The sequence below is a fragment of the Burkholderia sp. LAS2 genome (assembly GCF_018417615.1).
GTDB lineage: Bacteria > Pseudomonadota > Gammaproteobacteria > Burkholderiales > Burkholderiaceae > Burkholderia > Burkholderia sola.
On record NZ_CP071052.1, the window covers coordinates 968,165 to 1,025,835 of the forward strand.

The window sequence follows — 57,671 nt, forward strand, 5'->3', positions numbered from 1 at the left end:
CCGGCCGCGTAAGGGTTTGGCCCCGCGGCTATAATGCCCGCCATGACTGCCCACCACTCCTTCGACGTCGCCGTGGTCGGCGGCGGGCTCGTCGGCAAGACGGCCGCGCTCGCGCTGACCCAGTCCGGCTACAAGACCGCCTTGCTCGCCCAGCCGGCCACGCCGCGCCCCGCCGATCTCGCGTTCGACACGCGCATCTACGCGCTTTCGTCCAGTTCGCAGGCGTTGCTCGAGCGGCTGCGGGTCTGGCAGGCGCTCGACCACGGCCGGCTCGCGCCGGTCTACGACATGCGCGTGTATGGCGATGCGCATGCCGAATTGCATTTCTCCGCCTACCAGGCGTCCGTGCCGCAGCTCGCGTGGATCGCCGAATCGTCGCGGGTCGAGGCGTCGCTCGACGCCGCGCTGCGGTTCCAGCCGAACCTCACGTGGTTCGACGCGCGTGCGCAGGGTTTCGACGTGCGCGACGACGCGGCCGTGCTCACGCTGTCGTCGGGGCAGGTGCTCGAAGCCGATCTCGTCGTCGGTGCCGACGGCGCGCATTCGTGGGTGCGCTCCCAAATGGGGGCCAGGGTAGAGCGACGCGACTACCGGCAAACGGGCGTCGTCGCGAACTTCAAGGCGTCGCTGCCGCACCGCGAGACGGCCTACCAGTGGTTCCACGAAGGCGAGATCGTCGCGCTGCTGCCGCTGCCGGACGGCCACGTGTCGCTGGTATGGTCCGCGCACACCGCGCATGCGGACGAACTGCTCGCACTCGATCCGGCGCAGCTCGCGGCCGAGGTCGAGCGCGTGTCGCACGGCCAGGTCGGCACGCTCGAATGCGTGACGCCGGCCGCCGGCTTTCCGCTGGCGCTGCAGACGGTCGACAAGCTGATCGCGCCGCGCGTCGCGCTGGTCGGCGATGCCGCGCACCTGATCCACCCGCTCGCCGGGCAGGGGATGAACCTCGGGCTGCGCGACGTCGCCGCGCTTGCCGACGCGATCGCGCGCAAGGAAAGCTTCCGCAACCTCGGCGATCCGGTGCTGCTGCGCCGCTACGAGCGTTCGCGCCGCGAGGACATCCGCGCGCTGATGGTCGCGACCGACGGCCTGCAGCGGCTGTTCGCGGTGCCGGGCTCGCTCGCGAAGGCGGTGCGCAACGCGGGCATGGCGTTCGTCGGCGCGCAGCCGCTCGTGAAGCGCTGGCTCGTGTCGGCCGCGCTTGGGTGATCGAACCTTCTGCAACAGCGCGGGTCGGAGACGGTTCCATAACGGCGTACACTGTGCCGTGCACTCCGATTGAGCTGAAGGAAGATTTCGATGAAAAAAACGATCCGCATCGCATCGCTGGCGCTGGCCGTCACGATGGCGACGCTGGGCTGCACCGCGCAGGCCGACCAGACCACCGACAAGCTGAAGGCCACGCTGCAAGCCCGTCTCGGCAGCGACGCGCCGATCAAGAGCGTGTCGAAATCGCCGGTTGCAGGCCTTTACGAAGTGAACCTCGGTTCGCAGATCATCTATAGCGACGCGGCAGGCGACTACGTGCTGCTCGGCGATCTCGTCGACACCAAGTCGCACAAGAACCTGACCGACGCCCGCCTGTCCGAAATCAACAAGATCGACTTCGCGAGCCTGCCGTTCGCGAATGCAATCAAGGTCGTCAAGGGCAACGGCGCCCGCAAGATCGCGGTGTTCTCCGATCCGAACTGCCCGTACTGCAAGAAGCTCGAGACGACGCTGCAGTCGGTCGACAACGTGACCGTCTACACGTTCCTGTACCCGGTGCTGTCGCCGGATTCGACCGCGAAGTCGAAGGCGATCTGGTGCGCGACCGACCGCGCGAAGACGTGGGAAAGCTGGATGCTCGACCACCGCGCGCCGTCCGGCGCCGGCACGTGCGACACCACCGCGCTCGACAAGAACCTCGCGCTCGGCCGCGGGATGAACGTCACGGGCACGCCGACGATCTTCCTGCCGGATGGCCGCCGCCTGCCGGGCGCGGTATCGGCCGACCAGCTCAACCAGGCGCTCGCCTCGAGCAAGTAACCGACTGCACGCCGGGCGCATGGCCCGGCCAGCGAGGGGCGCCCGCATGATCTGCCGGCGCCTCTCTTCGTTTTCGCCGCCGTATTCGACCGACCGATTGCCACGATGACCCAGCCGATCCGCTATTCGATTGTCCCGAAAGATCTTGCCGCGCACCTGTTCGAAGTGACGGTGACGGTTGCCGATCCCGATCCCGAAGGCCAGCGCTTCTCGCTGCCGGTATGGATTCCGGGCAGCTATCTCGTGCGCGAGTTCGCGCGCAACATCGTGACGCTGCATGCGTTCAGCGACGCGGGCCGCAAGGTGCGCATCGCGAAGACCGACAAGCACACGTGGCAGGCCGCGCCCGTCAGCGGCGCGCTGACGCTGCGCTACGACGTCTATGCGTGGGACCTGTCGGTGCGCTCCGCGTATCTCGACGATTCGGGCGGCTTCTTCAACGCGACGGCCGTATTCCTGAGCGTCGCCGGCCGCGAGGCGGCGCCGTGCGAAGTCGATATCGCGAAACCGGCCGGCCCGGCGTTCCGCACGTGGCGCGTCGGCACGTCGCTGCCCGAGGCGCGCGGCACCAGGCGCTACGGTTTCGGCGCGTATCGCGCGGCGAACTACGACGAGCTGTCCGACCATCCGGTGACGATCGGCGAATTCGCGCTCGCGACGTTCGACGCGCACGGCGTGCCGCACGATATCGTGATCGCCGGGCGCGTGACGCAGCTCGACCTGGAGCGGCTGCGTACCGATCTGAAGCGCGTATGCGAAGCGCAGATCGCGCTGTTCGAGCCGAAGTCGAAGAAGGCGCCGATGGATCGCTACGTGTTCATGACGCTCGCGGTCAGCGACGGCTACGGCGGCCTCGAGCATCGTGCGTCGACCGCGCTGATCTGCAACCGGACCGACCTGCCGGTGAAGGGGCGCCCGGAAACGACGGAAGGCTATCGCACGTATCTCGGCCTCTGCAGCCACGAGTACTTCCATACGTGGAACGTGAAGCGCATCAAGCCGGCGGCGTTCGTGCCATATGACCTCACGCGCGAGAACTACACGTCGCTGCTGTGGCTGTTCGAAGGCTTCACGTCGTATTACGACGACCTGATGCTGGTTCGCAGCGGGCTGATGTCGCAGGACGACTATTTCGCGGCGCTCGGCCGCACGATCGGCGGCGTGCTGCGCGGCACGGGCCGGCTCAAGCAGAGCGTCGCGGACAGCTCGTTCGACGCATGGATCAAGTACTACCGCCAGGACGAGAACGCGACCAACGCGATCGTCAGCTATTACACGAAGGGCTCGCTCGTCGCGCTCGCGTTCGATCTCGCGATCCGCGCACAGACGCGCAACCGGAAGTCGCTCGACGACGTGATGCGCGTGCTGTGGCAGCGATACGGCCGCGATTTCTATCGCGGCGGCAAGCAGGCGGGCGTGGAGGAAAACGAAGTCGAGACGCTGATCGAGGAAGCGACAGGCGTCGCGCTCGGCCGCCTGTTCGCCGACGCCGTGCACGGCACGCGCGACCTGCCGCTCGCCGAACTGCTCGCGCCGTTCGGCGTGACGCTGGCCCCCGACGTCGCGCTCGGCGCGGCCGCGAAGCCGACGATCGGCGCGCGCCTGCGCGGCGGCGCGGACTGCACGTTGGCGGCGGTCTACGAAGGCGGCGCCGCGCATCGCGCGGGATTGTCGGCCGGCGACACGCTGATCGCGGTCGACGGGCTGCGCGTGACGGGCACGAACCTCGATGCGCTGCTCGCCCGCTACCGGCCGGGCGACAAGGTCGAGGTTCACGCGTTCCGCCGCGACGAGCTGCGCACCGCGAAACTGAAGCTCGACGGGCCGGACATCACGCGCTACCGGCTGATGGCGGCCGCGAAGCCGGCCGCGGCCACGAAGGCCCGCGAAGCGTGGCTGAAGGGGTAAGCGTACGAAAGCGGGTAGCGGGGCGCGATCAAGGATTGTTCTGCTGTTGCAACAATCCGTCGCCCTGAACCCGCTTTTTCGCCGTCATATGGCCACGCACAATGGCGTCACTCGCGCTACCGAAGCGCAACCCCACCCGGAGCCTGACATGACGACCATTCTGCAAATCAATTCCGCTGCGCGTTCGCAAGGCGCGCAATCCACGCTGCTGGCCAACGAACTGACGGCAAAGCTGCAACAATCGAACCCCGGCGCGAACGTCGTGGTTCGCGACCTGCTCGCCGATGCGCTGCCGCACCTCGACGAATCGGTGCTGGGTGCGTTCTTCACGCCGGCCGACCAGCGCACCGCGGAACAGAATGCGATCGTCGCGAAGAGCGATGCACTGATCGCCGAGCTGCAAGCTGCCGACATCATCGTGATCGGCGCGCCGATGTACAACTTCGGCATCTCGTCGCAACTGAAGACGTATTTCGACTGGATCGCCCGCGCAGGCGTCACGTTCCGCTACACCGAGAACGGTCCGGAAGGCCTGATCAAGGGCAAGAAGGTTCACGTCGTGACGGCCCGTGGCGGCAAGTACCTGGGTACGCCGAACGACAGCCAGACCCCGTACCTGCGCACGTTCCTCGGCTTCATCGGCCTGACCGACGTGAGCTTCATCCACGCGGAAGGCCTGAACCTCGGCCCGGACGCGCAGAGCGCCGCGCTGGCCGGCGCACGCGAAGCGATCGCCGCCGCTTAACGCGCCAAGTTAACGCGCCAGGTCGACGCGGGTGCCACGCACCCGCTGCGTCACCCGATAAAAAACGCCGCGCCCTTCACGAAAGGGACGCGGCGTTTTTGCATTCGGCCGGCGAACTCGCCGCCGAGGCCGTTACGCGAGCGTTTCGGCCACGTCCGGCAGGCGCCAGTCGATCGGTTCGCGGCCGGCATCGACCAGGTAGTCGTTCGCGAGCGCGAAATGGCGGCAACCGAGGAAGCCGCGGTGCGCGGACAGCGGCGACGGATGCGGCGCCTCGAGCACGCAATGCGCGTTCGCGTCGAACAGCGCGCGCTTGGCCTGCGCATGCGCGCCCCACAGCATGAATACGAGCCCACGATGGCGGCCGGCGAGCTCGCGGATCAGCGTGTCCGTGCATTGTTCCCAGCCGCGCTTCGCATGGCTCGCGGCCGCGCCGCGCTCGACCGTCAACACGGTGTTGAGCAGCAGCACGCCCTGGCGCGCCCACGTGTCGAGGCAGCCGTGACGCGGCGTGTCGTGACCGAAGTTCGCGGCGATTTCCTTGAAGATGTTGCGCAGCGACGGCGGCGTGCGGACGGCCGGCGGTACCGAGAACGCGAGGCCGTGCGCCTGCGGCGTGCCGCGGTCGTCGCCGTGGTACGGATCCTGACCGAGGATCACGACCTTCACGTCGTCGGGATGCGTCAGGCGCAGCGCGCGGAACACGTCGGTCGGGTAGACCGTCTTGCCGGCGGCGCGCTCTTCGTCGACGAAGCGGCACAGCGGCGCGAACGCGTCGCTGTCGGTGAACGGTTTCAGCACGTCGCGCCAGACGGCCGGCAGCGCGTCGAATTGCGCGGCGAGATGCGGTACGTCGGTGGCAACGGGCCGCGGTGCCGAGGCGGCCGGGGCCGGTTCGGGCACGGCCGCCGGTGCGGCGGTTTTCTTTGCGGGTTTGCGCCGAGCGGCAGGCGGCTCGGAAGCCGCGGACGGAATATCGGCCGGTGCCGTTTCCGGCACGGGATCGTCGAACAGCGACGCCTGTTGCGGCGCGCGGGAAGTCTTGCGGGTTGCCATGCGTGATGCGTGTTTATTGCGCGCGCAGCCGGTAGCCGCGCTGCGCCTTGCTGATGTTTTCGGGAACGAGGCCCGGCAGCGCCTGCTGCAGTTCGGCGGCGAGCGTCGCGAGCGCCGTTTCCGGGCCGTCGATCAGTTCGAGTTCGATTTCGCTGATCGGTTCGCGGCGCGTTTCGTGTTCCGCCTGGACGACGATCTCGCCGAGGTCCACCGCGGCCTCGACGGTTGCGCCGCCGATGGCGATGCGCCACAGCGTACGCGAAAAATCCGTGCGGAACAGCGCATGCAGCGCGCCGGCTGCGTCATTCAGCGCGGCGGCGGCTTCCGGCACGTCGCAGGCCGCGACGAGCGCGTCGATTTCGAGCGCGTCGCCCGCGACCGGCAGTTCCCACTCGTGGCGGCTATGCAGGCCGCCTTCCGCGCTGCCGACCGTCTTGAACGTCTGCAGCCAGCCGTCCGGCGTGCGGCGCACGCGCACCGCGCTCTTCGAGCGCGCGAGCGCGAGATCGGGCGTGTCGTAATAGACGTTCGCTAGCGTGATCGCGCGACCGGGTTCACCGGTCAGCGTCTCGAAGAAGCGGCGCGCGGCATCGGCTTGGCCGGCCGGCAGCGCGAGCTTGATTTCCTGTTCGATCGCCATCAGAAGAACATCCGTGCGAGTTCCTCGCCCGGCTGCTCGGCGCGCATGAACGCCTCGCCGACGAGGAACGTGTTCACGTTCGCCGCGCGCATCGTGTCGACGTCGGTGCGCGACAGGATGCCCGATTCGGTCACGACGATGCGATCCGCCGGAATCATGTCGAGCATGTCGAGCGTGGTCTGGATCGACGTCTCGAACGTGCGCAGGTTGCGGTTGTTGATACCGAGCAGCGGCGTCTTCAGCGTCAGCGCCTGTTCCATCTCGTGGCGGTCGTGCACTTCGACCAGCACCGCGAGGCCGAGCGAGTGCGCATAGGCTTCCAGATCCTGCATCAGCGGCGTGTCGAGCGCGGCGGCGATCAGCAGGATCGCGTCGGCGCCCATCGCGCGGGCTTCGACGATCTGGTACGCGTCGACGATGAAGTCCTTGCGCAGCACCGGCAGCGTGCAGGCCGCGCGCGCTTCCTCGAGGTAGCGGACGCCGCCCTGGAAGAACTGCTCGTCGGTCAGCACCGACAGGCACGCGGCGCCGTGCGCCGCATACGAGCGTGCGATGTCGGCCGGCACGAAATGCTCGCGCAGCACGCCTTTCGACGGGCTGGCCTTCTTGATTTCGGCGATCACGGCGGCGTTGCCGGCCGTGTGCTTCGCGCGCAGCGCACCGACGAAGTCGCGCAGGTCGCGCGCGGACGCTTCGAGTTTCAGTGCCTCGAGCGGCGTGCTGCGCAGCGCCGCCGCGATTTCTTCGCGCTTGACGGCGATGATTCGGTCGAGAATGTCGCTCATAGGGGTTCCTGCTGGATTCGTAAGAGGGTCAGCGCTTGAACTGCTGCGTGAAGCGCACGAGTTCGTCGACCTTCGCGCGGGCTTTGCCGCTCGCGATCACTTCGCGGGCGAGCTGGATACCGTCCGCGATCGACTCGGCGATATTGGCCGCGTAGAGCGCGGTGCCCGCGTTCAGCGTGACGATCTCGCGTGCGACGCCCGGCTGGTTGTCCAGCGCGCCGAGCAGCATCGTGCGCGATTCGTCCGCATTTTCCACCTTCAGCGTGCGATTCGACACCATCTGCAGGCCGAAGTCCTCCGGATGGATCTCGTATTCGTGCACCTTGCCGTCGCGCAATTCGCCGACGAGCGTCGCGGCGCCGAGCGATACCTCATCCATGCCGTCCTTGCCGTACACGACGAGCACGTGCTGCGCGCCGAGACGCTGCATCACGCGCACCTGGATGCCGACGAGGTCGGCGTGGAACACGCCCATCAGCTGGTTCGGCGCGCCGGCCGGATTGGTCAGCGGGCCGAGGATGTTGAAGATCGTGCGCACGCCGAGCTCGCGGCGCACGGCCGCGATGTTCTTCATCGCCGGGTGATGGTTCGGCGCGAACATGAAGCCCATGCCGGTTTCGGCGATCGATGCGGCGACCTGGTCCGACTGCAGGTCGATGTTCACGCCGAGCGCCTCGAGCACGTCGGCGCTGCCGGACTTGCTCGATACGCCGCGGTTGCCGTGCTTCGCGACCTTCGCGCCCGCGGCCGCCGTGACGAACATCGACGCGGTCGAGATGTTGAACGTGTGCGAGCCGTCGCCGCCGGTGCCGACGATGTCGACGAAATTCGAGTTGTCCTGCACTTCGACGTGGTTCGCGAATTCGCGCATCACGGTCGCGGCGGCGGCGATCTCGCCGATCGTCTCCTTCTTCACGCGCAGCCCGGTGATGATCGCGGCCGCCATCACCGGCGACAGGTCGCCGCGCATGATCAGCCGCATCAGATGCAGCATTTCGTCGTGGAAGATCTCGCGGTGCTCGATCGTGCGTTGCAGCGCTTCCTGCGGGGTAATCGTCATCGTGCGTCTCCCGTCAGGCAGCCGGTGCGGCGGCATGGGCCGCTGCGCGGTTTTGCTTCAGGAAATTCTCGAGCAGCGCATGGCCATGCTCGGACAGGATCGATTCCGGGTGGAACTGCACGCCTTCGACCGGCAGCGTCTTGTGGCGCACGCCCATGATCTCGCCGTCGTCGGTCCACGCGGACACCTCGAGGCAGTCCGGCAGCGATTCGCGCTCGATCGCGAGCGAGTGATAGCGCGTCACGTCGAAATGCTTCGGCAGATCGGCGAACACGCCGCGGCAGTCGGTTTCGATCCGGCTCACCTTGCCGTGCATGATGGTCTTCGCGCGCACGACGCGGCCGCCGAACGCTTCGCCGATCGCCTGGTGGCCGAGGCAGACGCCGAGGATCGGCTTCCGGCCCGCGAATTCGCGCAGCACGTCGAGCGTGATGCCCGCGTGCTGCGGATTGCTCGGGCCGGGCGACAGGCAGATCGTGTCGGGGTTCAGGCGCGCGATGTCGTCGAGCGTGATTTCGTCGTTGCGGTAGGTGCGCACGTCCTCGCCGAGTTCGCCGAAGTACTGAACCAGGTTGTAGGTAAACGAGTCGTAGTTGTCGATCATGAGCAGCATGGTCAGTCTCCGGTCAGAAGTCGCTATCGAGGCCGTCCTGGACCTGTTCGGCCGCACGCAGCACCGCGCGCGCCTTGTTCTCGGTCTCTTGCCATTCGGATTCGGGCACCGAGTCCGCGACGACGCCGGCCGCCGCTTGCACGTACAGGTTGCCGTTGTGGATCAGGCCCGTGCGGATCGCGATCGCGAGATCCATCTCGCCGGAGAACGACAGGTAGCCGACCGCACCGCCGTACAGCCCGCGCTTGACCGGCTCGAGCTCGTCGATCAGTTCCATCGCGCGCACCTTCGGCGCGCCGGACAGCGTGCCGGCCGGGAACGTCGCGCGCAGCACGTCGTAGTTCGTCATGCCGGGCTTCAGCTTGCCTTCGACCGAGCTGACGATGTGCTGCACGTGCGAGTACTTCTCGATCACCATCTTGTCGGTCACCTGCACCGAACCGATCTCCGCGATGCGGCCGACGTCGTTGCGCGCGAGATCGATCAGCATCACGTGCTCGGCGATTTCCTTCGGATCGTTCAGCAGCTCGGTCGCGAGTTCCGCGTCGCGCTCGGGCGTGTTGCCGCGCGGGCGCGTGCCGGCGAGCGGCCGGATCGTGACGATCTGGTCGTCGCCGCGCTTTTCCTGGCGCACCAGGATTTCCGGCGATGCGCCGACCACGTGGAAATCGCCGAAGTTGTAGTAATACATGTACGGCGACGGATTCAGCGAACGCAGCGCGCGGTACAGCGACAGCGGATTGTCGCGGTACGGCTTCGTGAGTCGCTGGCCGACCTGGATCTGCATCAGCTCGCCGGCCGCGATGTATTCCTTCGCCTGGCGCACGGCGGCCAGATAGTCGTCCTTCTTGAATTCGCGGAACGTCTCGGTGCGCACGCTCGCCGACGTGACGGGCGGCTGCACGGTCGTGCGCAGGCGCTGCTTCAGTTCGCGCAGGCGGTGTTTCGCCTTCGCATACGCTTCGGGTTGGCCCGGGTCCGCGTAGATGATCAGGTAGAGCTTGCCGGCGAGGTTGTCGATCACCGCGACTTCCTCGGTCAGCAGCAACTGGATGTCGGGCAGGCCGAGATCGTCGCGCGGCGCGGTGTTCGCGAGCTTCTTCTCGATGTAGCGCACCGCGTCGTAGCCGAAGTAGCCGGCGAGGCCGCCGCAGAACCGCGGCAGGCCCGGCCGCTGCGCGACCTTGAAGCGCGCCTGGAACGATTCGATGAACTGGAATGGGTCGCCGTCGTGCGTCTCGACAACCTGGCCGTCGCGCACCACTTCCGACACGCCGTTGCGGGTGCGCACGAGCGTGCGGGCGGGCAGGCCGATGAACGAATAGCGGCCGAAACGTTCGCCGCCGACCACCGATTCGAGCAGGAACGAGTTGGCGCCCGCGCGTTCGGGCTGGGCCAGCTTCAGGTAGAGGGACAGCGGCGTTTCGAGATCGGCGAGGGCTTCCGCGATCAGCGGGATGCGGTTGTAGCCTTCGTTCGCGAGCGATTGGAATTCGAGTTCGGTCATGTTCCGGTCCTGTTCGGGACGAGCGGCGCGTGCGCCAGGGATCATTTGACGCTGCGCGGGTGGCCGTCGGCGAAAGGGCGGTCGATCGAGAAGTGCCTGTTGCCGGCCGGCACTCCGGGCGTGAACGTCGCGAGCCTGCGGCCGATCCTGAACGCAAGCGTTCGGACACGGTGGAACTCGAGGTGGTGCGACGATCGGCGCGCGGATGCGCAGCGAGATAAAAAACGGCGCTGAAGACGTGCTTCAGCGTACCTCATCGAAGAGGTCAGCGCGACCAGCGACGCCAGGGCCAGGCTCCCCGGTCGATGCTGCTCAGACTCCGTTTTTTATTCAGAAACATGCGGATGGAAGAAATAATCAGACGGTTGGCCGGCCGGCGTTGTGCGCGGAAATTGCGCGAGCCGCGACCAGCAACGAATCGACTATACCATCCGAATTTATCGTTTGTATAGCTTTGCCGTGGTTGTAGCCGTACGGCACCGTCAGTGTTGCCATCCCGGCCGCGCGGCCCGCCAGCGCGTCGTTTTCCGAGTCGCCGATCGCGACCGCGGCGTCCGGCGCGACGCCGAGCGCGTCGCAGGCCGTCAGCATCGGCAGCGGATCGGGCTTCTTGCGTGCGACGCTGTCGCCGCCCAGCACGATGCCGAAGCAGCCGGCCAGCCCGTATTGCTCGAGCAGCTCGACTGCGAAGCGGTGCGGCTTATTGGTCACGCACGCGAGCCGGATGCCGGCCGCGCGCAATGCGTCGAGGCCGGCCGCCACGTCCGGATAGAGACGCGTGTGGCGACCGTTGATCTTCGCGTATTCGGTCTGGTAGATCGCCAGTGCGTCGTCGAAGCGCGCGTGCGCTTCGTCGGCCGGGAAGCGCGGCTTCAGCACGCTGTGAATCAGGTGTTCGGAGCCTTTGCCGACATAGCCGATCACTTCGTCGCGCGACGTGGCCGGCGCGCCGAGCTGCGCGAGCATCCCGTTCAGGCCGGCCGTGAAATCGTCGGCCGTGTCGACCATCGTGCCGTCGAGGTCGATCAGCGCCGCATCGATGCGCGGCGCGGCGAAGCGGATCGGCGCAGCGTCCGCGGCGGCTCCGGCCGGCGCGTGGCCGGCGAACGACGAGTCGGCCACGGCGTCAGCTCCGCTCGACGGTCGCGAGCGCCGCGCGCATCTCGTCGATCACCTTGCGATAGTCGGGCTTGCCGAAGATCGCGGAACCTGCGACGAACGTGTCCGCGCCGGCCGCCGCGATTTCCGCGATGTTGTCGGCCTTCACGCCGCCGTCGACTTCGAGCAGGATCTCGCGGCCCGTGCGTTCGGTGTACGCGTCGATGCGGGCGCGCGCCTCGCGCAGCTTGTTCAGCGTTTCCGGGATGAACGACTGGCCGCCGAAGCCGGGGTTGACCGACATCAGCAGCACGAAGTCGAGGCGATCCATCACGTGGTCGAGGTAGTTCAGCGGCGTGGCCGGATTGAACACGAGGCCGGCCTTGCAGCCATGGTCGCGGATCAGCGACAGCGTGCGGTCGATGTGGTCGGAGCCTTCCGGGTGGAAGCTGATCAGGTTCGCGCCGGCCTTCGCGAAATCGGGCACGATCCGGTCGACCGGGCGCACCATCAGGTGCACGTCGATCGGCACCTGCACGTGCGGGCGGATCGCCTCGCAGACGAGCGGGCCGATCGTCAGGTTCGGCACATAATGATTGTCCATCACGTCGAAGTGAATCCAGTCGGCGCCGGCGGCGACCACGTTGCGGACTTCTTCGCCGAGCCGTGCAAAGTCGGCCGACAGGATGCTGGGAGCGATGCGGAATTGAGTCATGACAGGGGAGCGGGGACGTTGCGGCGCAAAACCGTCATTCTACCGTCCGGCGACCCGCTGCGCGGCGGCAGGCCGTGCGGTGGCGGCCCGAATGCGCATAGAATGCCGAACCAATGCGGCGCGCCCGCGGCCCGGCCGCTCGAGTCGGCGCGCGCGGTTACCTACAGCGGACACACCATGAGTCAGTATCAGTTCACCGTTTCGGTGAAAACCAGCTACTTGCCGGAACAATCCGACCCCGATCACCGTCAATACGCATTCGCGTACACGCTGACGATCCGCAATACCGGGCAGGTCGCGGCGCAGCTGATCGCGCGTCACTGGATCATCACGGACAGCGAGAGCCACGTGCAGGAAGTGAAGGGGCTCGGCGTCGTCGGGCACCAGCCGCTGCTGCAGCCGGGCGAGCATTTCGAATACACGAGCTGGGCCGTGATCGCGACGCCGGTCGGCACGATGCGCGGCGCGTACTTCTGCGTGGCGGAGGACGGCGAGCGTTTCGAGGCGCCGGTCGACGAGTTCGCGCTGCACATGCCGCGCACGCTGCATTGAGCGTGCGGTGTGCAGTGTGCGTCAGCGCGGCTGGCGGTCGTCGCGGCGGGCCTGCTTCTTTCTGCCCGACGACGTCCACACGACGATGAAGATCAGCAGGGCAAGCGCGACGAAGGCTTCGAGCGCGAAGATGAGCATCGGATATTGGTCGAGAAAATCTGACATGGCGGTTTCCATCAAGAACGGACATTGTATGTGGTTTGGGCCCCGGCTGGCCGGGTGGATGGCTGCGGCTGCTGCGGCGGCGCTGCTCGCCGCGTGCGGCGGCGCGCCGACGCGGACCTCCGCGCTGAAGCCGCCGACCGGTGCGGCGGTCGTGCCGGGGCAGGTCGCCGCGAAGCGGCTCACGCCGGTCGCGTGGCAGCAGGTGCCGGGCTGGCAGGACGATTCGCTGATCGGCGCGACGGCCGCGCTGCGGCAGAACTGCGCGCGGCTCGCGCGCCAGCCGGCCTGGGCGCGCGCTTGCGCGGCCGCCGACCGGCTCGACGAGCTCGACGTCAGCAGCGCCCGCAGTTTCTTCGAAACGTATTTCACGCCGTTCCAGTTCGCGAACACCGACGGTACGCTCGACGGGCTCGTGACCGGCTATTACGAGCCGCTGCTGCACGGTTCGCGCGTACGCCGCGGTCCGTATCAGTACGCGCTCTATCGCTGGCCGGCCGGCTATCGCGCGGGCGCCGCGCTGCCGGCACGCGCGCAGCTCGAGCGCGCTGGCATCCTGAACGGCAACGAGCTCGTGTGGGTCGACGATCCGATCGAGGCATTCTTCCTGCAGGTGCAGGGCTCGGGGCGCGTGCTGCTCGACGACGGTTCGGTGATGCGGGTCGGCTTCGGCGGCACCAACAACCAGCCGTACCGTTCGATCGGCAAGTGGCTGCTCGATCGCGGCGAGCTGACGCCCGCGCAGGCGACGATGCAGGGCATCAAGGCCTGGGCGAAGGCGAACCCGACGCGCGTCGACGCGCTGCTCGACACGAATCCGCGCTTCGTGTTCTTCCGCGACATGCCGACCAAGGAGGATGCGCCGCACGGCGGCGCCGACGGTCCGATCGGCGCGCTCGGCGTGCCGCTGACGCCGGAGCGCTCGATCGCGGTCGATCCGTCGTCGATCCCGCTCGGCACCCCGGTGTTCCTGCAGACCACGCGTCCGCTGACGAATACGCCGATGAACCGGCTCGTGTTCGCGCAGGATACGGGCTCGGCGATCAAGGGCGGCGTGCGGGCGGACTATTTCTGGGGGCTCGGCGACGACGCGGGCGACCAGGCTGGCCGGATGAAGCAGGTCGGCCGGATGTGGCTGTTGTTCCCGAATTCGTGATTGGGCGCGGCGCGGGTTGCCCGGAGGGTGGCCCGTGCACAAGATTCGGCATTCGTGGCGCGTCTCATGCGTGACGCGCATGCCGGTTTGATCGCCGGTGTGCCCATGTGATTTCGGTTCGCGTGATGCCGTGCGTGTCACGTCGAACGACGCTTTGGCGTAAAACAGCCCGATCGGCATTGGCCGACCGGGCTGTTTCGTTTGCAGGCACGGCTTCGCCGTTGCGCGGCGTGCGTGCGGCGAGTACGCGACGTTCGCGCCCGTCGCCTGCGCGGCGGGGTGACTCAGCCCTTGCGTTTGTCGATGACGCGGCGCGCCTTGCCGACCGAGCGCTCGATGCCGTTCACGGGCAGCACGTTGATCATGGCCGTCACGCCGATCAGCGACTTGATGTCGTACGCGAGCGCCTGTTTTGCCGCCTGGATCGCCGCGGTATCGGGCGAGGTCTCCGGACAGGGCTCGACGTTGAGCGTCAACACGTCGAGCGGGCCTTCCTTCGTCAGCACGATCTGATAGTGCGGCGCGAGCGCGCGCTGCTTGAGCAACTGCTCCTCGATTTGCGTCGGGAACACGTTGACGCCGCGCACGATCATCATGTCGTCCGACCGGCCGGTGATCTTCTCCATCCGGCGCATCGTCCGGGCGGTGCCTGGCAACAGGCGCGTGAGGTCACGGGTGCGGTAGCGGACGATCGGCAGCGCTTCCTTCGTCAGCGACGTGAACACGAGCTCGCCGAGTTCGCCGTCCGGCAGCACTTCGCCGGTTTCGGGGTCGATGATTTCCGGATAGAAATGGTCTTCCCAGATGGTCGGGCCGTCCTTGGTCTCCACGCATTCGGACGCGACGCCTGGGCCCATCACTTCGGACAGCCCATAGATGTCGACCGCGTCGATCCCCATCCGCTGTTCGATGGCGACGCGCATGTCGTTGGTCCACGGCTCCGCGCCGAAGATGCCGATGCGCAGCGAACTCTGCACGGGATCGAGGCCCTGGCGCTCGATCTCGTCGGCGATCGACAGCATGTAGCTTGGCGTGACCATGATGATGTCGGGCCGGAAGTCCTGGATCAGCTGCACCTGCTTTTCGGTCTGCCCGCCGCCGAACGGGATCACGGTGAGGCCCGCGCGTTCGGCACCGTAATGTGCGCCAAGCCCGCCCGTGAAGAGGCCATAGCCGTAGCTGACGTGCACCTTGTCGCCGCGGCGCGCACCGGCCGCGCGGATCGAGCGCGCGACGAGATTCGCCCACGTGTCGATGTCGGCGGCCGTATAGCCGACGACCGTCGGCTTGCCGGTCGTACCCGACGACGCATGGATGCGCGAGATCTGGTCCTGCGGCACCGCGAACATCCCGAACGGATAGCTGTCGCGCAGGTCGCCCTTGGTCGTGAACGGGAAGCGCGACAGGTCGGCGAGCGTCTTCAGGTCGTCCGGATGCACGCCCGCTTCGTCGAACTTGCGGCGATAGACGGGCGAGTGGTCATACGCATGCCGGAGCGACCATTTGAGGCGTTCGAGCTGCAGCGCGGTCAGCTCGTCGCGTGAGGCGGTCTCGATCGGCTCGAGCGGTAGCGGGGTAGTCATGCATGTCTCCAGTGTTTGTTATGGGCGCGCCGTCGACGTCAGCGGTCTTCCGGGATGACCGTGCCCTTGATCTGGGCGGATTTGCCGCGAAACATCGCGACGGTGTCGCCTGTCTGGTTCGTGACGCGGATGTCGTAGATGCCGTGGCGGCCGGCACGCGCCTGTTCGATCGCCTCGGCCGTCAGCATGTCGTCGCCGTGCACGGGGCGCAGGAATTCGATCGAGCAGCCGGCCGCGACCGCATTCACGTTGTACGAGTTGCACGCGAACGCGAACGTCGAATCGGCGAGCGTGAAGATGATCCCGCCGTGACAGGTCTGGTGCCCGTTCAGGAATTCGGGTCGCACGCGCATCTGCAGGCGGGCGTAGCCGGCGCGGACTTCGGCGATCTCCATGCCGAACGCGCGGCTGCAGGCATCGGCGTCGTACATGGCCTGAGCGGTGGCGCGGGCGAGCGAATCGGGATCGAGCGTGGCGGTGGCGTTCGTCATGTCAATGCCCTTCGAAGCGCGGTGCGCGCTTCTCGATGAAGGCCTGCACACCTTCCGCATAGTCGTGCGACTGACCGAGCTTGCGCTGCAGGTCACGTTCCACGTCGAGTTGCTGATCGAGCGTGTTCGTGACGCTGTCCCGCATCGACTGCTTGATCGATGCGATCGCGAGCGTCGGCTGCTGCGCGAGCTGGGCGGCGAGTTGGCGGGCCGTCGCGACGAGCGCGTCGTCGTCGACCGCGCGCCAGATCAGGCCCCACTGTTCGGCCTGTTCGGCGCCGAGCTTGTCGCCGGTCAGCGCGAGCCCCAGCGCGCGCGCCATACCGATGCGTTGCGGCAGGAACCACGTGCCGCCCGAATCGGGTACGAGCCCGATCTTTACGAAGGCCTGGATGAAACTGCTCGAGCGGGCGGCGAACACGAGATCGCACGCGAGTGCGAGATTCGCGCCGGCGCCGGCCGCCGTGCCGTTGACGGCGGCGATTACCGGAATCGGCAGACGCTGCAGGCGGCGGATCAGCGGATTGAAATGCTCGTCGATCAGCGTGCCGAGGTCGGTGGACGCGCCCGGTGTGAAGTCGAGGTCGGCCAGATCCTGGCCCGCGCAAAAGCCGCGCCCCGCACCCGTCAGAATCAGCGCGCGTGCACCGGCCGCCTCGACTTCATCGAGCGCCGACTGCAGTTCGCGATGCATCGCCCGCGTGAAGCTGTTCAGCTTGTCGGGGCGGTTGAGCGTGATCGTGGCCACGCGCGCGGCCTGATCGATATCCAGCTGGATCGCCTGATAGGACATGCAGTATCTCCGTCATGACTTCGTTATAGGCGCGCGGCGCGGCGGTTACACGCGTTCGATCGCGAGCGCGATGCCCTGACCGACGCCGATACACATCGTACAGAGCGCGAAGCGGCCGCCGGTACGCTCGAGTTGATGGAGCGCCGTGGTGACGAGCCGCGCGCCCGATGCGCCGAGCGGGTGGCCAAGCGCGATCGCACCGCCGTTCGGGTTCACGCGCGGATCGTCGTCGGCGACGCCGAGCATGCGCAGCACCGCGAGACCTTGCGACGCGAACGCCTCGTTCAGTTCGATCACGTCGAACTGGTCGATCGTCATGCCGAGCTGGCGCAACAGTTTCTGCGTGGCCGGCGCGGGGCCGATGCCCATCACGCGTGGCTCGACGCCGGCGGTCGCCATGCCGATGACGCACGCGCGGCGGCGCAGGCCATGCTGGTCGGCCGCCTGCGCATTGGCGAGCAGCAGCGCGCAGGCGCCGTCGTTGACGCCCGACGCGTTGCCGGCCGTCACGGAGCCGTCCGGGCGCACGACACCCTTCAGCTTCGCGAGCGCCTCGAGCGACGTCTCGCGCGGATGCTCGTCGCGCGACACGACGATGGCGTCGCCTTTCTTCTGCGCAATCGTGACCGCGACGATTTCTTCAGCGAGCGTGCCGTCTTGCTGCGCCCGCGCGGCCTTTTGCTGGCTGCGCAGCGCGAACAGGTCCTGATCCGCGCGACTGATGTGGTAGTCGACCGCGACGTTCTCGGCGGTTTCCGGCATCGAATCGACGCCGTGCAGTTGTTTCATCAACGGATTGACGAAGCGCCAGCCGATCGTCGTATCGAAGATGTCGGCCTGGCGCGCGAACGCGCTCGCCGCCTTGCCCATCACGAACGGCGCGCGCGTCATGCTCTCGACGCCGCCTGCGATCATCAGGCGCGCTTCACCTGCCTTGATCGCGCGCGCGGCCGTGCCGACCGCGTCCATCCCGGAGCCGCACAGCCGGTTCAGCGTCGTGCCCGGCACGGCGGTGGGCAGGCCCGCCAGCAGCGCCGACATGCGCGCGACGTTGCGGTTGTCCTCGCCGGCCTGGTTCGCGCAGCCGTAGATCACGTCGTCGATCGCCGCCCAGTCGACGTCGCGATTGCGCTCGATCAGCGCCTTGAGCGGCACCGCGCCGAGGTCGTCGGCGCGGACATCTTTCAAGGCGCCGCCGTAGCGGCCGATGGGAGTGCGAATCGCGTCGCAGATGTAGGCGTCTGTCATGAGCGTATCGGTGAGTGACGAACCCGCCGGGTGGCGGATTCGTTCATGGTAGAGAACATGGCGGCGTTTGCACGTCGGCCAATCGGGTTATGCCGTCTGGCCAGCTTCCGCAGGTGCCGCCTTCGGGGCAACATGGACGCGACTTTGGACCACGCGGAAGCGGTTGGCGACGAATGCCGGATCGGCCAGCGCGGCGTTGGCCGCCGGGTTCGCGCCTGTGCCGTGGAAGTCGGAGAACGCGGCCGACTGATTGACGAATACGCCGCTCGTCAGGTTGATCGACAGCGCGACCCCGCCACGCACCGCCGCGTCATGCGCGGTGTCGATGATTGCGTCGTCGGTGCTGTAGACGGAGAGGGTGAGCGCGCCATGCTCGGCGGCGATTTCACCGGCCAGATCGAGCGACTGCGCGGTCGAGTCGGTTGCGATCACGAACGAAATCGGGCCGAACCACTCCTGCGTGAATTTCTCGCGATCGGCCACGTCGAGTTGCAGTACGAGCGGCGTGCGCACGCGCGCGTCGGGGAAGGTGGGATGCTGGAGCGTCATGCTGTCCGCGAGCACGCGGCCGAGCTTGCGCGCGTCGTCGATGCGCGCGGTCACGCCGTCGTTCTGGATCGCGCCGATCAATTCGACCGAGCGTGCCGGGTCGCCGGTGAGCTTTTGCACGGCAACCGCGATCGCTTGCGCGACTTCGTCGAAGCTCGCATGGCCGTCGGCCGTCCGGATACCGTCGCGCGGCACGTAGATGTTCTGCGGCGCCGTGCACATCTGGCCCGAGTACAGCGCCAGCGAGAACGCGATGTTCTTGGCGGCGGCCTTCAGGTCGTCGGTCGAGTCGATCACGATCTGGTTGACGCCGGCTTTCTCGGTGTACACCTGCGCCTGGTGGGCATGGTGTTCGAGCCACGTGCCGTTTTGCGTGCTGCCGGTGAAGTCGATCAGCTTGATCTCGGGGCGCAGCGCGAGATCCTGGACGAGGGCGCCGTCGTTGGGTTCGGTCGCGAGGAGGGTGACCACGTTCGGATCGAACCCGGCTTCGCGCAGCACGTCGCGGGCGATCCGCACCGTGATCGCGAGCGGCAGGATCGCGCCCGGGTGCGGCTTGACGATCACGGTATTCCCGGTTGCCAGATCGGCGAACAGGCCCGGGTAGCCGTTCCAGGTGGGGAACGTGCAGCAGCCGAGCACGACGCCCGTGCCGCGCGGCACGATCGTATAGCGCTTGTGCATCGCGAGCGGCGGATTCTTGCCTTGCGGTTTTTCCCAGTGCGCATCGGCCGGGATGCGGCGCAGTTCGTCCCACGCATAGGCGACCGCCTCGAGGGCGCGGTCCTGTGCGTGCGGGCCGCCGGCCTGGAACGCCATCATGAACGCTTGCCCGGTGGTGTGCATCACGCTGTAGGCGATTTCGAAGCTTGCACGGTTCAGGCGGGCAAGGATTTCGAGGCTGACGCCGATCCACGCGCTCGGGCCGGCTTCGCGCCACGTACGTTGCGCGGCGCCAGCGGCAGCGATCAGAGCGTCCGGCGTAGATTTCGGATACCGGATGCCCAGCGCGATGCCGTACGGTGAGCGCTCGGCGCCGACCGTGTCATCGGACGCCGGCTGGTCGAGCACGAAGGTCTTGTCGAGGTGCGACTTGAACGCGGCCTCGCCGTCCGCGCTTGCGCTTTCCCCGTACACTTTGGGGCTCGGCATTTCGGCGAACGGGCTCCAGTACCCGCGGCTCTCGATGGCGGCGAGTGCGTGTTTCAGCGTGTCTTCGTGCTTCGTGAACAGGGCATGGGTCATGGCGACAGCCTGATGAACGTTGAGAGGGATCGGATCGATTAATTAACCGACCGGTTGGTCGGAGAATGGTAGCATCAAACTATTCGCATGTGCGAGGCGTTTCTCATTTCATTGATCGAGGAGAAATAGATGGCTTACGAGAACATCCTGGTGGAGACCCGGGGGCGTGTCGGTCTGGTGACGCTGAACCGTCCGAAGGCGCTGAATGCGCTGAACGATGCGTTGATGGATGAACTGGGCGCTGCGCTGAAGGCGTTCGACGCGGACGACGATATCGGCGCCATCGTCGTGACTGGCAGCGAGAAGGCGTTCGCGGCCGGCGCGGACATCGGCATGATGGCGGCCTATTCCTATATGGATGCTTATCGGGGCGACTACATCACGCGCAACTGGGAGACGGTCCGCGAGATCCGCAAACCGATCATTGCTGCGGTGTCGGGCTTTGCGCTGGGCGGTGGTTGCGAACTCGCGATGATGTGCGACATCATCTTCGCGGCGGATACGGCCAAGTTCGGCCAGCCGGAAATCAAGCTGGGCGTCATGCCGGGTGCGGGCGGCACGCAGCGTCTGCCGCGCGCGGTATCGAAGGCGAAGGCCATGGACATGTGCCTGACCGCGCGCTTCATGGACGCCGCCGAGGCCGAGCGTGCCGGACTCGTATCGCGCGTGCTGCCAGCCGACAAGCTGCTCGACGAGGCGATTGCCGCGGCGACGACGATCGCCGAGTTTTCGCTGCCGGCGGTCATGATGGTCAAGGAGTCGGTGAACCGCGCGTACGAGACGACGCTGGCTGAAGGCGTCCACTTCGAGCGACGGTTGTTCCATTCGTTGTTCGCAACCGAAGACCAGAAGGAAGGGATGGCGGCGTTCGTCGAGAAGCGGAAGCCTGTGTTCAAACACCGCTGATCGGCCGGCGCCACGATAGGTATCCGGTGGCTGACCTATATCCGTCGTCGGCGCGATTGCCTCGCCCGGGTGCTTCAAAGCCTCCGTGCGCGCCAGCGCCCGGAGGCTTTTTCAAACTTTCTTCATAAAGGGCTTGCGCGGATGGGGGCGGATGCATAGAATCACGCCTCTTTCGCGCTAACGGAAACGCGGCGCGGAAGGAAGGGAAGCGGTGCTGTTGGGGTTCGGTCGTAGCGAGCCTTGGCGGTACAGGAAGTTGAGCCCCGCAGTCGCAACGATGTAGTGTAAAAAGTTGTTGACGAGCTGCGAAACACGGTTCATAATCTCGCTTCTCTGCTGCTGAAAACGCGGCGCTGCCGGGAAATACGAAGTTCCTCGCAGAATGCTCTTTAAAAATTAACAGCCGATAAGTGTGGGCGCTTGATGGAAGCGAGCTGATCCTCGGATCAGATAGCGAAAGTATCAAGAGTCTCACACTAAAGTAAGTCAGGTTTATGAAGTGATTCATATTCCTGTCAGCTTTGAGTGAGCGACCGGTTCTTAACCGAACCGAAAACAGTAACAGGTTTGAACTGAAGAGTTTGATCCTGGCTCAGATTGAACGCTGGCGGCATGCCTTACACATGCAAGTCGAACGGCAGCACGGGTGCTTGCACCTGGTGGCGAGTGGCGAACGGGTGAGTAATACATCGGAACATGTCCTGTAGTGGGGGATAGCCCGGCGAAAGCCGGATTAATACCGCATACGATCTACGGATGAAAGCGGGGGACCTTCGGGCCTCGCGCTATAGGGTTGGCCGATGGCTGATTAGCTAGTTGGTGGGGTAAAGGCCTACCAAGGCGACGATCAGTAGCTGGTCTGAGAGGACGACCAGCCACACTGGGACTGAGACACGGCCCAGACTCCTACGGGAGGCAGCAGTGGGGAATTTTGGACAATGGGCGAAAGCCTGATCCAGCAATGCCGCGTGTGTGAAGAAGGCCTTCGGGTTGTAAAGCACTTTTGTCCGGAAAGAAATCCTTGGCTCTAATACAGTCGGGGGATGACGGTACCGGAAGAATAAGCACCGGCTAACTACGTGCCAGCAGCCGCGGTAATACGTAGGGTGCGAGCGTTAATCGGAATTACTGGGCGTAAAGCGTGCGCAGGCGGTTTGCTAAGACCGATGTGAAATCCCCGGGCTCAACCTGGGAACTGCATTGGTGACTGGCAGGCTAGAGTATGGCAGAGGGGGGTAGAATTCCACGTGTAGCAGTGAAATGCGTAGAGATGTGGAGGAATACCGATGGCGAAGGCAGCCCCCTGGGCCAATACTGACGCTCATGCACGAAAGCGTGGGGAGCAAACAGGATTAGATACCCTGGTAGTCCACGCCCTAAACGATGTCAACTAGTTGTTGGGGATTCATTTCCTTAGTAACGTAGCTAACGCGTGAAGTTGACCGCCTGGGGAGTACGGTCGCAAGATTAAAACTCAAAGGAATTGACGGGGACCCGCACAAGCGGTGGATGATGTGGATTAATTCGATGCAACGCGAAAAACCTTACCTACCCTTGACATGGTCGGAATCCTGCTGAGAGGCGGGAGTGCTCGAAAGAGAACCGGCGCACAGGTGCTGCATGGCTGTCGTCAGCTCGTGTCGTGAGATGTTGGGTTAAGTCCCGCAACGAGCGCAACCCTTGTCCTTAGTTGCTACGCAAGAGCACTCTAAGGAGACTGCCGGTGACAAACCGGAGGAAGGTGGGGATGACGTCAAGTCCTCATGGCCCTTATGGGTAGGGCTTCACACGTCATACAATGGTCGGAACAGAGGGTTGCCAACCCGCGAGGGGGAGCTAATCCCAGAAAACCGATCGTAGTCCGGATTGCACTCTGCAACTCGAGTGCATGAAGCTGGAATCGCTAGTAATCGCGGATCAGCATGCCGCGGTGAATACGTTCCCGGGTCTTGTACACACCGCCCGTCACACCATGGGAGTGGGTTTTACCAGAAGTGGCTAGTCTAACCGCAAGGAGGACGGTCACCACGGTAGGATTCATGACTGGGGTGAAGTCGTAACAAGGTAGCCGTATCGGAAGGTGCGGCTGGATCACCTCCTTTCCAGAGCTATCTCGCGAAGTTGAGCGCTCACGCTTATCGGCTGTAAATCAAAGACAGACTCAGGGGTCTGTAGCTCAGTCGGTTAGAGCACCGTCTTGATAAGGCGGGGGTCGTTGGTTCGAATCCAACCAGACCCACCATTGTCTGGCGGTAACACACCTGAGGCATCTGTACTCATGGGGGCATAGCTCAGCTGGGAGAGCACCTGCTTTGCAAGCAGGGGGTCGTCGGTTCGATCCCGTCTGCCTCCACCAATCTTCAATGACAAGCGTTCGAACGAAGCGTTGTTCGAGTCTTTGTCATTGGCGATTGAGCCAGTCAGAGTGATACGTAGTATGTATCGGCTGTCGTTCTTTAACAATCTGGAAGAAGTAAGTAATTTGGATAGCGGAAGCGTCTCGAGATGGACGTGGAAGTTATCCGGGTTGTGATTGTATCGATGTATCTCAAGATGATTCGAACTCTATGTTCGACTCAATTGGAATACGGCACAACGCGAGAACTCAACCTGTAGCGGCTGTCGAGAGACAGACTCGTTATAGGGTCAAGCGAACAAGTGCATGTGGTGGATGCCTTGGCGATCACAGGCGATGAAGGACGCGGTAGCCTGCGAAAAGCTACGGGGAGCTGGCAAACGAGCTTTGATCCGTAGATGTCCGAATGGGGAAACCCGGCCCTTTTGGGTCATCCTGGACTGAATACATAGGTCCAGTGAAGCGAACGCGGTGAACTGAAACATCTAAGTAACCGCAGGAAAAGAAATCAACCGAGATTCCCAAAGTAGTGGCGAGCGAAATGGGATGAGCCTTGCACTCTTTATTTGTATTGTTAGCCGAACGCTCTGGAAAGTGCGGCCATAGCAGGTGATAGCCCTGTAGGCGAAAACAGTATGAAAGAACTAGGTGTGCGACAAGTAGGGCGGGACACGTGAAATCCTGTCTGAAGATGGGGGGACCATCCTCCAAGGCTAAATACTCGTGATCGACCGATAGTGAACCAGTACCGTGAGGGAAAGGCGAAAAGAACCCCGGGAGGGGAGTGAAATAGATCCTGAAACCGCATGCATACAAACAGTCGGAGCCTCGCAAGGGGTGACGGCGTACCTTTTGTATAATGGGTCAGCGACTTACGTTCAGTAGCAAGCTTAACCGTATAGGGCAGGCGTAGCGAAAGCGAGTCCGAATAGGGCGTTCAGTTGCTGGGCGTAGACCCGAAACCAGGTGATCTATCCATGGCCAGGATGAAGGTGCGGTAACACGTACTGGAGGTCCGAACCCACTAACGTTGAAAAGTTAGGGGATGAGCTGTGGATAGGGGTGAAAGGCTAAACAAACCTGGAAATAGCTGGTTCTCTCCGAAAACTATTTAGGTAGTGCCTCGTGTCTCACCTTCGGGGGTAGAGCACTGTCATGGTTGGGGGGTCTATTGCAGATTACCCCGCCATAGCAAACTCCGAATACCGAAGAGTGCAATCACGGGAGACAGACATCGGGTGCTAACGTCCGGTGTCAAGAGGGAAACAACCCAGACCGCCAGCTAAGGTCCCCAAATATAGCTAAGTGGGAAACGAAGTGGGAAGGCTAAAACAGTCAGGAGGTTGGCTTAGAAGCAGCCACCCTTTAAAGAAAGCGTAATAGCTCACTGATCGAGTCGTCCTGCGCGGAAGATGTAACGGGGCTAAGCTATATACCGAAGCTGCGGATGCGAGCTTGCTCGCATGGTAGGAGAGCGTTCCGTAAGCCTGCGAAGGTGCCTTGTAAAGGGTGCTGGAGGTATCGGAAGTGCGAATGCTGACATGAGTAGCGATAAAGGGGGTGAAAGGCCCCCTCGCCGTAAGCCCAAGGTTTCCTACGCAACGTTCATCGGCGTAGGGTGAGTCGGCCCCTAAGGCGAGGCAGAAATGCGTAGCTGATGGGAAGCAGGTCAATATTCCTGCACCATTGTTAGATGCGATGGGGGGACGGATCGCGGAAGGTTGTCCGGGTGTTGGAAGTCCCGGTCGCTGCATTGGAGAAGGCGCTTAGGCAAATCCGGGCGCGCAATTCAAGGGTGTGGCGCGAGCTCCTTAGGGAGCGAAGCAATTGGAAGTGGTTCCAAGAAAAGCCTCTAAGCTTCAGTCTAACGATGACCGTACCGCAAACCGACACAGGTGGGCGAGATGAGTATTCTAAGGCGCTTGAGAGAACTCGGGAGAAGGAACTCGGCAAATTGGTACCGTAACTTCGGGATAAGGTACGCCCTTGTAGCTTGACTGGCCTGCGCCAGGAGGGTGAAGGGGTTGCAATAAACTGGTGGCTGCGACTGTTTAATAAAAACACAGCACTCTGCAAACACGAAAGTGGACGTATAGGGTGTGACGCCTGCCCGGTGCCGGAAGATTAAATGATGGGGTGCAAGCTCTTGATTGAAGTCCCGGTAAACGGCGGCCGTAACTATAACGGTCCTAAGGTAGCGAAATTCCTTGTCGGGTAAGTTCCGACCTGCACGAATGGCGTAACGATGGCCACACTGTCTCCTCCCGAGACTCAGCGAAGTTGAAGTGTTTGTGATGATGCAATCTACCCGCGGCTAGACGGAAAGACCCCATGAACCTTTACTGTAGCTTTGCATTGGACTTTGAACCGATCTGTGTAGGATAGGTGGGAGGCTATGAAACCGGAACGCTAGTTTCGGTGGAGCCGTCCTTGAAATACCACCCTGGTTTGTTTGAGGTTCTAACCTTGGCCCGTGATCCGGGTCGGGGACAGTGCATGGTAGGCAGTTTGACTGGGGCGGTCTCCTCCCAAAGCGTAACGGAGGAGTACGAAGGTACGCTAGGTACGGTCGGAAATCGTGCTGATAGTGCAATGGCATAAGCGTGCTTAACTGCGAGACCGACAAGTCGAGCAGGTGCGAAAGCAGGTCATAGTGATCCGGTGGTTCTGTATGGAAGGGCCATCGCTCAACGGATAAAAGGTACTCTGGGGATAACAGGCTGATACCGCCCAAGAGTTCATATCGACGGCGGTGTTTGGCACCTCGATGTCGGCTCATCTCATCCTGGGGCTGTAGCCGGTCCCAAGGGTATGGCTGTTCGCCATTTAAAGAGGTACGTGAGCTGGGTTTAAAACGTCGTGAGACAGTTTGGTCCCTATCTGCCGTGGGCGTTGGATATTTGAAGGGGGCTGCTCCTAGTACGAGAGGACCGGAGTGGACGAACCTCTGGTGTACCGGTTGTCACGCCAGTGGCATCGCCGGGTAGCTATGTTCGGAAGAGATAACCGCTGAAAGCATCTAAGCGGGAAACTCGCCTTAAGATGAGATATCCCTGGGGACTAGATCCCCTTGAAGGGTCGTTCGAGACCAGGACGTTGATAGGTCAGGTGTGTAAGCGCAGTAATGCGTTCAGCTAACTGATACTAATTGCCCGTAAGGCTTGATCCTATAACAAGTCTGTCTCGATGCCCGTTAGCGCTTTAGCGCTTACGGACATCGAGCGTCGAGTGCGAGGCACTCGACGTACGACGGTTGAACTACCGCGTATGTGTGAGATACAGCTCACAACCCAACGAAATTACTGCTTCTTCCCAGATTGGTTGCGCTGCGAAGCAACGCAACAACCCCCTTTGCCTGATGACCATAGCGAGTCGGTCCCACCCCTTCCCATCCCGAACAGGACCGTGAAACGACTCTACGCCGATGATAGTGCGGATTCCCGTGTGAAAGTAGGTAATCGTCAGGCTCCCTTAGCCAGAAACCCCCGCCCGACAAGGCGGGGGTTTTTGCATTTCGGCGTCCCCAAAAGCATGTGGCGAGGCGTGACCGAGGCTACGTAGTCGGCCCTGAACAATCCTGAACGGCTTATTCAGAAAGGCTGTGAGGCCGAAACGGTGTTGTTGTATCTGCAGGATGCAGGCATATTGACGCGTGAATCCTGCAAATCCTGACGAGGTGTGGATGGGTCCAAAGACGCCGGTGCCAGAGGGAGATTTCTTCCGCCAACCGCTGCGCGAGCAGATCAACTTGAAGCATCCGTTGATTCGCCTGACCGATCTGATCGACTGGGATCGGTTGAGCACGGCGATGAGCGTGAGTTTCGTGTCGCAGCGGGGCCGACCGGCAACTTCGCCGCGTTTGAGCGCAGGACTGCTGTACTTGCAGCATGCGTTCGACCTGTCGGACGAGGACGTCGTCTGGCAGTGGCTCGAGAACCCGTACTGGCAGGTGTTCACGGGCGAGACGTACTTGCAGACGAAGCCGCCGATCGATCCGTCGAGCCTGGCGCGCTGGCGCAAGCGGCTGGGCGAAGCCGGGGTTGAGGAACTGCTGGCCGAGACGATCGAAGCGGCCAAACGTGCCAACGTCATCAAGACTTCGAGCTTAAAGCGGGTGATTGTCGACACGACGGTGATGGAGAAGGCAGTCGCCCATCCCACCGATTCGCGCCTGCTTGAGCGCTGCCGCGAACATCTGGTGAAGGCGGCCGCCCGGCACGGCCTGAAACTGCGGCAGAACTACAACCGCGAGGCGCCCCGTCTGGCGAGCCAGATTGGCCGCTACGCGCACGCGAAGCAGTACAAGCGGATGAAGAAAGCGCTGCGGGCCTTGCGCTCGCGCGTGGGCCGTGTGATGCGCGACGTCGAACGGCAGCTCGATGGCGTGGCGCAGCAAAGCCGCGCGGCGCTGGAAGAGCTGATCGGCCGCACGAAGCGGATTCTGTCGCAGAAGCAAAAGAACAAGAACAAGCTGTACGCGCTGCACGCGCCGGAAGTTGAGTGCCTGGCGAAGGGCAAAGCGCGAAGGCCTTACGAATTCGGCGTGAAGGTGTCGATCACGACGACGCACCGGGAGGGCCTGGTGGTGGGAGCGCGCTCGATGCCGGGCAATCCGTACGACGGGCACACGCTGGCCGAAGCGTTGGAACAAGCGGCGATCCTCAGCGACGTTCAGCCGGAGATTGCTGTCGTCGACCGCGGCTACAAGGGAGTCGCCGTCGATGGTGTGAAGGTCTATCACCCAGGCTTGCGACGCGGCATTACGCGCGGGCTGCGAGCAATGATTCGGCGTCGCAGCGCGATCGAGCCGGCCATCGGCCACATGAAGGCCGACGGCAAGCTGGATCGCAATTGGCTCAAGGGTTCGTTGGGCGATGCGATCCACGCAGTGCTGTGCGGTGCCGGCCACAACCTGCGGATGATCCTGCGCAAGCTGCGGGTTTTTTACGCCCTGATTCTCGCCGCTTTGCTCAACTTCCAAACCGCTACGGCGTCGGCGGCATAGCTTCAACTGCGCGACAAAACGAATTGTTCAGGGCCGACTACGTACGCCGGGCTCCTCTGCCGCAAATTGACCCTAGCCCACAAAACTGTCCCATTTGAAAGTGGAAAATTCCGGCGTGACGTTGTCATCGAGACCAGGAGGTCATGCCGTGAAGAAGAGCAAGTTCACCGAGGAACAGATCGCTTACGCGTTGAAACAGGCCGAGCTGGGCACGCCGGTCGCGGAGGTGTGCCGCAAGATGGGCATCAGCGACGCGACGTTTTACAACTGGCGGACGAAGTACGGCGGGCTGTCGCCTTCGGAGCTGCGCCGGCTGAAGCAGCTTGAGGAAGAGAACGCGAAGCTTAAGCGGCTTGTGGCCGATCTGTCGCTGGACAAGGCCATGCTGCAGGATGTGCTGTCAAAAAAGCTCTGAAGCCTTCTTGGCGCCGTGAGCTTGTCACGGACTTGATGCAACGTTTCGGCGCAAGCCAGCGGCAGACCTGCGCGTTGTTGCAGCTGTCCCGCACGGTCTACCGCTACGAGTCGGTCGCGCGGGATCAAAGCGCCCTGGAAATGCGCATCAAGGAGATCACGGAAGTGCGAGTGCATTACGGTGCGCCTCGCGTGTACGTGATGCTTCGCCGGGAAGGCTGGAGGGACAACCATAAGCGAGTAGAACGCGTGTATCGCGAACTGGGCCTTTCGTTGCGCCACAAGCGCCCCCGTCGAAACAAGGCTGCCCGGCGCCGACAGCCAAAGCAGTCAGTGAGCGCAATCAATGAAATCTGGAGTATGGACTTCGTTGCTGATGCGTTGTTTGATGGTCGACGCTTGCGCACGCTCACGATCGTGGACAACTACACGCGAGAATGCCTGGCGATTGAAGTCGACGGCTCGTTGCGTGGCGAGCACGTTGTCGCCGCACTGACCCGGCTTGCGCAGCATCGTCCGCTTCCCCGCTATATCAAGGCAGACAATGGCAGCGAATTTATTTCGAAGGCGCTGGACAAATGGGCGTACGAGAATGGCGTGGAGATTGACTTCTCGCGTCCTGGCAAGCCGACCGACAATGCGAAGAATGAATCCTTCAACGGACGCTTCCGGGAGGAATGCCTCAACGCACATTGGTTCTTGTCGCTCGAGGACGCCAGACGCAAAATCGAGGTCTGGCGCGAGTACTATAACGAGGCGCGTCCTCATTCTGCGCTGCAGTGGATGACACCGGCGGAATTTGCCCGCCAGTGCACCGATCGGGCCGATTCGGGCCGCCCCGAAGAGCCGGAATTTTCCAACTAAGACTGGGACGGAAATTGGGCCAGCCTCAAACTGCCTCAATCGCTTCCATCTCCTACAATTCCGCCGATTATTGATCGTATCTTCGATCAAAACCGCGATTTGCTCCCCACAACCCAACGGCAAGCGCGATCGTGCGACCCGCTTCCTGCAGCCAGCTACCCGTCCCGTCTTCGGTCAAATAATCCGAAATCCGTGCGAAATGAACGCTTTATTCAACGTCCCCACGTAAAATTTGCGAATCCCCATCTCTGCATTCAAAAACGATGAACGCCGCCACCCAGATAGCCCGGGCCGTTTGCCCGCATGATTGTCCGGACACGTGCGCAATGCGAGTGACCGTAGAGAACGGCAAGGCAATCAAGGTCACCGGCGATCCCGATCATCCGCCGACGCAGGGTGTGTTGTGTACGAAAGTCAGCCGATACGCGGATCGCGTTCATCATCCCGATCGCCTCACCGTCCCGCTCAAGCGCGTCGGCGCGAAGGGGGAAGGGCGCTTCGTGCCGATTAGCTGGAGCGAGGCATTCGACGAGATCGGGCGTCGCCTCGGTGAAATCGCCGAGCGCGCGCCGGAAGCAATCATGCCGTACAGCTATGCGGGGACGATGGGGTTCGTGCAAGGCGAGGGCATTGCCCAGCGCTTCTTCCACAAGCTCGGCGCGTCGCGGCTGGAGCGCACGATCTGCTCGGCGGCCGGCGCGGCGGGGCTGCGATACACATACGGCGGTAGTGTCGGCATGCACGTCGAGCACTTCGAGGAAAGCGAGCTGATCCTGATATGGGGCGCGAATCCGATTGCATCGAGCCTGCACTTCTGGACCCGCGCGCAGGAAGCGAAGCGTCGTGGCGCGCATCTTGTCGCGATCGACCCGTACCGTTCGCTCACCGCGGAGAAATGTCATCAGCACATTGCACTGAAGCCCGGTACCGATGGCGCGTTTGCGCTCGGCATGATGTACGTGCTGATTACCGAAAACCTGCTCGATCACGATTACATCGCCGACCACACACTCGGCTTTGACGCACTCAAGGCGCGCGCCTTGTCCTACCCGCCGGAACGCGTTGCGCAGATCTGCGGCATCGACGCATCGGAGCTGGTCGACCTTGCGCGTCGCTACGGCGCCACCCGCAAGGCATCGATTCGCCTCAACTACGGCATGCAGCGCGTTCGCGGCGGCGGCAATGCCGTGCGCGCAATCGCAAGCCTGCCGGCATTGACGGGGGCGTGGCGCGATCGGGCGGGTGGCCTGCTGCTCTCGTCGTCGGAATCGGCGCCCGTCAATCAGGCGACGCTGGTGCGTCCGGACCTGATGCCGGGTTGGCCGCACAAGCTGCCGCGCATCATCAACATGAACGCGCTCGGCGATGCGCTGCTACACCCGGGCGACGCGACGTTCGGGCCGAAAGTCGAAGCGGTGATCGTGTACAACTCGAATCCGGTGGCGGTCGCGCCGGACTCGTCGAAGGTTGCCGCGGGCTTCGCACGTGACGATTTGTTCACGGTCGTTCTCGAACACTTCAAGACGGATACGGTCGATTTCGCCGACATTGTCTTGCCGGCGACGACGCAGCTCGAACATCTGGATGTCCATAAGTCGTACGGCCATACCTACGTGATGGCCAACCTGCCGGCGATTCCGCCGGTGGGAGACGCGCGGCCGAACACGGAGATCTTTCGCGGAATCGCGCGCAGCATGGGACTCGACGAGCCCGCGCTCTATCACAGCGACGAAGAGGTCGCGCGTGCGGCGCTTCGCTGGGACGATCCGGCGCTCGACAGCGACTGGGACACGTTGAAGCGCGCAGGCTGGCTGAAGCTCAAGCTGCCGGAAGCGCCATTCGCGAACGGCGGTTTCCGCACACCCTCCGGCAAGTGCGAGTTCTACAGCCCGCGGCTCGAGCAGATGGGCTTGGACCCCGTCCCTGACTATCTGCCGCCGTTCGAATCGGCCGAAGCCGCGCCCGAGCTTGCCGCACGCTATCCACTGGCGATGATTTCGCCGCCGGCCCGCCACTTCCTGAACAGCACGTTCGTGAACGTCGACAGCCTGCGTTCGACGGAAGGCGAGCCGCACCTCGACATGCATCCGTCCGACGCCCGCGCGCGCGGCATCGCAGAGGGAGACGTCGTCCGTATCTTCAACGATCGCGGATCGATGCAGGCGCTCGCGCGAGTAACCGATCGCGCGCGTGCCGGGCTCGTCGTCGGTCTGTCGATCTGGTGGAAGAAGCTGTCGCCGGACGGCAGGAACGCGAACGAGGTGACGAGCCAGGCGCTGACAGACCTGGGCAATTCGGCGACGTTTTACGATTGTCTTGTGGAAGTTGAGCGGATTTGATCGAATATCGCCGTATGATCAGACGAAATTGATATGCAAGTTCGAGTTGGACATCTAACCCTGTTGTCTCGGGGCGGGGGAGCCGTTACGATGCGTTTTAGCACGACCATTCGAAAATCTGTGAGGAGACGCGCGGTATGGATCAAATTTGGCTGAAATCGTACCCACCCGGCGTTCCAGCCGAAATTGACGCCTCTCCTTATCCGTCCGTTCCAGACCTGCTCGACGAGAGCTTCCGGCAGTACCGAGACCGTACCGCGTTCGTCTGCATGGGCAAGGGCATCACGTACGGCGAGCTCGACAAGCTGTCGCGCGAGTTCGGCGCGTGGCTGCAATCCCGCGGCCTGGCTCGCGGGGCGCGCGTTGCGATCATGATGCCGAACGTGCTGCAATACCCGGTCACGATTGCCGCGGTCCTGCGTGCCGGCTACACGGTCGTCAACGTCAACCCGCTGTATACGCCGCGTGAGCTCGAGCATCAGCTGAAGGACAGCGGTGCGGAGGCGATCGTCATCCTGGAGAATTTCGCGTCGACGCTGCAGGCCGTCATCGCCAATACGGCCGTCAAGCACGTGGTCGTCGCGTCGATGGGCGACCTGCTGGGCATCAAGGGCTGGCTCGTCAATTACGTCGTGCGCAACGTGAAGAAGATGGTGCCTGCGTGGCAACTGCCGTCGTTCACGCGCTTCAAGGCCGCGCTGTCGGAGGGCGGGCGACAGGGCTTCAAATCGCAGAAAATCGGCCCCGACGACGTCGCGTTCCTGCAGTACACGGGCGGGACGACCGGCGTGGCGAAGGGCGCGACGCTGCTGCACCGGAACATCGTGTCGAACGTGCTGCAGGCCGGCGCGTGGCATCAGCCGGCTCACGACAAGTACCCGGACGTGAAACAGTTCGTGACGGTTGTCGCGCTGCCGCTGTATCACGTGTTCGCGCTGACCGTGTGCGGTTTCCTGACGATGCGCACGGGCGGGATGGGTATCCTGATCCCGAACCCGCGCGATATCGGCGGCATGATCAAGGAGTTGAAGGGCTACCAGATCTCGACGATTCCGGCCGTCAACACGCTGTACAACGCGCTGCTGAACCATCCGGAATTCGGTCAGCTCGACCTGTCGAAGCTCGTGATCGCCAACGGCGGCGGCATGGCGATCCAGGAAGGCGTCGCGAAGCGCTGGTATGAAAAGACCGGTACGGCGATCATCGAAGGATACGGGCTGTCCGAAACGTCGCCGGTGGCGACCTGCAACCCTGTGACGGCGACCGAATACAGCGGCACGATCGGCTTGCCGCTGCCGTCGACCGAAGTCGCGATCCGAGACGATGCCGGCAACGACGTCGCGCTCGGCGAGCCGGGCGAGATCTGCATCCGTGGCCCGCAGGTGATGGCCGGCTACTGGAACCGGCCCGACGAGACCGCGAAGGTCATGTTCGCGGACGGCTTCTTCAAGACGGGCGACGTCGGCGTGATGGATGCGCGCGGCTACGTGAAGATCGTCGATCGCAAGAAGGACATGATTCTCGTGTCCGGCTTCAACGTCTATCCGAACGAAGTCGAGGACGTGGTGGCGTCGCATCCGGGCGTGTTCGAGGTGGCGGCAGTTGGCGTGCCGGACGAGCATTCCGGCGAAGCCGTGAAGCTGTTCGTCGTCAAAAAGGATCCGGCGCTGACCGACAAGGACATCCTTGCCTACTGCAAGGAGCGGCTCACCGGGTACAAGCGGCCGAAGCTGGTCGAGTTCCGCACGGAGCTGCCGAAGACGAACGTCGGCAAGATCCTGCGGCGCGAACTGCGCGACGGACGTGCGTAACGCACGCAACGATGCGGTTGAACGAAACGCCCGGCCTGTGCCGGGCTTTTTGTTTGCGGCTGCGGGTGATTGACCAGGAGGCGCCTGTTTCGTGCGAGCGGCGGCGCAAGCCTCGCGTTTCGACCTGACGGCCGGGACGGCGTACCGCGACGCGCGTCTACCGCCACCCGCGGACCGATCGATTCACCGCCCGGCCACCAATCGGCATCCCCGCCGCGCCAGCAAAGAAAAAGGCGCCCGAAGGCGCCTTCAATATGCTGCGGCTTGTCAGACAAGCTGATTAGAACTTGTGACGGATACCGACGCGTGCTGCGACCTGGTTGCTGGTGCTCGAACCTGCGAGACCGTTGATCGCCGCCGTTGCCTTCAGGACGTTGCCGTTCGAATCGAGCACGTTGCCCGATGCGTGCTGGTACACGCCGATCGCGTACACGTCCGTGCGCTTCGACAGGAAATAGTCGACGCCCAGCGAGCCCTGGTGGTACTTGGCTGCCGAGTTGCCGTCGATCTTGCTGCCTTGCGTGTAGTCGTACGCGGCGCCGAGAATCAACGCCGGGGTCAACTGGTACTTGAAGTTGATTTCGCCGTTGTTGAACGTCGCGGTCTGGTTCACGAACGGGCCTGCCGAGAAGCCCTTGAACTTCGTGTTCGAGTACGTCGCGCCGATCGTCGCTGCGCCGAACGTGTACGCGCCGCCTGCACCGATGACCTGGTACGTGTTCGCGTTGTTCGCGTACGCGCCGTAGACCGGCGACGAGATCGACGACGATGCCGAGCCGTTGTTGAACATGCCGCCGAACTGGTTCGGCGTACGTGCGTTCAAGTAACCGACGCCGAGGACCAGCGGGCCGTTGTTGTAGCCTGCGCCGAGCGACCAGACCTGGTTCTTCGAGAACTGGCCTGCCTGACCGCCGAAGCTGTACAAGCCGCCGAACGTGAGGCCGCCGTAGTTCTGGCTCGTGAACTTGACCGCGTTGTTCACGCGATATGCGTTGTTGAAGTTGTCGAGGTCGCCCGGGTGAGCGGCGATGTAGCCGCCCCACTGGTCGCCTGCCTCGAGCGGGCCGACGAAGTCGACGACGGAGTCGTACTGACGACCCAGCGTGACCGTACCGTACGGGCTCGACAGGCCGACGTAAGCCTGACGACCGAACATCAGGCCGCCCTGACCGAGCCGGCCGCTGTTCACGTCGAAACCGTTTTCGAGGGTGAAGATCGCCTTCAGGCCGCCACCGAGGTCCTCGGTGCCGCGCAGGCCGAAGCGGCTGCCTTGCATCACGCCGCTCGCCAGGCCGTACAGGTGCTTGCCGCCTGCGTTGTTGTTGAAGAGGAAGCCTTCATCGATGATGCCGTAAAGCGTCACGCTGCTTTGCGCATGAGCAGCGCCAGCGAACGCGCCCAGCGCGACGAGCGCGAGAAGCGACTTTTTCATTAGCGGATCTCCAAGAATCACTGAATTTTTTTGGCGGGGCGGATAGTTATGTTCTGTCGACGGGCCCCATCAACTTCGCAAGAAGTCGCACGTAATGTAGCAAAGCCGGTTTTTGCCACAAAGCGAAATGCTGCAGCTCAACGCCGCCATGTTTCCTTTATGCAACAATGGTTAAAATCACGGGTTAACCGCAATTTCCGCTGAATAATCAAGTCGGTTACGCAGCGGACTCGTGCCCTTGCCGCGCGCAGCGGCATCTGCAGCCAGGAGAACAGGATGGTGTTGGATGAACTGATCAGCGAATTCGATCGCGGCCTGCGATCGCTGACCGGCATTAGCCGGATGAGCCGGCCGGTGCCCGTGCCGGTCGATACGACGGACGTCGAACTGACGCCCGCCGAGCGCACGCACGCGGCCGGCCTGATGCGCGTGAATCACGTCGGCGAGGTCTGCGCGCAGGCGCTCTACCAGGCGCAGAAGCTCACCGCGCGCACCGCGTCGGCGAAGGCGATGTTCGAGGAGGCCGCGCGCGAGGAGGAGGATCACCTCGCGTGGACCGCGCACCGCCTGAAGGAACTCGATTCGCGCCCGAGCGTGCTGAACCCGCTGTGGTATGCCGGCGCGCTCGCGATCGGTGTGGCGGCCGGCACGCTCGGCGACAAGGTCAGCCTCGGCTTCATGGCGGAGACGGAGCGGCAGGTCGAGAGCCATCTCGAAGGTCACATGTCCGAGCTGCCGGCGACCGACACCGCATCGCGCGCGATCGTCGACCAGATGCGGATCGACGAGGTGAAGCACGGCAAGGCCGCGACCGACGCCGGCGGGATCGAGCTGCCGCTACCCGCGCGGATGCTGATGCGCGCCGCGTCGAAAGTCATGACGCGCACTGCTTACTATCTCTGAGATTTGGCCGGGGTGGCGCAGGACGCCGCCCCGGTTCACCGCCCCCGATACCGTCCGCTCACTCCTCGTTTTCCCGCCCCCGAAAGCCCCGTCCGCACGCCAGTCTGGCCCGTCTTTCTCACGTATCACCTTCACAAGTTGCACTAGCTCATTCATTTATAACGGTTTTTGGAATGAGGGGTCGCATGAGCATGTGCGCGTAAGTCCTTGTTCTAACTAACAAAATTCGTCAAAAAAGCGGGCCGCTCCCTTGACCGTGCCACACCCTTCCTCTAAAGTGGGAGACAGTGTGAGAAAGTGTATTTTTGTGTGATTTAGCCGGCTGTTCCGGCTAAATTCTCAGCATTGAGCGGGTGCTTCGGTGCCCTGAACGGGAGAGCGGAAAGTGTTCCAAGGGGCGTCGGCGCTGACGCTCGATGCGAAAGGGCGGATGTCGGTGCCGGCTCGCTATCGCGAAGCGCTGCAAGGACAGGCAGAAGGACGGGTGACTGTGACCAAGCACCCGGACGGCTGCCTGTTGCTGTTTCCGCGCCCCGAATGGGAAGTGTTCCGCGCCAAGATCGCCGCGCTGCCGATGGACGCGCACTGGTGGCGGCGAATTTTTCTCGGCAATGCGATGGATGTCGATCTCGACAGCGCGGGCCGGATTCTCGTATCGCCCGAGCTGCGCATGGCAGCCGGACTGGAAAAGGAAGTCATGTTGTTGGGAATGGGTAGTCACTTCGAGCTGTGGGATTCGCAGACCTACAACGCGAAGGAGCAGGCGGCGATGGCGCAGGGCATGCCCGACGCGCTGAAGAATTTCACGTTCTGATTGCGGTGACGGAGACGCCCGCGATGGGAAATGAATTGCGGCATCGGACGGTGCTGTTGGATGAGGCGGTCGAGTCGCTCGTGACGCGGCCGGACGGCGTGTATGTCGACGGCACGTTCGGGCGCGGCGGCCATAGCCGCGCGGTGCTCGCGCGGCTGGCGTCGGGCGGGCGGCTGATCGCGTTCGACAAGGATCCGAGGGCGATCGAGACGGCACAGGGCATCGAGGATGCGCGCTTCTCGATCGTGCATGACAGCTTTGCATCGATGCGCGACGCGCTTGCGGCGCGCGGCGTCGAGAAGGTGTCGGGGGTGTTGCTGGACCTGGGCGTGTCCTCGCCGCAGGTGGACGATCCGGCGCGCGGCTTCAGTTTCCGCGCGGATGGTCCGCTGGACATGCGAATGGATCCGACGCGCGGCGAGTCGGCGGCCGAATGGCTCGCGCGGGCATCGGTGCAGGAATTGACGGAGGTGATACGGGATTATGGGGAAGAACGGTTTGCTTTTCAGATTGCAAAGGCGCTTGTTGCTCGCCGGGCAGAGTCCGACCGTCTTGGGCCTCTCGACACCACGGGCGAGCTTGCCCAAATCGTGGGTCACGTCGTCAAAACCCGTGAGAAGGGCAAGGATCCGGCAACCCGCACCTTTCAGGCTATACGGATTCACGTCAATCAAGAGCTTGCGGACCTGCAAGTCGTACTAGACGCGGCACTGTCGTTGCTGGAGCAAGGGGGGCGGCTGGTGGTCATCAGCTTTCATTCACTCGAGGACCGGATCGTCAAGCGATTCATGCAGGCGCACGCGAGTGCGCCTGCGGTCGATCGTCGCCTGCCGATCCGCGCCGTCGACCTGCCGAGCCCGCCGCTCAAGATCATCAGCCGCCAGTTCCCGAGCGAAGCGGAAGTCGCCGCGAATCCGCGCGCCCGCTCGGCCGTGATGCGCATTGCGGAGCGCGTCACGCCATGAGCCGTCTCAATATCTTCCTGCTGATCATCGTGATGGGTTGCGCGCTGTCGGTCGTCAACTCGACGAACCAGCAACGCCAGATCTTCATCCAGCTGCAGCGCGCGCAGTCGCAGGAGCGTCAGCTCCAGCAGGACTACGCGCAGCTTCAATATCAGCAGAGCGCGCTGTCGAAGACGTCGCGCATCGAGCAGCTCGCGAACGATTCGCTGAAAATGCAGCCGATTTCGACCGGTCGCACGCAATACCTGACGCTGCCGGCTGGTGCGGCGAAGGCGATCGACGCGCCGATGGCGGCATCGGCCGACACGACCGGCAAGGGCAACGGGGGCGCGCGATGAAGCCATCCCCGAAGCGCCAGAACGTGAAGTTCTCGTCGAGCCCCGTGCTGGGCGTGCATTTGCCGATGTGGCGCTCGAAGCTCGTCGTGTTCCTGCTGTTCATGGCGTTCGTCGCGCTGACCGCCCGGGCGTTCTGGATCCAGGGGCCCGGCAACGCGTTCTATCAGAAGCAGGGCGAAAGCCGCTACCAGCGCACGCTCGAGCTGCCGGCCACGCGCGGCAAGATTCTCGACCGTAACGGGCTCGTGCTCGCGACGAGCTTGCCGGTGCGCGCGATCTGGGCGATTCCGGACGCGGTGCCAGACGATCTCGATACCGACAAGGTCAACCAGCTCGGCAAGCTCCTCGGCATGACGCCGAAGGAACTGCGCGTGAAGCTGTCGCAAGACAAGGGTTTCGTCTACGTGAAGCGCCAGGTGCCGATCGACGTCGCGGACAAGGTCGCCGCGCTCGACATTCCCGGCATCTATCAGCGCAACGAATACAAGCGCTTCTATCCGGAAGGCGAGATCACCGCTCACCTGATCGGTTTCACGAACGTCGAGGACGAAGGGCAGGAAGGCGTCGAACTGGGCGACCAGAAGATGTTGTCCGGCACGTCCGGCATGCGTCGCGTGATCAAGGACCGGATGGGGCACATCATCGAGGATGTCGCCGAGCAGATCCCGCCGCACAACGGCACCGACGTTGACCTGTCGATCGACAGCAAGATCCAGTACATCGCGTACGCGAACCTGAAGGCCGCCGTCGAGAAGTTCAAGGCGAAGGCCGGCGCGGCGATGGTCGTCGACGTGCGGACCGGCGAAGTGCTCGCGCTCGTCAACTACCCGACGTACAACCCGAACGACCGTTCGCGCATGACGGGCGAGCAGTTGCGCAACCGGATCATGACCGACGTGTTCGAGCCGGGCTCGATCATGAAGCCGTTCACCGTGTCGCTCGCGCTCGATCTGCATCGCGTGACGCCGAACACGCTCGTCGAGACGGGCAACGGGCACTTCGTGCTCGACGGCGCGCCGATCACCGACGACGCGGGTTTCGGCACGCTGACGGTCGGCGGCGTGATCCAGAAGTCGAGCAACATCGGCGCGACGAAGATCGCGATGACGATGCGGCCCGAGGAAATGTGGAATATGTATACGAGCATCGGCCTCGGCCAGGCGCCGAAGGTCGGGTTCCCGGGCGCGGTGGCCGGCCGACTGCGTCCGTGGAAGAGCTGGCGCCGCATCGAGCAGGCGACGATGTCGTACGGCTATGGCCTGTCGGTGTCGCTGTTCCAGCTCGCCCGCGCGTACACGGCGATCGCGCACGACGGCGAGCTGATGCCCGTGACCATTTTCAAGACCGACCCCAATCAGCCGATCGCGGGCACGCAGGTGTTCAATCCGACCACCGCGCGCGAAGTGCGCGCGATGCTCGAGACGGTGGTCGCGCCGGGCGGCACGTCGCCGGATGCGGCCGTGCCGGGCTACCGCGTCGGCGGCAAGAGCGGTACCGCATACAAACATGAAGGTCACGGCTACACGCGCAAATACCGCGCGTCGTTCGTCGGGATGGCGCCGATGCCGAATCCGCGCGTCGTGATCGCGGTGTCGGTCGACGAGCCGACTGCCGGCAGCCACTTCGGCGGCCAGGTGTCGGGCCCCGTATTCTCGGCGATCGCCGGCGACACGATGCGTGCGCTGAACGTCCCGCCGAACATGCCGATCAAGCAGCTCGTCGTGTCCGACGATTCGCCGGAATCTGCTACCGCAAAGGGCCCGCAAAAGCTGGCCGCGGGCAGCGGTGCGAAGCATATGATCGTATCCAGCACGACACGTAATTCACCAGGAGTGGTTCGATGAGCGCCGCCCGCAGTTCCCATCCGGCGCATCAGCAGATCGCAGCCGCGCTCGCGTGGTTGCGTCAGCATGTGACCCCCGCGGCGCAACTGCATGCGGACACGCGCAGCCTGAAGGCTGGCGACGTGTTCGTCGCGTATGCGGTCGACGGGGCAGATAACCGCGCGTTCATGGCCGACGCCGTCGCACGCGGTGCGGCCGCCGTGCTGTATCAGCCGGAAGGGCTGAGCGCGGCACCGGCCGCGCCGGCCGTACCCGTCGCGCTCGCGGTGCCGGCGCTCGACCAGCTCGCCGGCGAGATCGCCAGCGGCTGGTACGGCGATCCGAGCGACAGCCTGCTCGCGATCGGCGTCACCGGCACGAACGGCAAGACGTCGTGCACGCAATGGATCGCCACCGCGCTGACGGCGTTGCACCAGCCGTGCGCGGTGATCGGCACGCTCGGCAGCGGGATGCCCGGCCAGCTCGTGCCGACCGGCTTCACGACGCCCGACGCGCCGCAACTTCAGCGCAGCCTCGCGCAGTTGCGCGGCGCGGGCGCGCAGGCCGTCGCGATGGAGGTGTCGTCGCACGCGCTGCACCAGGGGCGCGTGAACGGGACGGCGTTCGACATCGCGGTGTTGACGAACCTCACGCAGGATCACCTCGACTATCACGGCACGTTGGATGCGTACGAGGCGGCGAAGGCGAAGCTGTTCGCGTGGCGCGGTTTGCGCGCGGCGGTGATCAACCGCGACGACGCAGCGGGCCGTCGCCTGCTCGAGAAGCTGGCCGGCCGTGTGCGCACGATCGCGTATGGGATCGGCGACGTGCCGGCGCCCGACGCCGATCGCGAGCTGATCGCGCTCGACGTGCGCGCGACGGCGACCGGCACCGCTTTCCGCTTGCGTTCGTCGTGGGGCGACGCGGACGTCGAGGTCGGCACGCTCGGCACGTTCAACGTCAGCAACCTGCTCGCGGTACTCGGCTCGCTGCTCGCGGCCGACGTGCCGTTCGACGCGGCCCTTGGCGAAATCGAGCGGCTCGAGTCGGTCAACGGCCGGATGCAGCGGCTCGGCGGCCGGCTGCAGAACGACGAGCCGCTCGTCGTGATCGACTACGCGCATACGCCGGACGCGCTCGAAAAGACGCTCGACGCGCTGCGCCCGATCGCCGCGGCGCGCGGCGGCCGGCTCGTCTGCATGTTCGGCTGCGGCGGCGATCGCGATGCGACGAAGCGTCCGCTGATGGGCGCGATCGCGGAGCGGCTCGCCGATGAAACCGTCGTCACGAGCGACAACCCGCGCAGCGAGGATCCGCAGCGCATCATCGACCAGGTCGTCGCGGGCATGACCGCGCCCGATCGCGCACGCCGGATCGAGGATCGCGCGAGCGCGATCCTGCAGGCCGTGCGCGGCGCCGCTCGCGAGGACGTCGTCGTGCTGGCCGGCAAGGGCCACGAGGCCACGCAGGAAATCATGGGCAAGAAGCGCACGTTCTCCGATCAGGATCATGCAAGGCTCGCGCTCGCCGCGCGCGCGACGCACGGCAAGGGAGGCGCCGAATGACGATGCTCAGTCTCGGCGAAGCCGGCCGCCTGATTCCCGGCGCCACCGTCCACGGCGACGCGGGCGTCACGTTCGACCGCGTGTCGACCGATAGCCGTACGGTCGGCCCGGGCGACCTGTTCGTCGCGCTGAAGGGCGAGCGCTTCGACGCGCACGATTTCCTCGGCGACGTCGCCGCGCGCGGGGCGACCGCCGCGCTCGTCGCGCACGCGCCCGCAGGCGTCGCGATGCCGATGATCGAAGGCGGCGAAACGCGTGCCGCGCTCGGTGCGCTCGCGCACGGCTGGCGGATGCGATTCCCGCTGCCGCTGGTCGCGGTGACGGGCAGCAACGGCAAGACGACCGTCAAGGAAATGATCGCGTCGATCTTCGCGGCGGCGGTCGGCGCCGACGCGCGGCTCGCGACGGCCGGCAACCTGAACAACGACGTCGGCCTGCCGCTGACGCTGCTGCGCCTGTCGGCCGTGCATCGTCTCGCGGTGATCGAGATCGGCATGAACCACCCGGGTGAAACCGACGTCCTCGCGCGTCTGACCGCGCCGACGGTCGCGCTCGTCAACAACGCGCAGCGCGAGCACCAGGAATTCATGGCGACGGTCGAAGCCGTCGCGCTCGAACACGCGGCCGTGATCCACGCGCTGCCGCCGGACGGCGTCGCGGTGTTCCCCGCCGACGACGCGTACGCGGGCATCTGGCGCGTTGCGGCGACCGGCAACCGGATCCTCGATTTCGCGCTGCACGACGTCGAACGGCAGAACGACGCGCAGGTGGTCGGCCGCGTGCACGGCGGCGAGCTCGCGATCGACACGCCGGCGGGCGCCGTCACGGTCCGGCTGCGTGCGCTCGGCGAGCACAACGCGCGCAACGCGCTAGCCGCGACGGCCGCGGCGCTCGGCGCCGGCGTCGCGCTGTCGGCGATCCGGCAGGGGCTCGAAGCGTTCGAACCGGTCAAGGGCCGGCTGCAGGTGAAGCAGGCGAGCGTCGGCAGCCTCGCGGGCGCGACGGTCGTCGACGATACGTACAACGCGAACCCCGATTCGATGCGTGCCGCGATCGACGTGCTCGCCGCGCATCCGGCGCCGCGCGTGCTGGTGATCGGCGACATGGGCGAAGTCGGCGACGAAGGGCCGGCATTCCACCGCGAGGTCGGCGCGTACGCGCGCGAACGCGGGATCGACGCGCTGTTCGCGCTCGGCGACGCATCGCGCGACGCGTGCACCGCCTACGGCGACACGGCACGCCATTTCGGCGACGTCGACGCGCTCGTGTCGGCGCTGCTCGCGGCCGGTTACGGCGCGCAGGCGACGGTGCTCGTGAAGGGCTCGCGGTACATGAAGATGGAGCGCGTGGTCGACGCGCTGACGAACCAACCCGCGACGGGCACCGTGCCCGCCGCACACTGAGTAGAAGGAAGGAAGCATGCTGCTGGCGCTGGCGCAATGGCTGCAAGGAGACGCAAGCTTTTTGCGCTTGTTCACGTACCTCACGTTCCGGGCGGTGATGGCCACCATCACCGCGCTGGGGATCGGGCTCGTGTGCGGACCGTGGGTGATTCGCAAGCTGACGCAAATGAAGGTCGGGCAGGCCGTGCGCAAGGACGGCCCGCAGACCCACCTCGTCAAGTCCGGCACGCCGACGATGGGCGGCGTGCTGATCCTGATCGGCATCGCGGTCGCGACGCTGCTGTGGGGTGACCTGACGAACCGGTTCATCTGGATCGTGATGCTCGTCACGTTCGGCTTCGGCGTAATTGGCTGGGTCGACGATTACCGCAAGGTCGTCCACAAGGATCCGCGCGGGATGTCGTCGCGCGAGAAGTATTTCTGGCAGTCGGTGATCGGGCTGTTCGCGGCCGTCTATCTCGCGTTCAGCGTGTCCGAGGCGAACAACGTACGCGTGTTCGACCTGTTCATGGCATGGGTGAGAAGCGGCCTGTCGATGGGGCTGCCGGCGCGTGCCGACCTGATGCTGCCGTTCCTGAAGTCGATCAGCTACCCGCTCGGCGTATGGGGCTTCATCGTGCTGACCTACTTCGTGATCGTCGGCGCGAGCAACGCGGTGAACCTGACCGACGGCCTCGACGGCCTCGTGATCATGCCGGTCGTGCTGGTCGGCGCGTCGCTCGGCGTGTTCGCGTATGTGATGGGTAGCGCGGTCTATTCAAAATATTTGCTGTTCCCGCACATCCCGGGCGCGGGCGAACTGCTGATCTTCTGTTCCGCGATGGGCGGGGCAGGGCTCGCGTTCCTCTGGTACAACACACACCCCGCGCAGGTGTTCATGGGCGACGTCGGCGCGCTGGCGCTGGGCGGCGCGCTCGGCACGGTCGCGGTGATCGTGCGCCAGGAAATCGTGCTGTTCATCATGGGCGGCATCTTCGTCGCGGAAACGCTGTCGGTGATGCTGCAGGTGTCGTGGTTCAAGTACACGAAGAAGCGTTACGGCGAAGGGCGGCGCCTGCTGAAGATGGCGCCGCTGCATCACCATTTCGAATTGTCCGGCTGGAAGGAAACGCAGGTGGTCGTGCGTTTCTGGATCATCACCCTGATGTTGTGCCTGTTCGGTCTGACCACCCTCAAGCTGCGGTAAAGGAAAGGTAACAAGGATGTCTGGCGAGATGTTTGGAGATCGGCAACGGCCGATGGTGCTCGTACTGGGGCTCGGGGAATCGGGTCTCGCGATCGCGCGATGGTGCGCGAGGCACGGGTGCCGGCTGCGCATTGCCGATACCCGCGAGGCGCCGCCGAACCTTGCCGCGCTGCAGGCCGAAGGCATCGATGCGGAGTTCGTTGGCGGGGCGTTCACGCCCGCGCTGCTCGACGGCGGCGTCGAGATCGTCGGGCTGAGCCCCGGGCTGTCGCCGCTCGAACCCGCACTCGCGGCGCTGGTCGCGGCCGCGAACGAGCGCGGTGTCGCGGTCTGGGGCGAGCTGGAATTCTTCGCGCAGGCGCTGCGCGCGCTCGGCACGAGCGGCTACCAGCCGAAGGTGCTCGCGATCACCGGCACCAACGGCAAGACCACGACCACGAGCCTCACGGGCTTGCTGTGCCACCGCTCGGGCAAGCAGGTCGCGGTCGCGGGCAACATCAGCCCGGCGATGCTCGATCGGCTCGCGAGCGCGATCGACGAAACCGCGCTGCCCGACGTCTGGGTGCTCGAACTGTCGAGCTTCCAGCTCGAGACCGCGCGCACGTTCGCGCCCGATGCGGCCGCGATCCTCAACATCACGCAGGACCACCTCGACTGGCACGGCAGCTTCGACGCGTACGCGCAGGCAAAGGGCCGGATCTTCGGCGCGACGACGACGCGCGTACTGAACCGCGACGACGCGGCCGTGATGAAGTTCGCGCCGGCAGCCGGCGCGGCCGACGCACCGCGCACGGTCACGTTCGGCCTGAACGAACCGACGCAGGACGGCGACTACGGGCTGTCGCGCGACAACGGCATCGCGTGGCTCGTGGAAGCCGTCGATCGCGACGCGCCGGATGAAGCGACGACGACCCGCCGGCGCAAGCGCGACGCGCATACGCCCGACATCGCGCAGAAGCGCCTGATGCCGGCCGACGCGCTGCGCATCCGCGGGCTGCACAACGCGGCGAACGCGCTGGCCGCGTTCGCGCTCGCGCGGGCGATCGACCTGCCCGCCGCGCCGCTGCTGCACGCACTGCGCGAATACCGCGGCGAAGCGCATCGCGTCGAGGTGATCGCGACGATCGACGACGTCGACTACGTCGACGACAGCAAGGGCACGAACGTCGGCGCGACGGTGGCCGCGCTCGACGGACTCGCGCAGAAGATCGTGCTGATCGCGGGCGGCGACGGCAAGGGGCAGGACTTCGCGCCGCTGGTCGCGCCGGTCGCGCGCTGGTGCCGCGCGGTGATGCTGATCGGCCGCGACGCGCCGGCGATCCGCGACACGCTCGCCGAAACGGGCGTACCGCTTTCCGACCACGCGACGCTCGAAGGCGCGGTGCACGCGGCGGCCGAGCTGGCCGAGCCGGGCGATGCGGTGCTGCTGTCGCCCGCGTGCGCGAGCCTCGACATGTTCAGGAACTACGCCCATCGCGCGGAAGTGTTCCGCGCGGCGGTGGATGAAGTCGCCATCGACAAAGGAGCGACGTCATGAGCTGGTCCGATCGCCTCGTCTCCCGTTTCAACGACCGGCGCGACACCGGCGGCAATGCCGCGGGCGGCCGCGTCGCATCGGCCACGCGCGCCGCGACGGGCGGCCTCGCGAGCGTCGTCAACGGCGTGCGTCCGAGCCGTTCGCGGATGCTCGATTTCGACTATTCGCTGCTGTGGGTCGCGATCGCGCTGCTCGGGCTCGGCGTCGTGATGGTGTATTCGGCGTCGATCGCGATGCCCGATTCGCCGAAATACGCGTCGTATCACGATTACGCGTTCCTGATGCGCCACTGCGTGTCGCTTACCGTCGCGTTCATCGCGGCGGTGGTTGCGTTCCGCGTGCCGGTGTCGACCTGGGATAAATACGCGCCGCATCTGTTCCTGATCGCGCTGGTCGGCCTCGTGATCGTGCTGATCCCGCACGTCGGCAAGGGCGTGAACGGTGCGCGCCGCTGGATTCCGCTCGGCATCACGAACATGCAGCCGTCGGAAATCATGAAGCTCGCGGTGACGATCTACGCGGCGAACTACACGGTGCGCAAGCAGGAATACATGCAGAGCTTCGCGAAGGGCTTCCTGCCGATGGCGTTCGCGGTCGGCCTCGTCGGCGCGCTGCTGCTGCTCGAGCCGGACATGGGCGCGTTCATGGTGGTCGCCGCGATCGCGATGGGCGTGCTGTTTCTCGGCGGCGTGAACGGCAAGCTGTTCGGCGGCCTCGTCGCGACGGCGGTCGGCACGTTCACGATGCTTGTGTGGCTGTCGCCGTGGCGTCGCGAGCGGATCTTCGCGTATCTCGATCCGTGGGACGAGCGCTACGCGCAAGGCAAGGCCTATCAGCTCACGCACTCGCTGATCGCGTTCGGCCGCGGCGAGTGGTTCGGCGTCGGCCTCGGCGGCAGCGTCGAGAAGCTGAATTACCTGCCGGAAGCGCATACCGACTTCATCCTCGCGGTGATCGGCGAGGAACTCGGCTTCGTCGGCGTGCTGGTCGTGATCCTGCTGTTCTACTGGATCGTGCGCCGTGCGTTCGAAATCGGCCGCCAGGCGCTCGCGCTCGATCGCACGTTCGCGGGCCTGATGGCGAAGGGCATCGGCATCTGGTTCGGCGCGCAGACGTTCATCAACATGGGCGTGAACCTCGGGCTGCTGCCGACCAAGGGGCTGACGCTGCCGCTCGTGAGCTACGGCGGTTCGGGCATTTTGCTGAACTGCGTCGCGCTCGCGGTGCTGCTGCGCGTGGATTACGAGAACCGGGTGCTGATGCGCGGAGGGAAGGTATGACCGCGTCGCAACGCACGCTGATGGTGATGGCAGGCGGCACCGGGGGCCACGTGTTCCCGGGGCTCGCGGTCGCGCACCGGATGGAGGCGGCGGGCTGGCGCGTCGTATGGCTCGGCAATCCGGCCGGGATGGAAGCGACGCTCGTGCCGAAGCACGGCATTCCGATGGAGTACGTGCGGTTCGGCGGGCTGCGCGGCAAGGGCCTGAAGACCAAGCTGACGCTGCCGGTCAACCTGCTGCGCGCATGCTGGCAGAGCCTCGGCGCGCTGCGCCGCGTGCGGCCGGACGTCGTGCTCGGGATGGGCGGCTACATCACGTTCCCGGCGGGCGTGATGACCGCGCTGTCGGGGCGTCCGCTCGTGCTGCACGAACAGAACTCGATCGCCGGCCTGACGAACAAGGTGCTCGCGAAACTCGCGAAGCGCGTGCTCGTCGCGTTCCCCGGCGCGCTGCCGCACGCGGAATGGACGGGTAACCCGATTCGCGCGGAACTTGCGCACACGGAACCGCCCCAAGCACGCTATGCGTCGCGCAGCGGCCCGTTGAACGTGCTGGTCGTCGGCGGCAGCCTTGGGGCCGCCGCGCTGAACGAAGTCGTGCCGCGCGCGCTGGCGCTGCTGGCGCCGGGCGAGCGCCCGCGCGTCGTGCACCAGGCGGGCGTGAAGCACATCGAAGCATTGAAGGCGAATTACGAAGCGGCCGGTTTCGCGGCCGGCGAAGACGTGCGGCTCGTGCCGTTCATCGACGACATGGCGGCCGCGTATGCGGCGGCGGATCTGGTGATCTGCCGGTCGGGCGCGATGACGGTGTCGGAGATCGCGGCGGTGGGCGTGGCGGCGCTGTTCGTGCCGTTCCCGTACGCGGTCGACGATCACCAGACGACCAACGCCGCGTTCCTCGCCGATGCGGGCGCGGCCGTGCTGGTGCAACAACGCGACCTGTCGGCGGAACTGCTCGCCGACTGGCTGCGCAGCCAGTCGCGTGCATCGCTCGCGGAGATGGCGGAACGTTCGCGCTCGCTCGCGAAGCCCGAGGCCACCGACGAAGTCGCGCGCGTGTGCGCGAAGGCGGCCGGCGCGAACCTGGAACAACTGCAATGAAACACATCGTCAAACACATTCATTTCGTCGGGATCGGCGGCGCGGGCATGAGCGGCATCGCCGAAGTGCTCGTCAACCTCGGCTACGAGGTCAGCGGCTCCGACCTGTCGCGCAATGCGGTGACCGATCGCCTCGAGGCGCTGGGCGCGCGGGTCGCGATCGGCCACGACGCGGCGAACATCGAGGGCGCGAACGCGGTCGTCGTGTCGACGGCCGTGCGCTCGGACAACCCGGAAGTGCTGGCCGCGCGCCACCAGGGCGTGCCGATCGTGCAGCGCGCGGTGATGCTGGCCGAGCTGATGCGCCTGAAGCAGGGCATCGCGATCGCCGGCACGCATGGCAAGACCACGACGACGAGCCTCGTCGCGAGCGTGCTCGCGGCGGGCGGGCTGGACCCGACCTTCGTGATCGGCGGCCGGCTGATCAGCGCCGGCGCGAACGCACGGCTCGGCACGGGCGACTTCATCGTCGCCGAGGCCGACGAGTCGGATGCGTCGTTCCTGAACCTGTATCCGGTGATCGAAGTCATCACGAACATCGATGCCGACCACATGGACACCTACGGCCACGATTTCGCGCGGCTGAAGCAGGCGTTCATCGAATTCACGCAGCGCCTGCCGTTCTACGGCAGCGCGGTCGTGTGCGTCGACGATCCGAACGTGCGGCAGATCATCCCGTTCATCTCGAAGCCGGTCGTGCGCTACGGCCTGTCGCCGGACGCGCAGGTGCGCGCGGAAGACATCGACGCGCGCGACGGCCGGATGCACTTCACGGTGATCCGCGAAGGGCGTGCGCCGCTCGCGGTCGTGCTGAACATGCCGGGCCTGCACAACGTGCAGAACGCGCTCGCGGCGATCGCGATCGCGACCGATCTCGGCGTGTCGGACGACGCGATCCAGCTGGCGCTGGCGGAATTCAACGGCGTCGGCCGGCGCTTCCAGCGTTACGGCGACGTGCCGAGCGCGGACGGCGGCCAGTACACGCTGATCGACGATTACGGTCATCACCCGGTCGAGATGGCAGCGACGATCGCGGCCGCGCGCGGCGCGTTCCCGGGCCGCCGCCTCGTGCTGGCGTTCCAGCCGCACCGCTACACGCGCACGCGCGACTGCTTCGACGATTTCGTCAACGTGCTGTCGACGGTCGATGCGCTGGTGCTGACGGAAGTCTACGCGGCCGGCGAGGCCGCGATCCCGACGGCCAGCGGCGACGCGCTGTCGCGTGCGCTGCGCACGGCGGGGAAGGTCGACCCGGTGTTCGTCGCGACGGTCGACGACGTGCCGGACGCATTGGCGAAGGTCGCGCAGAACGGCGACGTGGTGATCACGATGGGCGCGGGTTCGATCGGCGGCGTGCCGGCGAAGGTCGTGCAGAACACGCAACAGAAGGGATGACATGAGCGGGATCGATCCGAAACGTTTCGGCAAGGTGGCGGTGTTGTTCGGCGGCGAATCCGCCGAGCGCGAGGTGTCGCTCACCTCGGGCCGCCTCGTGCTGCAGGGCCTGCGCGACGCAGGCGTCGACGCGCATCCGTTCGACCCGGCCGAGCGGCCGCTGTCGGCGCTGAAGGACGAAGGCTTCGTGCGCGCGTTCAACGCGCTGCACGGCGGCTACGGCGAGAACGGCCAGATCCAGGGCGCGCTCGATTTCTACGGGATCCGCTACACGGGCAGCGGCGTGCTCGGGTCGGCGCTCGGCCTCGACAAGTTCCGCACGAAGCTCGTGTGGCAGCAGACGGGCGTGCCGACACCGCCGTTCGAGACGGTGATGCGCGGTGACGACTACGCGGCGCGCGCGACGGAGATCGTCGCGAAGCTCGGCCTGCCGCTGTTCGTGAAGCCGGCGAGCGAAGGTTCGAGCGTTGCGGTGTTGAAGGTGAAGACGGCCGACGCGTTGCCCGCCGCACTGTCGGAAGCCGCGACGCACGACAAGATCGTGATCGTCGAGAAGAGCATCGAAGGCGGCGGCGAATACACCGCGTGCATCGCCGGCGATCTCGACCTGCCGCTGATCAAGATCGTGCCGGCCGGCGAGTTCTACGACTATCACGCGAAGTACGTCGCCGACGATACGCAGTACCTGATCCCGTGCGGCCTGCCGGCGGAACAGGAAGCGGAACTGAAGCGCATCGCGCGCCGCGCGTTCGACGTGCTCGGCTGCACCGACTGGGGGCGCGCGGATTTCATGGTCGACGCGGCCGGCAATGCGTATTTCCTGGAAGTGAACACGGCCCCCGGGATGACCGACCACTCGCTGCCGCCGAAGGCCGCGCGCGCGGTCGGCATCGGCTATTCGGAGCTGGTCGTGAAGGTGCTGTCGCTCACGCTCAACGACTGACGCAGGAACGGAACGACGTATGTGGAACAACGTTCGCCAACTCAACCTTGCCGCCAGCGCGCTGTACGCGCTGCTGCTGCTCGTGTTGGCGGCGGCCGGCTGCTACTGGCTGATCCAGCGCCCGACGTTCGCGCTGCGGGAGATCCGGATCGACGGCGACACCGAGCACATCAATTCGCCCACGGTGCGCGCGGGCGTGGTCGGCCGGCTGAAGGGCAATTTCTTCACGGTCGATCTCGATACGGCGCGCGCGGCGTTCGAGCAGATGCCGTGGGTGCGTCACGCGAGCGTGCGCCGGGTGTGGCCGAATGCGCTGGCTGTCACGCTCGAGGAGTACAAACCGCTCGGGACCTGGGGCAGCGATCAGCTGGTGAGCGTCGACGGCGAGCTGTTCACCGCGAACCAGGGCGAGCTGGAGCAGGAACTGCCGGCGTTCGACGGCCCGGAAGGCAGTGCGAAGGAAGTCGTCACGCGGTATCGCGACTTCGGGAAATGGTTCGCGCCGCTGAAGGCGGCGCCGGAAGAAGTGACGCTGTCGGCGCGGTACGCGTGGACGGTGAAGCTGTCGAACGGCATGCAGGTCGAGCTGGGCAAGGAACGCAACAGCGACACGCTGCATGACCGGAGCCAGCGTCTGGTCGCCGCGTGGCCGGCCGTCACGGAGCGTTGGGGCAACGACATCGAGTACGCGGACCTGCGCTATCCGAACGGATTCGCGATTCGCGCGGCAGGCATGCGGTTCCTGACCGATACCGACAAGCGCAAGAAGTAACGAGAGATCACACGCAAGAGCACTTTATGAGCAAAGACTACAAGGATCTGCTGGTTTCCCTCGACATCGGCACGTCGAAGGTGGTGGCCATCGTCGCCGAGCTGAAGGGCGAGGGTCACTACGAGGTGATCGGTCTCGGCCAGAGCGAGTCGAAGGGTCTGAAGAAAGGTGTGGTGGTCAACATCGAGGCCACCGTGCAGTCGATCCAGCGCGCGCTCGAGGAAGCCGAGCTGATGGCCGACTGCAAGATCACCAACGTGTTCACCGGGATCGCGGGCAGTCACATCCGCAGCTTCAACTCGAGCGGGATGGTCGCGATCAAGGACAAGGAAGTCACGCAGACGGACGTCGCGCGCGTGATCGAGACCGCGAAGGCGATCAACATCCCGACCGACCAGCAGGTGCTGCACATCCTCACGCAGGAATTCATCATCGACGGCCAGGAAGACGTGCGCGAGCCGATCGGGATGAGCGGCATCCGGCTGGAAGTGAAGGTGCACATCGTGACGGGCGCGGTGAGCGCCGCGCAGAACATCGTCAAGTGCGTGCGCCGCTGCGGGCTGGAAGTGAACGACCTGATCCTGCAGCCGCTCGCGTCGTCGCTGGCGGTGCTGACCGAAGACGAGAAGGATCTCGGCGTGGTGCTGGTCGACATCGGCGGCGGCACGACCGACATCGCGATCTTCGCCGAAGGCGCGATCCGCCACACGGCGGTGATTCCGATCGCTGGCGACCAGATCACGAGCGACATCGCGATGGCGCTGCGCACGCCGACGCCGGATGCGGAAGACATCAAGGTCGGCTACGGGATCGCGAAGCAGGCGCTTGCCGATCCGGACGAAATGGTGGAAGTGCCGGGCCTCGGCGAACGCGGCCCGCGCACGCTGTCGCGCCAGGCGCTCGCGGCCGTGATCGAGCCGCGCGTCGAGGAACTGTTCTCGCTCGTGCAGCAGGTCGTGCGCGAATCGGGTTACGAAGAACTCCTGAGCTCCGGCGTGGTCATTACCGGCGGCGCGTCGATGATGCCGGGCATGGTCGAGCTCGGCGAAGACATTTTCCTGAAGCCGGTGCGCATCGGTGCGCCGGAATATGCAGGCGGCCTGTCCGACGTCGTGCGCAATCCGCGCTACTCGACGGCGATGGGGCTGCTCGTCGAAGGCAGTGCGCAGCGCATGCGCGGCCGCAAGGTCGCCGTGCAGTCCGGCAACGCGGGGCAGGTGTTCTCGCGGATGAAGGAATGGTTCCTGAGCAACTTCTGAAATACCGAATCGAAATTCGCGCTGGTGCCGGCGGCTGGCGCGCGACAGGGGGTTGCCCGATCTCCTGCCGAATAACGGCCGAGTAGCAGTCATTCTCTTGACGGAGGCAACAATGGAATTCGAAATGCTGGAAACCGAGACCAACGGCACCATCATCAAGGTGGTCGGCGTTGGCGGCGCTGGCGGCAATGCCGTCCAGCACATGATCAACCGCGGCGTGCAGGGCGTCGACTTCATCGTGATGAACACGGACGCGCAGGCGCTGTCGCGTTCGCGCGCATCGTCGGTGATCCAGCTCGGCAACACGGGTCTGGGCGCCGGTGCGAAGCCGGAAATGGGTCGTGCGGCAGCGGAAGAAGCGCGCGAGCGCATCGCCGACGCACTGCGCGGCGCGCACATGGTGTTCATCACGGCCGGCATGGGTGGTGGCACGGGCACGGGCGCGGCACCGGTGGTCGCGCAGATCGCGAAGGAGATGGGCATTCTGACGGTCGGTGTCGTCAGCAAGCCGTTCGAGTTCGAGGGCGGCAAGCGCATGCGCGTCGCCGAAGCAGGCTCGCAGCAACTGGAGGATCACGTCGACTCGCTGATCGTCGTCCTGAACGACAAGCTGTTCGACGTGATGGGCGATGACGCCGAGATGGACAAGTGCTTCCAGTGCGCGGACGACGTGTTGAACAACGCGGTGGCGGGTATCGCGGAAATCATCAACGTCGACGGCCTCGTGAACGTCGACTTCGAAGACGTGAAGACGGTGATGGGCGAGCAGGGCAAGGCGATGATGGGCACGGCGACGGTTGCCGGCGTCGATCGCGCACGCCTCGCGGCGGAACAGGCCGTGGCGAGCCCGCTGCTCGAAGGCGTCGATCTGTCGGGCGCGCGCGGCGTGCTGGTCAACATCACGTCGAGCCGTTCGCTGCGCCTGTCGGAAACGCGCGAAGTGATGAACACGATCAAGAGCTACGCGGCGGAAGATGCGACGGTGATCTTCGGTGCGGTGTACGACGACGCGATGGGCGATGCACTGCGCGTGACGGTCGTGGCGACGGGGCTGGGCCGTGCGGCGAAGAAGCAGCAGTCGGCACCGATGACGCTGCTGCGCACGGGTACGGACAACCAGCCGGTCAGCGCGGTGTCGCACGGCTATGCGCCGGCGCAACACGTCAGCACGGCCGACTACGGCGCGCTCGATACGCCGGCGGTGTGGCGCAACTCGCGCGAAACCGCGGCATCGCACGTGCAGGCGCTGCAGGAGAAGGGGGTGGACACGTACGACATCCCGGCTTTCCTGCGCAAGCAGGCTGACTGACGACGCACACAGGCGAAGCCGCGGCGAAGTTGCCGCGGTAACGCCGGCGTGACGGATGCCACGGATCACGACAGGCCGCGTCGGATGCGACGCCGGGCCGGGAAACGTGCCCTCTTCGCGTGAGCGGAGCGGGATGGGCCGTGCTGTCCGCGACACGCTGAAAAACCGTATCGCTATGAGGGACCAGCCATGATTCAAGTGGGCGACGCGCTGCCCGACGCGCAATTGTTCGAGTTCATCGACGATGCGCGCGAAGGGTGCACGCTGGGGCCGAACGCCTACAGCGTGCGCGACCAGGTTGTGGGAAAGCGGGTGGTGATCTTCGGATTGCCGGGCGCGTTCACGCCGACCTGCTCGGCGCAGCATGTGCCGGGCTACGTCGAACACGCCGAGCAACTGCGCGCGGCGGGGATCGACGAGATCTGGTGCGTGTCCGTCAACGACGCATTCGTGATGGGCGCATGGGGACGTGATCTGCACACCGCGGGCAAGGTGCGCATGATGGCGGACGGCAGCGCGGCTTTCACTCATGCGCTGGGGCTGACGCAGGATTTGTCCGCGCGTGGCATGGGAATTCGTTCCCTGCGCTACGCGATGGTGATTGACGGCGGTGTGGTCAAGACGCTGGCCGTCGAGGCGCCGGGCAAGTTCGAAGTGAGCGATGCGGCGAGTGTTCTCGCGACGTTGACGTCCTGATCGTGCGGTGCGCCGTTGCCTTCCGGCAACGCTGCTCACCGGCCTCAGGGCAGTTGTAACACGGGCCGATGACCGGAAACGCCTCCGTTCCGGGCATTGGCCCGTCCCGTATCGGCGCGGGTAAACAGACGAAACAGATTGATACGCAGTTTCAAACAGCGTTGAATTGGGAATTACGCTATAATCTCGCCTATCGAATATAACTCCTGATTGATATCTTCAATCAAGACGAAGAAGACCATGTTGAAGCAGCGCACCATCAAATCCATCGTGAAGACCGTGGGTATCGGTCTCCACTCGGGCCGCAAGGTCGAACTGACGCTCCGTCCGGCTGCGCCGGGCACGGGTATCGTGTTCACGCGCGTCGACCTGCCCACGCCCGTCGATATCCCGGCCTCCGCGATGTCGATCGGCGACACGCGGCTCGCGTCGGTGCTGCAGAAGGATGGCGCGCGCGTGTCGACGGTCGAGCACCTGATGTCGGCGTGCGCCGGCCTCGGCATCGACAACCTCTATGTCGACGTGACGGCCGAGGAAATCCCGATCATGGACGGCAGCGCCGCGTCCTTCGTGTTCCTGATTCAATCCGCCGGCATCGAAGAGCAGTACGCGCCGAAGCGCTTCATCCAGGTGAAGAAGCCGGTCGAAATCCGCGATGGCGACAAGTTCGCGCGTCTCGATCCGTATTTCGGCTTCAAGCTGAAGTTCACGATCGACTTCCGTCACCCGGCCGTCGACAAGACCGGCCAGGAATTGGAGGTCGATTTCGCGAATACGTCGTACGTGCGCGAGATCGCGCGCGCGCGCACGTTCGGTTTTGCCCATGAAGTCGAAATGATGCGCGAGCTGGGTCTCGCCCGCGGCGGCAGCATGGACAACGCGATCGTGCTCGACGAGTACCGGATCCTGAACAACGACGGGCTGCGCTACGACGACGAGTTCGTGAAGCACAAGATGCTCGATGCGATCGGCGACCTCTACGTGGTCGGCCATCCGCTGCTGGCATCGTACACCGCGTACAAGTCGGGCCACGGGCTGAACAATGCGCTGCTGCGCGAGCTGCTCGCACACGAAGACGCGTACGACATCGTGACGTTCGACGATCCGCAGGCTGCGCCGAAGGGGTTCGCGTTCGACGCGCAGACGGCCTTCGCGTGACCGGCATTCGTTACCGCAAGCGATAAAAAAGCGACCCTCGGGTCGCTTTTTTGTTGGCTGGCCGCCGCTGGCGGCCGGGGCAGTCAGCGCGGTTTCGCGCCGTGCCGCGCCGCCATCCGTGCGAGCGCAGCCTGCAGCGGCGACGGTTCGAGGTGGTCGGCGAGGTCGCGCAGCGCGGCGGCGCCGGTCGACGTCATCCGCGCCTGCTTCACGTGCGGCGGCTCCGGCGCGTCCTTCGGCCGCACGCGCACGCGCAGCGTCGTCACGGGCCAGCCGCGCTTCTGGAGATCGCCGAGCAGTCGCACTTCGACTTGTCGCAGCCGGGCGGCCAGCGCATTGTGCGCGGCAAAGAGGGTCAGGGTGCCGTCCTTGATGAAGCCCGGTTCGACGTGATTCGCCAGATAGTCGGGCAGGCACGCGCCGAGGTCGCGCTGCAGCGACGCGATCTGCTCGACGCCGGCGCGCAGCGCCGCGAATGCGTCGGTACGACCGAGCACTTCGGACACGGGTTGCGGGCGATAGGCGGCGAGCGGGCCGAAACGCTTGGAAAATCGGTTCATCGAGGCTTTCTTCGAGCGCGCACGCGCGCGGACGTTGCAGCCGATTGTACCCGCGCCGGCCCGCGCACGGGCGGCTTTCGCCCACGCCCACCCGGCCCCGGCGCGCAATGGCCGTTCGGCCGGGACGCAGGCGCATGCGGCCCCGCGTGCTAAAATTCGTCGTTTGAGTCCACTAATTCGCTAAGCCGCCGAGGCTCGGGCGCCGGGGCGCGCAACACGCGCCGGGCGCCGGTGCTGCGACGCAGGATCCGATCCGATGACAACCGGTTTTCTCCAGAAAATTTTTGGCAGCCGCAACCAGCGGCTCGTCAAGCAATACCAAAAGACCGTCGCGACGATCAATGCGCTCGAAACGCAGATCGAGCAGCTGACGGACGACCAGTTGCGCGGCAAGACGGACGAATTCCGCCAGCGGGTCGCGGCCGGCGAGTCGCTCGACAAGCTGCTGCCCGAGGCCTTCGCGGTCTGTCGCGAGGCGAGCCGCCGCGTGCTGAAGATGCGGCACTTCGACGTGCAGATGATCGGCGGCATGGTGCTCCACTACGGCAAGATCGCGGAAATGCGCACCGGCGAGGGCAAGACGCTCGTCGCGACGCTGCCCGTGTACCTGAACGCGCTGGCCGGCCGCGGCGTGCACGTCGTGACCGTCAACGATTACCTCGCGCAGCGCGACGCCGAATGGATGGCGCGCCTCTACAACTTCCTCGGTCTGTCGGTCGGCATCAACCTGTCCGGCATGGAGCACGACCAGAAGCAGCAGGCGTACGCGGCGGACATCACGTACGGCACGAACAACGAATTCGGCTTCGACTACCTGCGCGACAACATGGTCTACGAGACCGACGCGCGCGTGCAGCGGGCACTGAATTTTGCAGTCGTCGACGAAGTGGACTCGATCCTGATCGACGAAGCGCGGACGCCGCTGATCATTTCGGGCCAGGCCGAGGATCACACCGAGCTGTACGTGCGGATGAACGCACTGCCGCCGCTGCTCGAGCGCCAGATCGGCGAAGAGAAGGCCGACGGCACGGGCGTCGAGAAGCCGGGCGACTACACGCTCGACGAGAAGGCGCGCCAGGTATTCCTGACGGAATCGGGCCACGAGAAGGCCGAGCGCCTGCTCGCCGAATGGGGCCTGATCGGCGAGGGCGAGAGCCTGTACGCGCCGCAGAACATCACGCTGATGCACCACGTGTACGCCGCGCTGCGCGCCCACACGCTGTTCCACAAGGATCAGCACTACGTCGTGCAGAACGGCGAAGTGGTCATCGTCGACGAATTCACGGGCCGCCTGATGGCCGGCCGCCGCTGGTCCGACGGCCTGCACCAGGCGGTCGAGGCGAAGGAGCACGTGAAGATCCAGAGCGAGAACCAGACGCTCGCGTCGATCACGTTCCAGAACTACTTCCGGATGTACGCGAAGCTGGCCGGCATGACCGGCACCGCGGACACCGAAGCGTACGAATTCAACGAGATCTACGGCCTCGAGACGGTCGTGATCCCGACCAACCGCCCGCCGAAGCGGATCGACAAGCAGGACCAGATCTACAAGACGGCCAAGGAGCGCTACGACGCGGTGATCCGCGACATCCGCGACTGCTA

46 protein-coding genes, 2 tRNA genes and 3 rRNA genes (1 of these 51 cut by a window edge) are annotated in these 57,671 nt (G+C 64.9%); 35 read left to right on the forward strand and 16 right to left on the reverse strand.

What is annotated here, in order from left to right:
- Positions 1–33 precede the first annotated feature (33 nt).
- From JYG37_RS04535 to JYG37_RS04550, 4 genes are all read left to right on the forward strand, one after another.
- Positions 34–1,212 (forward strand): UbiH/UbiF family hydroxylase, encoded by a 1,179-nt coding sequence (locus tag JYG37_RS04535; RefSeq protein ID WP_050013055.1) that lies wholly within the window; start codon positions 34–36, stop codon positions 1,210–1,212.
- Between the two features lie 90 nt (positions 1,213–1,302).
- Entirely contained in the window at positions 1,303–2,031 is a 729-nt protein-coding gene (locus JYG37_RS04540; RefSeq protein WP_050013054.1) for a DsbC family protein, read from the forward strand.
- Positions 2,032–2,136: 105 nt separating this feature from the next.
- Positions 2,137–3,939: a M61 family metallopeptidase gene (locus JYG37_RS04545; protein WP_213345909.1), complete on the forward strand. Its 1,803-nt coding sequence runs from the start codon at positions 2,137–2,139 to the stop codon at positions 3,937–3,939.
- Between the two features lie 148 nt (positions 3,940–4,087).
- Positions 4,088–4,684: an FMN-dependent NADH-azoreductase gene (locus tag JYG37_RS04550; RefSeq protein WP_050013052.1), complete on the forward strand. Its 597-nt coding sequence runs from the start codon at positions 4,088–4,090 to the stop codon at positions 4,682–4,684.
- Positions 4,685–4,816: 132 nt separating this feature from the next.
- Here the strand turns inward: JYG37_RS04550 and JYG37_RS04555 are convergent, their stop codons facing one another.
- The 8 genes from JYG37_RS04555 to rpe all read right to left on the reverse strand — a co-directional run bounded on the left by JYG37_RS04555 (position 4,817) and on the right by rpe (position 12,158).
- On the reverse strand, positions 4,817–5,740 hold the full coding sequence (locus JYG37_RS04555) for a uracil-DNA glycosylase (protein ID WP_124557515.1): 924 nt from the start codon (positions 5,738–5,740) through the stop codon (positions 4,817–4,819).
- Between the two features lie 13 nt (positions 5,741–5,753).
- A complete protein-coding gene (locus JYG37_RS04560) occupies positions 5,754–6,380 on the reverse strand; it encodes a CYTH domain-containing protein (protein ID WP_011546533.1) in 627 nt (208 codons plus the stop codon).
- Positions 6,380–7,165: an indole-3-glycerol phosphate synthase TrpC gene (gene trpC / locus JYG37_RS04565; protein WP_124557514.1), complete on the reverse strand. Its 786-nt coding sequence runs from the start codon at positions 7,163–7,165 to the stop codon at positions 6,380–6,382. Before trpC ends, JYG37_RS04560 begins: the two co-directional genes overlap by 1 nt.
- 28 nt (positions 7,166–7,193) lie before the next feature.
- Complete coding sequence (gene trpD, locus JYG37_RS04570; protein WP_213345910.1) at positions 7,194–8,225, reverse strand: anthranilate phosphoribosyltransferase; 1,032 nt, start codon at positions 8,223–8,225, stop codon at positions 7,194–7,196.
- Between the two features lie 13 nt (positions 8,226–8,238).
- On the reverse strand, positions 8,239–8,838 hold the full coding sequence (locus JYG37_RS04575; protein ID WP_124557513.1) for an aminodeoxychorismate/anthranilate synthase component II: 600 nt from the start codon (positions 8,836–8,838) through the stop codon (positions 8,239–8,241).
- Between the two features lie 13 nt (positions 8,839–8,851).
- A complete protein-coding gene (gene trpE, locus JYG37_RS04580) occupies positions 8,852–10,345 on the reverse strand; it encodes an anthranilate synthase component I (protein WP_050013049.1) in 1,494 nt (497 codons plus the stop codon).
- Positions 10,346–10,702: 357 nt separating this feature from the next.
- Positions 10,703–11,467 carry a phosphoglycolate phosphatase gene (locus JYG37_RS04585; RefSeq protein ID WP_124653585.1) on the reverse strand — a complete coding sequence of 255 codons (765 nt, stop codon included), beginning with the start codon at positions 11,465–11,467 and terminating at the stop codon, positions 10,703–10,705.
- Between the two features lie 4 nt (positions 11,468–11,471).
- Positions 11,472–12,158: a ribulose-phosphate 3-epimerase gene (gene rpe, locus JYG37_RS04590; RefSeq protein ID WP_006482066.1), complete on the reverse strand. Its 687-nt coding sequence runs from the start codon at positions 12,156–12,158 to the stop codon at positions 11,472–11,474.
- Positions 12,159–12,335: 177 nt separating this feature from the next.
- Between rpe and apaG the strand changes: the two genes are divergently transcribed.
- On the forward strand, positions 12,336–12,710 hold the full coding sequence (gene apaG / locus JYG37_RS04595) for a Co2+/Mg2+ efflux facilitator ApaG/CorD (RefSeq protein ID WP_006477037.1): 375 nt from the start codon (positions 12,336–12,338) through the stop codon (positions 12,708–12,710).
- Positions 12,711–12,731: 21 nt separating this feature from the next.
- Here the strand turns inward: apaG and JYG37_RS34745 are convergent, their stop codons facing one another.
- Positions 12,732–12,875, reverse strand: a complete 144-nt coding sequence (locus JYG37_RS34745) for a hypothetical protein (protein ID WP_235356184.1) — start codon at positions 12,873–12,875, stop codon at positions 12,732–12,734.
- A gap of 28 nt (positions 12,876–12,903) precedes the next feature.
- Between JYG37_RS34745 and mltA the strand changes: the two genes are divergently transcribed.
- Positions 12,904–14,028 carry a murein transglycosylase A gene (gene mltA, locus JYG37_RS04600; protein ID WP_050013047.1) on the forward strand — a complete coding sequence of 375 codons (1,125 nt, stop codon included), beginning with the start codon at positions 12,904–12,906 and terminating at the stop codon, positions 14,026–14,028.
- A 284-nt stretch (positions 14,029–14,312) separates the two neighbouring features.
- Here the strand turns inward: mltA and paaK are convergent, their stop codons facing one another.
- The 5 genes from paaK to paaN form a co-directional block, all read right to left on the reverse strand.
- Positions 14,313–15,611, reverse strand: coding sequence for a phenylacetate--CoA ligase PaaK (paaK, locus tag JYG37_RS04605; RefSeq protein ID WP_213345911.1), 1,299 nt, complete (start codon positions 15,609–15,611; stop codon positions 14,313–14,315).
- Positions 15,612–15,649: 38 nt separating this feature from the next.
- Complete coding sequence (paaI, locus tag JYG37_RS04610; RefSeq protein WP_089488134.1) at positions 15,650–16,102, reverse strand: hydroxyphenylacetyl-CoA thioesterase PaaI; 453 nt, start codon at positions 16,100–16,102, stop codon at positions 15,650–15,652.
- A gap of 1 nt (position 16,103) precedes the next feature.
- Positions 16,104–16,895 carry a 2-(1,2-epoxy-1,2-dihydrophenyl)acetyl-CoA isomerase PaaG gene (paaG, locus tag JYG37_RS04615; RefSeq protein WP_050013044.1) on the reverse strand — a complete coding sequence of 264 codons (792 nt, stop codon included), beginning with the start codon at positions 16,893–16,895 and terminating at the stop codon, positions 16,104–16,106.
- 45 nt (positions 16,896–16,940) lie between these two features.
- Positions 16,941–18,143, reverse strand: a complete 1,203-nt coding sequence (gene pcaF, locus JYG37_RS04620) for a 3-oxoadipyl-CoA thiolase (RefSeq protein WP_089488135.1) — start codon at positions 18,141–18,143, stop codon at positions 16,941–16,943.
- An 87-nt stretch (positions 18,144–18,230) separates the two neighbouring features.
- Positions 18,231–19,937 (reverse strand): phenylacetic acid degradation protein PaaN, encoded by a 1,707-nt coding sequence (gene paaN / locus JYG37_RS04625; RefSeq protein WP_089488136.1) that lies wholly within the window; start codon positions 19,935–19,937, stop codon positions 18,231–18,233.
- A 129-nt stretch (positions 19,938–20,066) separates the two neighbouring features.
- Between paaN and JYG37_RS04630 the strand changes: the two genes are divergently transcribed.
- The 10 genes from JYG37_RS04630 to JYG37_RS04675 all read left to right on the forward strand — a co-directional run bounded on the left by JYG37_RS04630 (position 20,067) and on the right by JYG37_RS04675 (position 33,632).
- Positions 20,067–20,843 carry an enoyl-CoA hydratase gene (locus tag JYG37_RS04630; protein WP_050013041.1) on the forward strand — a complete coding sequence of 259 codons (777 nt, stop codon included), beginning with the start codon at positions 20,067–20,069 and terminating at the stop codon, positions 20,841–20,843.
- A gap of 569 nt (positions 20,844–21,412) precedes the next feature.
- Positions 21,413–22,945 (forward strand): 16S ribosomal RNA (locus JYG37_RS04635).
- A gap of 63 nt (positions 22,946–23,008) precedes the next feature.
- Positions 23,009–23,085 (forward strand) — tRNA-Ile (locus JYG37_RS04640).
- 38 nt (positions 23,086–23,123) lie between these two features.
- Positions 23,124–23,199: transfer RNA gene (locus JYG37_RS04645), tRNA-Ala, on the forward strand.
- Positions 23,200–23,487: 288 nt separating this feature from the next.
- Positions 23,488–26,368: ribosomal RNA gene (locus JYG37_RS04650) — 23S ribosomal RNA — on the forward strand.
- 185 nt (positions 26,369–26,553) lie between these two features.
- Positions 26,554–26,666 (forward strand): 5S ribosomal RNA (gene rrf / locus JYG37_RS04655).
- The 16S, 23S and 5S rRNA genes sit together here with 2 tRNA genes alongside, the layout of an rRNA operon.
- A 215-nt stretch (positions 26,667–26,881) precedes the next feature.
- Positions 26,882–28,204, forward strand: coding sequence for an IS5 family transposase (locus JYG37_RS04660; RefSeq protein ID WP_213345912.1), 1,323 nt, complete (start codon positions 26,882–26,884; stop codon positions 28,202–28,204).
- A 148-nt stretch (positions 28,205–28,352) separates the two neighbouring features.
- Positions 28,353–29,482 (forward strand): IS3 family transposase gene (locus tag JYG37_RS04665; protein ID WP_124630562.1). Its coding sequence is split into 2 segments (ribosomal slippage): positions 28,353–28,605 and positions 28,605–29,482, totalling 1,131 coding nucleotides; the frame shifts between segments, so codons are not numbered across the junction.
- Positions 29,483–29,745: 263 nt separating this feature from the next.
- Positions 29,746–31,821: a molybdopterin-containing oxidoreductase family protein gene (locus tag JYG37_RS04670; RefSeq protein WP_209925704.1), complete on the forward strand. Its 2,076-nt coding sequence runs from the start codon at positions 29,746–29,748 to the stop codon at positions 31,819–31,821.
- Between the two features lie 137 nt (positions 31,822–31,958).
- Positions 31,959–33,632, forward strand: coding sequence for a long-chain fatty acid--CoA ligase (locus tag JYG37_RS04675; protein ID WP_050013913.1), 1,674 nt, complete (start codon positions 31,959–31,961; stop codon positions 33,630–33,632).
- Between the two features lie 280 nt (positions 33,633–33,912).
- Here JYG37_RS04675 and JYG37_RS04680 read toward each other — a convergent pair whose 3' ends face one another.
- A complete protein-coding gene (locus JYG37_RS04680) occupies positions 33,913–35,064 on the reverse strand; it encodes a porin (protein ID WP_124630563.1) in 1,152 nt (383 codons plus the stop codon).
- A 276-nt stretch (positions 35,065–35,340) separates the two neighbouring features.
- Between JYG37_RS04680 and coq7 the strand changes: the two genes are divergently transcribed.
- The 18 genes from coq7 (at position 35,341) to lpxC (ending at position 55,509) form a co-directional block, all read left to right on the forward strand.
- Complete coding sequence (gene coq7, locus JYG37_RS04685; protein WP_124630564.1) at positions 35,341–35,967, forward strand: 2-polyprenyl-3-methyl-6-methoxy-1,4-benzoquinone monooxygenase; 627 nt, start codon at positions 35,341–35,343, stop codon at positions 35,965–35,967.
- A gap of 385 nt (positions 35,968–36,352) precedes the next feature.
- The gene (mraZ, locus tag JYG37_RS04690) at positions 36,353–36,781 is read left to right on the forward strand and encodes a division/cell wall cluster transcriptional repressor MraZ (RefSeq protein ID WP_006487094.1); all 429 of its coding nucleotides are present in this window, start codon (positions 36,353–36,355) and stop codon (positions 36,779–36,781) included.
- 23 nt (positions 36,782–36,804) lie between these two features.
- Complete coding sequence (gene rsmH, locus JYG37_RS04695; protein WP_050013910.1) at positions 36,805–37,746, forward strand: 16S rRNA (cytosine(1402)-N(4))-methyltransferase RsmH; 942 nt, start codon at positions 36,805–36,807, stop codon at positions 37,744–37,746.
- On the forward strand, positions 37,743–38,084 hold the full coding sequence (ftsL, locus tag JYG37_RS04700; RefSeq protein WP_050013909.1) for a cell division protein FtsL: 342 nt from the start codon (positions 37,743–37,745) through the stop codon (positions 38,082–38,084). Before rsmH ends, ftsL begins: the two co-directional genes overlap by 4 nt.
- A complete protein-coding gene (locus JYG37_RS04705) occupies positions 38,081–39,928 on the forward strand; it encodes a peptidoglycan D,D-transpeptidase FtsI family protein (RefSeq protein WP_050013908.1) in 1,848 nt (615 codons plus the stop codon). Before ftsL ends, JYG37_RS04705 begins: the two co-directional genes overlap by 4 nt.
- On the forward strand, positions 39,925–41,472 hold the full coding sequence (locus tag JYG37_RS04710) for a UDP-N-acetylmuramoyl-L-alanyl-D-glutamate--2,6-diaminopimelate ligase (protein ID WP_124594246.1): 1,548 nt from the start codon (positions 39,925–39,927) through the stop codon (positions 41,470–41,472). Before JYG37_RS04705 ends, JYG37_RS04710 begins: the two co-directional genes overlap by 4 nt.
- Positions 41,469–42,875, forward strand: a complete 1,407-nt coding sequence (locus JYG37_RS04715; RefSeq protein WP_050013906.1) for a UDP-N-acetylmuramoyl-tripeptide--D-alanyl-D-alanine ligase — start codon at positions 41,469–41,471, stop codon at positions 42,873–42,875. Before JYG37_RS04710 ends, JYG37_RS04715 begins: the two co-directional genes overlap by 4 nt.
- 16 nt (positions 42,876–42,891) lie before the next feature.
- Positions 42,892–44,061 (forward strand): phospho-N-acetylmuramoyl-pentapeptide-transferase, encoded by a 1,170-nt coding sequence (mraY, locus tag JYG37_RS04720; protein WP_006477019.1) that lies wholly within the window; start codon positions 42,892–42,894, stop codon positions 44,059–44,061.
- 28 nt (positions 44,062–44,089) lie between these two features.
- Positions 44,090–45,598: a UDP-N-acetylmuramoyl-L-alanine--D-glutamate ligase gene (gene murD / locus JYG37_RS04725; protein ID WP_124556619.1), complete on the forward strand. Its 1,509-nt coding sequence runs from the start codon at positions 44,090–44,092 to the stop codon at positions 45,596–45,598.
- The gene (gene ftsW / locus JYG37_RS04730; protein ID WP_050013904.1) at positions 45,595–46,878 is read left to right on the forward strand and encodes a putative lipid II flippase FtsW; all 1,284 of its coding nucleotides are present in this window, start codon (positions 45,595–45,597) and stop codon (positions 46,876–46,878) included. Before murD ends, ftsW begins: the two co-directional genes overlap by 4 nt.
- Positions 46,875–47,978, forward strand: coding sequence for an undecaprenyldiphospho-muramoylpentapeptide beta-N-acetylglucosaminyltransferase (gene murG / locus JYG37_RS04735; protein ID WP_050013903.1), 1,104 nt, complete (start codon positions 46,875–46,877; stop codon positions 47,976–47,978). The genes ftsW and murG overlap by 4 nt, the downstream gene beginning before the upstream one ends.
- Positions 47,975–49,372: a UDP-N-acetylmuramate--L-alanine ligase gene (gene murC / locus JYG37_RS04740; RefSeq protein ID WP_050013902.1), complete on the forward strand. Its 1,398-nt coding sequence runs from the start codon at positions 47,975–47,977 to the stop codon at positions 49,370–49,372. The genes murG and murC overlap by 4 nt, the downstream gene beginning before the upstream one ends.
- Before the next feature lies 1 nt (position 49,373).
- Complete coding sequence (locus JYG37_RS04745; protein WP_050013901.1) at positions 49,374–50,315, forward strand: D-alanine--D-alanine ligase; 942 nt, start codon at positions 49,374–49,376, stop codon at positions 50,313–50,315.
- 19 nt (positions 50,316–50,334) lie between these two features.
- Positions 50,335–51,087: a cell division protein FtsQ/DivIB gene (locus tag JYG37_RS04750; RefSeq protein ID WP_006477014.1), complete on the forward strand. Its 753-nt coding sequence runs from the start codon at positions 50,335–50,337 to the stop codon at positions 51,085–51,087.
- A 26-nt stretch (positions 51,088–51,113) separates the two neighbouring features.
- Positions 51,114–52,346, forward strand: coding sequence for a cell division protein FtsA (ftsA, locus tag JYG37_RS04755; RefSeq protein WP_006487138.1), 1,233 nt, complete (start codon positions 51,114–51,116; stop codon positions 52,344–52,346).
- A gap of 112 nt (positions 52,347–52,458) precedes the next feature.
- Entirely contained in the window at positions 52,459–53,655 is a 1,197-nt protein-coding gene (gene ftsZ, locus JYG37_RS04760) for a cell division protein FtsZ (protein ID WP_006487140.1), read from the forward strand.
- A 189-nt stretch (positions 53,656–53,844) separates the two neighbouring features.
- Positions 53,845–54,351 carry a peroxiredoxin gene (locus JYG37_RS04765; RefSeq protein ID WP_050013900.1) on the forward strand — a complete coding sequence of 169 codons (507 nt, stop codon included), beginning with the start codon at positions 53,845–53,847 and terminating at the stop codon, positions 54,349–54,351.
- Between the two features lie 240 nt (positions 54,352–54,591).
- On the forward strand, positions 54,592–55,509 hold the full coding sequence (gene lpxC, locus JYG37_RS04770) for a UDP-3-O-acyl-N-acetylglucosamine deacetylase (protein WP_213345913.1): 918 nt from the start codon (positions 54,592–54,594) through the stop codon (positions 55,507–55,509).
- 83 nt (positions 55,510–55,592) lie between these two features.
- Here the strand turns inward: lpxC and JYG37_RS04775 are convergent, their stop codons facing one another.
- The gene (locus JYG37_RS04775) at positions 55,593–56,069 is read right to left on the reverse strand and encodes a DciA family protein (protein WP_050013898.1); all 477 of its coding nucleotides are present in this window, start codon (positions 56,067–56,069) and stop codon (positions 55,593–55,595) included.
- 256 nt (positions 56,070–56,325) lie between these two features.
- On the opposite strand from JYG37_RS04775, the gene secA reads away from it, so the two are divergent.
- Positions 56,326–57,671, forward strand: partial view of a preprotein translocase subunit SecA gene (gene secA / locus JYG37_RS04780; RefSeq protein WP_213345914.1) — the beginning only. The gene runs 1,471 nt beyond the window's last position; only the first 1,346 of its 2,817 coding nucleotides appear in the window; it begins with the start codon at positions 56,326–56,328; its stop codon lies beyond the right edge, outside the window.

Bases quoted from the DNA above. Each gene is read 5' to 3' on its own strand.
- paaI (WP_089488134.1), bottom strand. From the start codon at position 16,102: ATGACGAACGCCACCGCCACGCTCGATCCCGATTCGCTCGCCCGCGCC.
- JYG37_RS04550 (WP_050013052.1), top strand. From the start codon at position 4,088: ATGACGACCATTCTGCAAATCAATTCCGCTGCGCGTTCGCAAGGCGCG.
- ftsA (WP_006487138.1), top strand. From the start codon at position 51,114: ATGAGCAAAGACTACAAGGATCTGCTGGTTTCCCTCGACATCGGCACG.
- JYG37_RS04660 (WP_213345912.1), top strand. From the start codon at position 26,882: ATGGGTCCAAAGACGCCGGTGCCAGAGGGAGATTTCTTCCGCCAACCG.
- mltA (WP_050013047.1), top strand. From the start codon at position 12,904: ATGTGGTTTGGGCCCCGGCTGGCCGGGTGGATGGCTGCGGCTGCTGCG.
- JYG37_RS04745 (WP_050013901.1), top strand. From the start codon at position 49,374: ATGAGCGGGATCGATCCGAAACGTTTCGGCAAGGTGGCGGTGTTGTTC.
- murG (WP_050013903.1), top strand. From the start codon at position 46,875: ATGACCGCGTCGCAACGCACGCTGATGGTGATGGCAGGCGGCACCGGG.
- JYG37_RS04560 (WP_011546533.1), bottom strand. From the start codon at position 6,380: ATGGCGATCGAACAGGAAATCAAGCTCGCGCTGCCGGCCGGCCAAGCC.
- JYG37_RS04555 (WP_124557515.1), bottom strand. From the start codon at position 5,740: ATGGCAACCCGCAAGACTTCCCGCGCGCCGCAACAGGCGTCGCTGTTC.
- trpE (WP_050013049.1), bottom strand. From the start codon at position 10,345: ATGACCGAACTCGAATTCCAATCGCTCGCGAACGAAGGCTACAACCGC.
- coq7 (WP_124630564.1), top strand. From the start codon at position 35,341: ATGGTGTTGGATGAACTGATCAGCGAATTCGATCGCGGCCTGCGATCG.
- trpD (WP_213345910.1), bottom strand. From the start codon at position 8,225: ATGACGATTACCCCGCAGGAAGCGCTGCAACGCACGATCGAGCACCGC.
- JYG37_RS04540 (WP_050013054.1), top strand. From the start codon at position 1,303: ATGAAAAAAACGATCCGCATCGCATCGCTGGCGCTGGCCGTCACGATG.
- JYG37_RS04715 (WP_050013906.1), top strand. From the start codon at position 41,469: ATGACGATGCTCAGTCTCGGCGAAGCCGGCCGCCTGATTCCCGGCGCC.
- JYG37_RS04775 (WP_050013898.1), bottom strand. From the start codon at position 56,069: ATGAACCGATTTTCCAAGCGTTTCGGCCCGCTCGCCGCCTATCGCCCG.
- JYG37_RS04710 (WP_124594246.1), top strand. From the start codon at position 39,925: ATGAGCGCCGCCCGCAGTTCCCATCCGGCGCATCAGCAGATCGCAGCC.
- paaK (WP_213345911.1), bottom strand. From the start codon at position 15,611: ATGACTACCCCGCTACCGCTCGAGCCGATCGAGACCGCCTCACGCGAC.
- ftsW (WP_050013904.1), top strand. From the start codon at position 45,595: ATGAGCTGGTCCGATCGCCTCGTCTCCCGTTTCAACGACCGGCGCGAC.
- mraY (WP_006477019.1), top strand. From the start codon at position 42,892: ATGCTGCTGGCGCTGGCGCAATGGCTGCAAGGAGACGCAAGCTTTTTG.
- JYG37_RS04680 (WP_124630563.1), bottom strand. From the start codon at position 35,064: ATGAAAAAGTCGCTTCTCGCGCTCGTCGCGCTGGGCGCGTTCGCTGGC.
- JYG37_RS04750 (WP_006477014.1), top strand. From the start codon at position 50,335: ATGTGGAACAACGTTCGCCAACTCAACCTTGCCGCCAGCGCGCTGTAC.
- rpe (WP_006482066.1), bottom strand. From the start codon at position 12,158: ATGACTCAATTCCGCATCGCTCCCAGCATCCTGTCGGCCGACTTTGCA.
- murC (WP_050013902.1), top strand. From the start codon at position 47,975: ATGAAACACATCGTCAAACACATTCATTTCGTCGGGATCGGCGGCGCG.
- paaN (WP_089488136.1), bottom strand. From the start codon at position 19,937: ATGACCCATGCCCTGTTCACGAAGCACGAAGACACGCTGAAACACGCA.
- apaG (WP_006477037.1), top strand. From the start codon at position 12,336: ATGAGTCAGTATCAGTTCACCGTTTCGGTGAAAACCAGCTACTTGCCG.
- JYG37_RS34745 (WP_235356184.1), bottom strand. From the start codon at position 12,875: ATGTCAGATTTTCTCGACCAATATCCGATGCTCATCTTCGCGCTCGAA.
- JYG37_RS04765 (WP_050013900.1), top strand. From the start codon at position 53,845: ATGATTCAAGTGGGCGACGCGCTGCCCGACGCGCAATTGTTCGAGTTC.
- lpxC (WP_213345913.1), top strand. From the start codon at position 54,592: ATGTTGAAGCAGCGCACCATCAAATCCATCGTGAAGACCGTGGGTATC.
- pcaF (WP_089488135.1), bottom strand. From the start codon at position 18,143: ATGACAGACGCCTACATCTGCGACGCGATTCGCACTCCCATCGGCCGC.
- JYG37_RS04675 (WP_050013913.1), top strand. From the start codon at position 31,959: ATGGATCAAATTTGGCTGAAATCGTACCCACCCGGCGTTCCAGCCGAA.
- JYG37_RS04535 (WP_050013055.1), top strand. From the start codon at position 34: ATGCCCGCCATGACTGCCCACCACTCCTTCGACGTCGCCGTGGTCGGC.
- murD (WP_124556619.1), top strand. From the start codon at position 44,090: ATGTTTGGAGATCGGCAACGGCCGATGGTGCTCGTACTGGGGCTCGGG.
- ftsL (WP_050013909.1), top strand. From the start codon at position 37,743: ATGAGCCGTCTCAATATCTTCCTGCTGATCATCGTGATGGGTTGCGCG.
- JYG37_RS04670 (WP_209925704.1), top strand. From the start codon at position 29,746: ATGAACGCCGCCACCCAGATAGCCCGGGCCGTTTGCCCGCATGATTGT.
- JYG37_RS04630 (WP_050013041.1), top strand. From the start codon at position 20,067: ATGGCTTACGAGAACATCCTGGTGGAGACCCGGGGGCGTGTCGGTCTG.
- JYG37_RS04575 (WP_124557513.1), bottom strand. From the start codon at position 8,838: ATGCTGCTCATGATCGACAACTACGACTCGTTTACCTACAACCTGGTT.
- trpC (WP_124557514.1), bottom strand. From the start codon at position 7,165: ATGAGCGACATTCTCGACCGAATCATCGCCGTCAAGCGCGAAGAAATC.
- JYG37_RS04545 (WP_213345909.1), top strand. From the start codon at position 2,137: ATGACCCAGCCGATCCGCTATTCGATTGTCCCGAAAGATCTTGCCGCG.
- ftsZ (WP_006487140.1), top strand. From the start codon at position 52,459: ATGGAATTCGAAATGCTGGAAACCGAGACCAACGGCACCATCATCAAG.
- paaG (WP_050013044.1), bottom strand. From the start codon at position 16,895: ATGTCCTATCAGGCGATCCAGCTGGATATCGATCAGGCCGCGCGCGTG.
- JYG37_RS04705 (WP_050013908.1), top strand. From the start codon at position 38,081: ATGAAGCCATCCCCGAAGCGCCAGAACGTGAAGTTCTCGTCGAGCCCC.
- rsmH (WP_050013910.1), top strand. From the start codon at position 36,805: ATGGGAAATGAATTGCGGCATCGGACGGTGCTGTTGGATGAGGCGGTC.